Below are 57,671 nucleotides of genomic sequence, written 5' to 3'. Positions count from 1 at the left end.
TCATATTCGGCGCTGACAACCGACAGCATTTCGCCGCCGATGACATCGCCTTCGCCATTCTGAGGCCCCAATTTCTTATATTCGTAGCCGCGGATCGATTGGGCGCCGCCAGCATAAAAACGATAAGAAGCGGGCAAACGATCGAAATCGCTGGTCAGGGTGGCGCCAAGGTTGACTCGGGTGATCAACCGCCCGGGCCAGGGCAGGGGAGTGATCAGCTTGCCGGCGGCAGTGGCTTGTACGAAAGTGACATCGGAAATCAACGATTCAGGCGCCGATGCCAGGGAAAAATTAATATGATAACCGCGGGTGGGACGCAGGGCGTCGTTAGATATCGTGTATTCCCAGCGTCCACCCGGCACCAATAGCGTGGTGTTTTGACTGACGTCGCTGATCGTGAAGGTTTCGTGACTGAGGTCGAGGAACATGATCTGTTTCCAACCGTTCGCATACAGATGCTGGTATTGCACCGACAACTTGGCTTCTTCCGATTCAAAGGTGTCGGGTTTTTCGTATTTATAGCCCAGTCCGATCGCGACATGGTCGCTGCGCGGTTCGCTGAATGGAATCATATAAAGGCCTTCGGCGCTGGAAAGCACCGGTGAGACAGATAGGTCTAAGTTCAGATGATGACCGGCGCGATTGAGGCGGCGATTTTGATAACCGAAGCTGCCTAGCGGCCCGATGTCGGTATCATAGCCGACGCCCACGCTGTAGGTGTGTGTTTTTTCCGGTGTCAACTTGATATCGATAGGAACTTTGTTATCTTCAATTTCATCCATTCGCGGCTTGATTTCCACGTCGCTGAAATAAACGCTGGCGGCCAGCGCATTATAGGTTTGCGCCAGCTTCTTGCTGGAGTAATAGTCATCGCTGCTCAGTCTGACATAGCGGCGCATGAAGTCCGGAGTCAGTATGTCTTGGTCGATGCGGATTTCTCCGAAACGATGGCGCGGACCGGAATCCAAGGTCAGTTCAATTTCGGCCTGATTTTTGTCCGGATAAACCCGTAACGATTTCTTGCTGAAACGGTGATTTAAATAACCGTATTCCAGCGCCAATGAACGCAAGTCTTGTTTGATTTTTTCATACAGGGCGTGATTGAGAATATCGCCCTGTTGGATGGGCAGGGACGCCAACAATTTTTCGAATACCGGCTCCTGTTGCGCTTCGCCTTCTACCTGTATATTCAGGCGACTGACTCGAACCGGTTCGCCGGCGGTAATGTCGAATTTGGCTTGCCAGCAATCATCGCTGAAGCTGAGTCGCTTGCTGATGTCGGGGTGGTAATAGCCCAATGCCCTTAAGGCTTTGCTTATTTCGCTGTCTGACTTGGCAAACAGCTTTTTGATGCGCCAGGCAGGAGATTGGCAGGTCTCCTGAGACAGCGATAAAAAAACACGCACATTGTCTTGTTGCGCATCGGTCAACCCTTCGATGTCGATGACGGGCTCATCGGCTCTGAGCGCCGGCGCCGCAACGAGCAAAAGATAAAGTGCTGCTTTAACGATAAAGTGCATAGCGTCGTTTTAACATATCATTAGCGGAGTCAAAAGCTTATCCTTTCCGGCTTCGGTTCATTCCGGCTTGAGCGAGTGAAAATTGCCATTGGGCAAAATCTCATTGTTCCAGTAGGATAAGGGCATAGGCAAGAAAAATCATCAGACTTAGATAAAGCATTTCGCCGTTATGCCTCATCGCTTGCCTGATTGCATGGCAAGCACTGACTAAGACCGCGGAGAGGCAAAAAAATTACAGTCATCGGTGACGTATTGATGCTGAAGTCGGCTGAGGGGAGCGGTTTATCGGCGCAGCCCATTATTCAATTCGGATAAAGCAAAGACTATGAAGCTATTTAACTTAACGCGAATTCCGCAATGTTTTTTTTATCTGCTGTCTTGTTGTGGGTGCCGAGTACGTTAATGGCGCAACCCGACAAGACCTTGCAGGTAGGGGTCAGGGTCGCGCCGCCATTTGTCGTGCGTAATGACGATGGATCATTGTCTGGTCTCAGCATCGATTTATGGAAACAGATTGCCGCCGACCTGGAATTGAATTATCAATTCCAGGAAATGACGCTGCCACAATTGCTGCAAGCGGTGGAAAACCAAAAAATCGACGTTGCAGTCGCGGCGATCACGGTGACCGCCGATCGGGAAACCGTGATGGATTTTTCCCATCCCTTTCACAGCTCGGGCTTGGGGATCGCCGTCGATAGCGAGCAGGGCGGCACCTTGGGCAGTGTGTTGAAGGCGGTTTTTTCGTTGCAGTTTATTCATGCGTTGATGGCTTTGGGAATAGTTCTGGCGACGATCGCGGTGCTCGTCTGGCTGCTGGAACGGAAGGCCAATCCCGAACATTTTGGCGGCTCGGCGGTAAAAGGCTTGGGCGCCGGCTTTTGGTGGTCGGCGGTGACGATGACGACGGTCGGTTATGGCGATAAGGCGCCGGTGACATTTTGGGGACGACTGTTGGCGATCATCTGGATGTTCGCTAGCGTGATCAGCATATCCGGTTTTACTGCGACGATCGCATCGGTCTTCACCTTGCAGCAAATTCAGGGGCATATCAAAGGACCGCAAGACTTACCCGGCAATCTGATCGGCGCCGTCACCGGATCGACCGGGGCGTTGTATGCCCAAAAAAAACACTTGCAACAGAACAATTTCGACACCTCGACTGCAGCGATCAAGGCGCTAGTCGACGGTCAGGTCGATGCGGTCGTTTATGATTTGCCGATTTTGCGTTATCTGTCCAGAAACGAATATGCCGGCCGGGAGCATGTGTTGCCGGGCGCCTTTGAACGGCAGGATTATTCATTCGGTCTGCCGGCCGGCAGCGACTTACGAGAGCCGCTTAATAAAGCCATGTTGAGACATATACGCAGCGAACAATGGCGGGATACGCTGGCGGAGTATCTGGGCGAATAGTCCACGAAAAATTATGAGCGGAAAAAGATACCTGATTTATTCACCCGGCATGGAAGATCAACTGGAGCGGGTGATTAAGCATCCGCTGGTTGCGGAAAAAGGCATACAACTGCGTAAGGTAAAGTTGGCCGATTTAGCGAGTCTTCATGTTCAGCCGGACTTGAATCATGCCTTGTCGTGGGTCGAACAGCAGGATTATCCGCGTTTACTGTGGTTTGCCAAACAGAAAAAAATCTCGTTGGGCTTCTTGCCGATAGCGGGCGATCCGCCCAGCCAGTTTTTTAACAATCTGGACCTGCCCAGCGATTTTGACGCCTGTCTGGAGATCGCCCTGCATGAACAGCCGCTGTTCATCGATATGATTTTGTGCAACGGCGAGGTGGTGACCAATGGCGTCAATCTGGAAAACCAGACCACTATGGCCGAGTTCATCGGCGACAGCGGGGCTTGCAAAGGCATCGACAAAATCGGATTTAAGTTCAAACGCTTTATACACGCCTTCTCGCTGAGGCCTCATCCGGTCACGTTGATTACGGAAAAAGGCAAAACGGTGACGACGGCGATCACTGGCATGGTGCTGTTGGATTTCCACAAGAGCGGTTTTCTGAGCAACTTTTACCGGGAGTCGGTCTCGTTAAGAGACCGGCGCATTTCGGTCGCTTTGTTTGCGCCGCAATCGATACTGTCTTATTTGCAGTTATCGTCGGCGGCGTTGACGGCCATGCAGAAAAAGAAACTGATGCAACAAGTGGGCTATATCCGCACCGAATCGTTGACGATCACCTCGCCGGTCGATACTCATTATCTGGTCAACAATAAGGCCTTGACTACCCGTGAATTGTGCATAGAAACCGTCAGCGAAGGCATTAGGGTTAATGCTGGCGATGAGTTCCGCGCAAGACAGGCCTATAGCGACGACAAGGAAAACGTCAGTTGTGATCAATTGCCACAACAGGAAGACCGGGTTAGATATCTGGGCAAGACACTGCCTTTTTTCTCTCATGCACTGGAATCGGACTTCAAGGACCTGTTCTTGGCATTGAAGGAGAATTCCAGCATCAGTAATTCTTATGTCTTGTTGATGATTTTAAGTTCGATGCTGGCAACGTTGGGCCTGTTTCTGAACAGTCCGTCCGTAGTGATCGGGGCGATGGTGCTGGCGCCGCTGATGGCCCCCATTGTTTCCCTGTCGATGGGAATGTTGCGTTCGGATAACGACTTAACCCGACGATCCGCCGTCACGTTGTCGGCGGGAATGATAATCGCCCTGTCGTTGTCCGCGCTGATGGCCTGGTTGCTGCCTTTTCAGGAAGTGACCAATGAAATCGAAGGGCGTTTGCATCCGTCGACGCTGGATTTGTTGGTCGCGGTGCTTTCCGGCGTCGCCGGCGCCTTTGCCCATGCTCGTGAAAATATCGCCAAGAGCCTGCCCGGCGTCGCGATCGCGGTCGCGCTGGTGCCGCCGTTATGCGTATCCGGTATCGGTCTGGGCTGGCATAACCTGGACGTATTTTATGGTGCGATGTTGCTGTTTCTGACCAACTTGACCGGCATCATCATGGCGGCGGGGCTAGCCTTTATGGTGATCGGTTTCGCGCCGTTCTCGCGAGCGAAAAAAGGCATCGTGATATCGATGTTGCTGGTGGCGGTGATTTCGGTTCCTCTGACGCTGTCTTTTATCAAGATGCAGAGAATCGCCGCCGTCAAAAAACAATTGTTGGGCCACCAATACACGCTAGGCGGCCGTCGACAGCAGTTGCGCAATATCAAAGTCAGGCTGGGAGAGCCGATGAAAGTCAGCGCCGAACTGATTACCGAGCAAATGCCCGAAGCACAGATCCCGACATTATTCGAACAAAAACTGAGCGAACAGCTGGGCCACCCGGTGGTTGTCGAATTCACGGTAAGATTGGTAACCGCGAATCATTTTCGTTGAAGTCGTTTCATGCCTTCAAGCGATTTAAAAAACTGGCCAATGTGTCCAGTTGATCGTAAAAGCTCACCATATTTAGACAACGAGACATTGGCGAGATCGTTTGTCTGCCTGTAGGAGCGCCGCCCTCGGCGCGAAAAGGCCTTATTTAATCTGATACCTTTTTTCTAAGACGTTTTTTCCAAAGCACTTGGAGAAACCTAGGTAAGGCGATGCAGAGTATGAATGTGTACTGATTTCATCGCGTGCTTCATGAGCTTAATGGTTTATCGCGCATTCGACATTTTCTTACAGTCTCAACAACTTTGAACAAAAATGAATTGGTTTTAGTCCAAGTTTTTTGATGTTAAAAACCTTGGGCGATAAAGGCAACAATTCTCAGTTTGAGCATTTTGCTGTGGTTAGGGCGTGGGGTATGTCTGTCGAGGAGCGCCGTTCACCCAGCACCTAAATTATCCAGGAATGTAAATTATAGTCCATTAGCCATGGAATTTAGGTGCTGGGTAAACCCATCCCTGGGGGCTTGACGGCAGCATCCTTGCTGCCGACATCCTCGCCAAACACACCCCATGCCCTTTTTGAACGCCTAACTGGGAATTGCTGCGATAAAGGGGGTAACATGTTTGTGTTATTGCAAAACATACCTCAAGGAATGAAAAAATTTGAGTTAGCCGGTTCTATCGAAAGAATTGCCAATGCCGGCGGGTCGGGCGCGACAAAATTTCATATTCCTGTGTGTGATATAGACATTCTGGATATGGTTGATGGTGAACATGCGATTCAGCAACAGGTCGGTTTAGTCAAAATTTTTCCTAACCCGATGGGGAAAAAATTCATACGCAAAGTGGATGGTCAGAAAATTAAGGGTCAATCCATCTTGGTTAGGCAGTTCTTTTCGCGCTCAGCGCTGAATGATCCAAGGAAAAAGGCCGCGCAATCCCCACAGGGGCTGGTCGAGCGTAGACAGGGCGATAGGCGAAGAATAACTTTGGTCGATTCCCGTCATTGGCATTAGCCGGCTGTGCTGTCTTTTTCATGAACCGCCAAATCTCACTTTATCGCCATCCTGAGTTCGGGGCGATTTAATTATTCGACAAAATCATACACCTTATACTTATCCACCAATGGTTTTAGAACATCCTGGACGACCTGATGGTGTTTCGGATGCTTCAAATAATTTTCCAATGCTTGCAGGCTTTCGAAGCTGCTGGAAATGGCAATATCGTAAGAATCGTCGAGTGCGTGGCTGGGATGTTCCCGTTTAGCGGAAGTGGCGGTGCCGATATTGTAGCTGAGCACGCCGGGTAGATTAGCCAGGCGTTTGCTGCCTTCGATGTATTTGCGGCGAGCGTTTTCGTCGCCATGCTGTTTGAGCCAAATGATCACGACGTGGTGCGCCTTACGTTGCGAGGACTGCTCGGATGATTGCGCCTGTGCTGTCGTTGCCGCAGCAAAAGTCGTCAATAGCAGCAGGAATGATAGTGTTGTACTTGGTTTCATCGATGGATTCCTCCAGAGTCATTGAATGAGGAATACGTTACTGTATTTGCGCTGTATCGGCAACAGGCCAGCGCATTGCATTAACGCACCGGCAAAGTCAGGGTAGGACCGTTGTATTTAGTTTGTCCCGCCTGCAGATCAAACAGTTGGGTCAACAGCATGAAAGTCGATTTTGATTCCAAATCGTCGTCCGCGATGTAAAACCAGTGGCCGCGGTAAGGAACGGCCAGAAAGGCTTGTTGCGGGTAATCTTCGCTGTAGTCAACCTGAAAAAACTCACCGACCGGTGTTTCGGCCCAGTTGAATGGCGCATCATGCTTATTCTTGGTAAAGGTGACCAGACCTTCGTCAATATGTTGCAAGGGAACGTCGACTTGCTGGGATAGATAAAATAGCACGCTAGCGATCGATCTGGGACGAATTTTTAATTTATTAGGGCGGTCATGAAGAAAATTATTGCCTAGTTTGACCCGCAGAAATTGTTTATGTTACGGTTTGTCGAAGCCCAGCAAGGCTGATAACTCCTCTACAGTCTGCCGGTTGTTTGCATTGATCTTGAACAGTATGGTCAGGCGTTTGTCTTCGTCCAAGCCGAATTCCATTTCATGCGCCAATTGTGTAATTGCCGCAGCAGTTTCATCACCCGCTTGAATGGCCTGAATTCCGGTTCGTAGTCAGGGCTGGGGCCGGAAGCGCTGGGGGCGTTATAGATAATTGATGCGTTCGACGCACAGGCCGAATACCCGCTCGATGCTCCAGCCGGATTGGGTCATCACCAACAGGGCGTCGAATGAAATCGAGGACAGCACGCTTTTCAGGAAGTCTTCGCCCTGCAACGGTTGAAAGGAAATAGTCGGTTTGTCGGCGTAACCGACTCCCAAGTTGGGTTGAATAATATTGCCACCGGGCGCCAGATCAAGTTCCGAGCCGATGCCGATATTGCCGTCGAAGTTCAACGAGGCCGTCACGCTGCCGACCTTCAGAAAATGCGTTCTGTCACGATATTTCAATCTAACCAGATTAAGCAGCATTTGCTGGTCCAGGGACTGAATGATGGCCTGGTTATAGGCCGGATGGGTGTTTTGAGGGCGCTTGGGCCAAAGGTCGATTGGCAAGCGCTGAGGAACAACGTAGCCAGTAAGGTTACGAGCAGAGATTTATGCATATGCGATCGAAACGATTTATGGGTGAAATTAGCGCTGGACGCGCAAACCCGGCAAGCGTGGTTTATTAGCTAGATTTTAGCATAGTCGCCGGCAAATCACGGATAGGGACGAAAGATAACAGCAATTCCCACTTTGGCGTTCAAAAAGGGCATGGGGTGTGTTTGGCGAGGATGTCGGCAGCAAGGATGCTGCCGTCAAGCCCCCATGGATGGGTTTACGGCGCTCCTCGACAGACACACCCCATACCCTAAACCCCGCAAAAATACTCAAATTGGGAATTGCTGGAAAGATAAAATGGCCATGCCATCTGAAATCAATCTGAGCATGCTTTGGCAATTTTGTTATTTGTACTAGGAGCCTGTCCGAGAACTAACGTTTAACTCATTTCACGTCAATATATAGAGTCTTTAAGTATTATTAAGCACTAAATATTGTGCCTGGAAAACTGAGGTTGCTATTCTCGAACAGCCTCCTAGGATGCTTCAAACATTCGTTAGATCTTAATCTGGCTTGATGGTCTCTGTTCGGCCATTGTAGCTGACATTCGTATTTTACTTCGATTTGTTATGAGCGTATCCCAGCTCACCACTCAGCTAGACTTGGCCAGGCCTTTATCTCCCTTTACACTTACAGCTTTATGTTGAAGTAGCCGAGACATTTAATCATCAGAATATAACAGGCCGCCGTTGCGAGCATCGACAAGCCCATGCTCAGATAAAAATTCATCCCTTTTTTAAGTAACAAGGGCAAGCTGATAAAAAACAGCAAAGACGGAATGACCAGCCAAAACACACTGCCGGCTAACGCAGCGATTTTTTCGACGTCTCGCGTATCGATGTATAGCCACATCATCGCCAGAATCGAAACCAACGGCAAAGAGGCTAACAATGCGCCGAAAAAAGCGCTGCGTTTCGACAGTTCCGATATGGCGACGATGATCAGGCTGGTGATGACCACCTTGCTTAAGGCGTACATGAATGGCAATTCCAATTATCGATGTGAATTTCGGGTGATCATCAATGTTTACTATGAAAGTCGCGAAGTGGCGCCTTAATCTCCCTCGCCCTTTGGGAGAGGGCCGGGGAGAGGGAACGATCAGGCGCCTGATACTTTCACTGGTTAGGGTGGCGCTCAAGCGCCTGATCGTTAGGCTGTCAAAAGCCACATATTAGCGTGACATTTCTTTTTCATGTTGACGACTTTCGCGCCGCATTTCTTCAAAATATTTTCTGTCTTCCCGTTCCATCTCCTCGTAGTGCTTTCTGTCTTCCCGCTCCATTTCTTCGAAATGTTTGCGTTGCTCGCGCTCATATTCTCGACGGTCTTTAGCTGCTTCGCGTTGATGCTCTCGTTCACGCTTCCATGCCTCCTTGGATCGCTCTTTGGAATATTGCCGGCCTTTTCCGGACTCATTTTTGTCGGAATCGGCAAACGCAGTGGAATACATTGACGCTGATAACAACAATGTACAAAGTAAGATCAATGAACGCATAGGTCTCTCCAAAAACTTAAATAGTAATATAGTTGAGGTCGTTAAAGTAGCCAGTGTTGGGCTTAATAACCGGATAAAAATATAGCTGCACTAAACCGCTCAGAACCTGAATGGATTTGTAACAAAATCCTCCTCCCTTATTGCTCCACTCCATAGTCGTCGCGACAAAGGGGCGAGACACAAATCAAGGTTCATCTTGTTGATTCGTGAGTTTCCGCATGGAACCGAAGCGATAATACAAAGCCGGTATGACCAGCATGTTCAGCGCGGTGGAGGTCAGCAAGCCAAACAGAATCACGATTGCCATCGGCGCTTGAATTTCACTGCCGGGTTCGCCCCCGCTAAGAGCCAGCGGGATCAACGCCAGACCGGTGCCCAAGGCGGTCATCAGAATCGGCGACAAGCGTTCCAATGCGCCGAGTTTCACCGCTTGGTATAGGTCGTTTATCCCTGTGTCTTGCACTAGATGGTGGATATGGCTGATCATCATGACGCCGTTACGGGTAGCGATGCCGAATAAGGTAATGAAGCCGATAATCGAGGCGACCGACAGGATGCCGTCGGCACAATACACGCCGATCACGCCGCCAATCAGCGCTAATGGCAGATTCAACATCACCAACAAGGCATCGCCCGCCGAATGGAACGCGACAAACAACAACAAGAATATACCGACGATGACGATGGATCCGACGATGAACAAGGTCTTGGACGCTTGTTCGGCGCTCTCGAATTGACCGCCATATTCGACATAGTAGCCCTTGGGAAAACGGATTTGTTCCTCGATACCGCTCTGAATATCTTGCACCACGCCGGCCAGATCGCGTTCGGCGACGTTCGCCATGACGACAATCTTGCGCTGCGCGTTCTCCCGACTGATGGTGTTGGGTCCGCGCGTTTTACCAATATCGGCCAAGGCGTGCAGAGGGAGTTGCGCGCCGGATGGGGTCATGATCAATGTCGAGCGTATCGTTTGCAAATCTTCCAAGGCTTCCGTGCCATAGCGGACGACTAAATCAAAACTGCCGACGTCTTCGATGACGCGTGAAACGGCCCGCCCGGCAAAGGCCGTTTCTATGGCTTCGGCCACCGTGCCGATGCTGAGGCCATAGCGGGCCAGCGCCTGCCGATTGAATTTGACGTTCAAAAAAGGCACGTCGGCGGGATTGTCAATCGCCACATCCACGGCCCCCGGAACTTGTTCGGTCAGTTTTTTGACCTGTTCGGCCAAGCGCCGCAGCTCGTTCAAATCCTGTCCGAACAGCTTGATGGCGATATTCGCCCGCGTGCCGGACAGCATATGGTCTATGCGATGGGAAATGGGTTGTCCGATCACGATGGCCGTACCCGGCACGGCGGTCAACGCTTTTCTCAATTCGGACAGGAATTCGGCTTTGCTGCGGTCTTGCATTTTCAAGCTGACATCGATTTCCGAGGCGAACACCTGTTGCGCATGCGGGTCGAGTTCGGCGCGTCCCGTTCGTCTGGCGGTGGTGACGACCTCGGGCTGCTCCAAAATGATCTCCTCGACCCGCTGCGCCAATTGATCGGATTGCTGCAACGACGTGCCTGGCAACGTAACGGCGCTGATCGTCAAACTGCCTTCATTGAATTCCGGCAAGAACGCCCGCCCCGACAACAACAAGCCGACCAGGGCGATCAGCAGCATCGCGGCGGACATCAGGCTGATGCTGCGCCAACGTGTTAACGAACCTTCCAGCAGCGGGGTGTAATGCTGCTTCAACCAAATGACCAGGCGGCCTTCCTTGTCCTCGCGCACGGCGCCGGAGGTCGGCAACAGGAAATAGCTCAAGACCGGCGTAATGGTCACGGCGACCAGCAACGACGTGGCGATGGCGACGATATACGCCATGCCCAAGGGCTGTAACAACAGACCTTCCACGCCGCTCAGGAAAAACAGCGGCACGAACACCAGCATGATGATCAAAGTGGCAAAGACGATCGACCCCAGTATTTCATGGCTGGCGTTGAAAACCAGCCGGCTCGTCGCCATGCGTTCGGTTTCCGGCAAACGGATGTTTTCGCGCATGCGGCGCACGGTATTTTCGACCACGATGATCGCATCGTCGACCAACGCCCCCAGCGCGATCGCCAGACCGCCCAGGGTCATGGTATTGACGGTGGCCCCCATCGCTTTCATCGCTAACAGAGCCGTGATCATCGAGATGGGAATGGCGATCAAGGTGATCAGCGTCGCCCGCCCACTCATCAAAAACACATAGAGGATGATGACGACCAGAATCGCACCGTCACGTAGCGCGTCCAACAGATTGTGCACCGACACGGCAATGAAATCGGCCTGTCTGAAGATATTGGCATCCAAGACCATGCCTGCCGGTAAGGTTTTTTGAATGTCGGCCAGCACAGCATCCAGTCGCTCGGTTAAGGCCAGCGTGTTGACGCCGGGTTGTTTTTGCACGCCCAGAATCACGGCGGGATGGCCGTTATGGGAACCGGTGCCGCGCTTTAGCGCCGGCCCGATTTTGATCTCGGCGACATCGCGCACCAGCACGGGCAGACCCTGACGCTGTGCGACCACCGCTTCGCCGATATCGTCCAAGCGCTGAACCCTGCCGATGCCTTGAATCAGATATTCCTGTCCGGATGCGGTATAAAACCCCGCCGAGGCATTGCTGTTGGTTTCACGCACGGCGGCAATCACCTCGTTCAAGGTCAGGCCGTAGGCGGCCAAACGTTCCGGCTTTACTTCCACTTGATATTGTTTGGTGTCGCCGCCGATCGGAATGACCTCGGCGACGCCGGAGACCGCCAACAACCGGCGTCTCACCACCCAATCCGCCGTGGTCTTGAGACTCAAGCTGTCGTGTTGTTTAGATTCAAGCGCGATGAACAAGATCTCGCCCATCACCGACGTGATCGGCGCCATCACCGGCGCGGCGATATCGGCCGGCAGATGACTGCGCGCGAGTTGCAGTTTCTCGGCCACGACCTGCCGCGCCTGATAGATATCGGTGCCCCAATCGAACTCGACGATGACCACGGCGAGGCCGATGCCGGTGTTGGAACGCACCCTGCGGACACCGGCGGCGCCGTTCAACGCGGTTTCGATCGGAAAGGTAATCAGGCGCTCGACTTCGGTGGGCGCCATGCCATGGGCTTCACTGATCACCGTGACGGTAGGCGCGGTCAAATCCGGCAAGACGTCGATCGGCATGCGCTGCGTTTCGTAAGCGCCCCAAAACAACAATAAGGTCGCGCCCACCAACACGAACAGACGATTTTTCAATGACCAGTCAATTAACTGTGCAATCATGTCGTTCCTCTGCTAATGCGCGTGACCGTGAGCGGCCGGCTGAGTCGAAGAGGACGCCAAGTGCACCAGGTACGCCCCTGTCGTCACCACACGCTCGCCGTCATTCAAACCGCTCAGCACTTCGGCATAACCCTGATCGCGGATGCCGAGGCGCAGCACCCGCCGTTGAAAAGATTCGCCACTGGCATGCACGAACACCACATCTTGTCCGTTATCATCGATCAACGCTGTTTCCGGAACGGCCAGCGCCAATCGGCTATCGCCATGATAGAGGCGGGCCTCGGCGAGCAAGCCCGCCGCCAGCTTCAGGTCGGCGTTGTCGAATTCGAATACCAGCGGCAAGGTGCGCGTAACCGAGTCCACAAGTTGTCCGTAAGCGACGAGTTGGCCGTTTTCCCCCAGCTTGATGGTAAACGACTTTTCCATGCCGGCCACCTTGAAACCGACCCGCTCGGGCGGCCCTAAACGTCCTGAATCCGCTTCGGCCACCCGCGTTTCCAGCCATAATGTCTGCGGATCGATCAATTGGAACAAGGCATCGCCTTCTTCGACATAGCTGCCGGCGGCGATATTGACCGCCGTCAAGACGCCGTTGATTGGGGCGTAAAGTTTAACGCCCGATGTTCCTCCCGCCGCTTGTTGATGGGTTTGCCGCAAGCGTTTTTGCGCCGCCTGTAGTTCTGCCCGCGTGACTTTGGCGTTGCTTTCCGCCTCCAGCAATCGGCGCTTGGCAACCGCTTGTTCGTTGAACAATTTCTGCAACCGTTGCCGCTCGCTGTCGGCCAATTGGTAACGAGCACGCGCGGTTTGTACGCTCATTTCCAGTTCCGCCAAATCACTGGAACCGCTTAGACGGGCGCCCAGCGTCGCCAGAACCTGGCCTTTTTTAACGCGGCCACCGACCTTCGGCACGCCTGAAGCCTCGGTTAACACATGACCGTTAAGCGGCGCGGATACCCATGCCTCATGGCCTGTCGCGGCCTTGATCGATGCCAAGGCCCGCACCGACGGTTGCAGCGGTTGCCGAGTGACGACTTCGGTGGCGAAATCGACCTTCCATTGCTGTTCTTTCAGAAAGGTAATGTCGTTGCCGTCTTCACTCTCTTCGCCGGCGTTGGCGAGCGCCGTCTTGAGATCCGGATAAACCGTGATAGCGCCTAATGCGTGGCGGGCGTTCAAGCTGTCGGATTGTAATTCGAGGGTCAGTTGCCTGACGCCGGCATAGCGAGGTTGAGCTTTGGGAATAAAAATACCGGCCACCGCCGCTTGATCGACCGAGAAGCGTTCTTCCGGCTGTCCGCCGCCGCTCAGAATGACGGTCACGACGCCTCGCTCTACCGGACGAAAGGTGCGCATATTGGAAAAATGCGCGGCAAAGGACGAGGTTTGTCCCACGATCAATGCGGAAAATTCGACGAACAATTCCGTCGCATCGGTGTAATCGGTAAACACATAAGACTGCGGTTGTTGCGCTTGCTCGCCTTGTTCAGACGAAGGTTCCTTGCAGGCCGTCAGTCCGGCAAGAAGCATGAGCAGTGCGGTGGTTATAAAACGTTTCATGGGGTCATTCCAGCGGTTAATCGGTCGAGTTCAATGCGGGCCAGGCGCGCCTTATAAGCCAAGTCGAGCCGTTCCAATTTAAAGGCCTGGCGTTCACGGTAAGCATCCAATAACGCCAAAATGCCGATTTCGCCGCCTCGATACGACGACTCGGCGATTGTCATCAGCTCATTCGATAGCGCTCGGCCTCGTCGTTCCAGATTGGCGGCGGCTTGCAACAGTCTATTTAACGCCTGCCAAAGCCCTTTGATCTCGCCTTGGGTTTTTTGATACGCCCACTGGTATTCGCTGGCGGCCTGCTGTGTTTGCGCCTGTAGCCGCAAACGTTCGGCATTATTCTGGCTCCATAACGGCAGCGGCACCTCTATGTTCACCAACACGCCGGTGTCGCTGTAGGTCGGCGCATCGAAGGTTTTAGCGCCGACGCCTAGCTTGAATTGGGGAATTTGCCATCGCTCCTCCGCCTGCGCATTCAGATGCAAGGCCGATTGTTGTTTTGCGAGACGGCGCAATGCGGCGGTTTGCTGGAGTTGGGTCAGAAAGTGTTCCAAGGGTAAAGGCGTTTCGGGCAGCAATTCGCCGGAGACGGTCCGCGTCGCAGACAAAGTCTTCGCACCCTCCGGCCATAATGCGAACAGTTTTTCCCAACTTTGTTGCAACGCAGCCATTTCGGTCTGTTGCCGAGTCATTGCTGTGGCGCATTCCCGTTGCACTCGTTTAAGCTCATAACCGGAGACATCGCCGGCCTGCTCCCGTTTTTGCAGGATGGCTTGCAACGCATTCAGGCGCCGCGACCAGATATTGACGACATCCACCCGACGTTGAAGATGCAGGACCTCGAAAAAGCGTTGACGCGTCTGCGCTTTGAATTCAGCCAAACGCGATTGGATGCCGGCTTCCACTGCGTGTAAGTTTTGTTGCGCGGCGGATTGGCGCAGGCCACGCCGCCCGCTGAGATCGATTTTCTGCGACAGCATATAGGCATTTTCAAAGGCATTTTGGTCTCGCTTCCCCGGTAAATCCATCGCATAGGAAAAGGTGGGGTTTTCCCAATGCGAGGACGCGATGATGTCGCTTTGGGCTTCATCGAGGCGTCCGTTAACCCAGTCTTGCACGCTGGCTTGTTGCATCACTTGTTCGAGCAAGTCGGTTTCGGTCAACGGCGACTTGGCATGTGAAGGCCATGCGATAAGCAGCGCGGCGCTTAGTAGCCCTAGCGTTGGACAAAGCCGATTGATCATCGGTTTTAAGGACAAAAACAGTCTCGTTAAAATCATTTTGCTCAGGAAATCCGAGTTAAAACAGATGATGCAGCGGCATCGTCAAGCTGACGACGACGGATAACAGCAAGACGAACAGTGAAGCACTCAACCAGGCCATCGAGGGGGGCAACGGTTCGGGTTGTTCCAACAATTGCCGAATACGGAGCTCGATATGACTGCCATTAAAGGCGCTAATCGCAGGATGGGCTTCCGGCAGGCTGACACTATGTTGCCTGACGATCTTAATCAGCGTTTCGGCGACTAACAGACGATCGCCCACGCGCTGGGCGGCCTCGGTATCACAGATTTGTTCCTGCGCCAATTCCAGATCCTCAAGCATCAGTCGACGCGTGGGGGAAAAATGCAAAAGACCTGTGATACGTAAACACTGACGCCATAACACATCGCGCCGTCGGCAATGAGATTGTTCATGCGCAAGCACCACGGCCAAATGCGGACTGGATAGTTGCTCGATCAATTGCGAAGAAATAAAAGCGCGAGGCGCAAACAATCCGGCTGAGAACACGAAAGACCGTTCACTGTCGATCCGGTAAACCCGATGCTCCGCATCGTATTTACTGATCAAATTGAGCGTGGCCTGAAATCGCCTATTCCGTAAGCAAAAAAGAAGCGCGGCGATCATGCCGTAACCTACGACACAGGCCATTAAACCGGCGCCGATTGTCCAAAAATGATCGGACAGGTGTACGAGCGGATCAAACCAGCATAAATGGGCCATGCCGTTTGCATGCGTGGCGCAATGTTCCGTCGCCTCGTCGTGATCCACCATCCAGGAGGGCAACAAGCCGAATAATGTCACTAAAATACCCAATATTAGAGGGGCGCACAGACCCATAACTAATAACTTGGAGCGGAAATGACACGGCAGCGCCAATAAATGTCGGCGGAAACCGGGATAGCCAATGGCCGACAGCAACGACAGCAGGCCGCCGAAAAAGAACGTCGCCAGAATCCCCGATTGTAGAAAATGCATGCTCATGACGGCGTCTTATCACAACGTTTGGAACGATATTCGCTGATCAGTTGTTCCAATCGCTCCAGATGCGCTTCATCGCTGCGCGCGGCAATGTCCACGAATGCCGCCAGCATGCTGTCGGCATCGTCGTCCACCAGAGTGTGGACGACATCGGTAATCATTCGCCCCATCAACTCATCCCGGCTAACCGAGGCCTCATAGACGTAGGCGCGGCTCACTTTTTGTCTCGTCAACAGCTTTTTCTTGTACAGTCGTTCCAGCGTCGACTGAATGGTATTGTGAGATATCCCGCGCGTCTTGCCTAACGCGGCATGCACCCCATTCGCGTCAAATGCGCCTTTGGCCCAAAGATATTCGAGTACCGCCATTTCCAGTTCACCCAAATATGGGCGTTGAATAATTTTCATGATCAGCAGAAATTGTCCATAACACACAGCAAGCTATTATTCTTATTATTTAACCGATCGTCAATCGGTTTTAGGGGGGCAGGGCTCCCTCATTAAAAAATACCTGAACCAACACATTGGTTAATATCGCATCATGCCTCTGGGCGGGGCGGGTTATTTAACCCGCCCCAAACGTTTAACTTACTCTAGTCACGGTTGAATCGTTCAGGACCTTGTTGACCTGCAGTTCGCATAGCGACATGCGGACTACTTGTTTTTCGCGTCGAGGGCGGCGCTCCTACGCATTGTTTTTAAAGAGCTGGTGCGCAAGTTTATAACGAATATTATAGGTGTCTAATATTTTCATTTATTAGCTTATTCCTAATAAAGCCCCCTCAAAAATTGGGAACCTTCAGAAATCATAGCCAATAACCTAAAATCAATAACCGACTCCCTCTGAAAAAACTACGCTGAATAATTACGAGTCGGCAAATGGCGCAGAAAAGTCATTAGGGACTTCTGCAGTTCCGTTTTTGCAGGAAGGCAACGACGGCCGTCAACACGACGGCGCCGACGATCACGCTGACAGAAACCAGCATGTTGCTGAGCCATTCCGGCTTCAGCAGCAATATCGTTCCCAGGCCAAGCATCATACAGCCGGATAATAATTTCAGTAAACGCCCCTCGCTTTCCGACAGTTTTTTTCTGCCCAGAGTCAGCGTGAACAAGACGACAATCAATAGCAACGGGATGATGTAGATGACATTGTAGAGGAGCAAATACAAATAATATTGCGATACGCTCAATTCATTCAGCGTTAACACGCGAGTGAATACCATCGGCAAGCCGGCGGTGCAGAGCAGCTCATAACTGTTGGCGGCGATGGCCAGGATCAGCGTGGCGACAATCATCGTGGCCCAGTCGCCTGTCTGGGTCAGGCCTCTAATGCGGGCGGTCAGCTTGCTGATCGCCGAGTCGGACAGCGACAGCGAGACGCCTTGTTTGAAGTAAAAATAATCCTTGATATTGATCAGACCGAAGCCGATCGCGATCAGGCCGGCGATTGCGGTGATGAAAACCAGTTGTTCGGTCAGCAGAAACAGGTTCAACCAAGCCGCCATGAACAGGAAATACATGATGCCGGAACACAGGACAAAGGTGGTTCCGATCACCAGCATCCTGGCCCGACTGCGGTGATGGACCATTAAACTGAGCAGAAAAAACAGTACGAAAAACGCGCAGGGATTGAAGGCATCGAGGGCCGAGATGATCAGCGTGAAAACCGGCAGCGAAAAATCTTGGTAATGAACCTGTCCCAAGCCCGGCAGATTGAATTGCACTGGCATTTCGGTATGCGGATTGATGGCAGGCTGATGACAGCTCAGCAGCTTTTTCTCCAGTTCCCGGCCGGTGGTTTCGTCCCTGTCATAGCCGACCATCATCTGACCGCAAAAGATAAAGGCGGGGACTGAGTTGGCCGGTCGGCCCAGTCGTTTAGCCATCTCCAGGTAACGTTTCTGATTGTCGCGATTGCCGACTAAATCGTAACTGTGCAGGGTCAACCAAGAGTATTTTTTCGCTAGGCTCTCAATGAACGGTTTGGCTTCTTTGCAATGCGGGCAATAACGGGACCAGAAATAATATAAATCGATGCTGTCGCTTTGTTGCAGAGCTGTCGCGGCCTTAGGCACTGTCGGAGTCAGCGCGGCGACTAAAACCATCAAGCAGAAAACTAACCGAAGCATGTTGCCTATCGCTATGGGCTTAATGTTTGTATTCATCCAGAATATTCCACAATTTTGTTAAATGCGCGTTTTGCGCGGTGTCTATTTCGATGGCATGGCGTTGCTCATCGACGTCTAAGGGTTGCCGGGTTTGCAGTTGATGTTGCAACACCCGCGGGTCGGCGTCGGAAACATTATCTTGAAGTTTGGCCCTTTCCTCAATCTGTCGCAACAGCGTTTGTCGGTCGGCGATCGTGTGTACGATTCGGAACGGCACAGCCGCTTGCTGCGCTAGCTGGAAAAACGGCTTTCTTTGTTGTTTTTGCAAAAATGTCGCATCGACAATGACGTTATAACCGGCGCTCAAAGTTTCAGCAGCCAATTCCAATAGGCGATGATATGTCAGGGCGCTGGCTTGGGCGCTATAGATGCCGCCATCGATAGTCGCCTGACTGGTTTGTTGGGCCGTCAGCCCGAATAAGCGTTTTCGTTCCACATCGGAACGAATGCGTATAACCGGAAAGTGGTCGATGATTCGATTCGATAACCAGCTTTTGCCTGAGCCTGATACGCCGTGCATGATCAGCATCAGCGGTTTTTTAGTCTCCGTATAGTGTCGCGCCAATTGCAGATAATCGCGATAGTCGGAAACGGCTTTTTGCCGCGGTTCGGTTGTGCTGACCTGGCTGGCGCGTATGGCGCTGACCTTGGCCCGCACCATCGCGCGATAGGTCAGATAAAAAGGCAGCAATTTCAGGCCGGCATAGTCGCCGCCGTGTTGTAGGTACTCATTGAGAAAACGATATGCGAGGTCGGGGCGTTGTTTATCGGTTAGATCCATGACCAGAAAGGCGACTTCGCTGATGACGTCTATCCAGTACAAGGAGGGATTAAACTCGATGCCGTCAAACGGCACGATGCGCCCATCGATAAACGCGATATTGCCCAAGTGCAGATCGCCGTGACATTCGCGGATAAAGCCGTTGTGTTTACGTTGGTCGAATAATTCGAGGTTGCGGGCGTATTCTCGTTCACTCCAGTCGGCCAGTTGTTCTAATTCAGCGGTCATTGTGATAGCGCTCTGTTGCCGGATCTGAGCGAAATTTTCCCGCACCGGCCGCATGACCGCGGTGGGGCTGCCAAATTCGCTTTTTTTGGGCGCCTTGGTGATATGCTCATGAAAACTGGCAATGATTTGCGCGGTTTTGATGATAACGTCGGTCGTCAGTTGCTGACGCTGCAATAGCCGATCGAAGGTCTGGTCCGGTTCAAACTGCCGCATCTTGACGGCATATTCGATGGCTGGCCCCTCGCTGTTTAGTTGTGGTCGCTCCTCACCGCCCCCGATTGCGACGACCTCAAGATAAATATCCGGCGCCAACCGGCCATTAAGGCGCAGTTCTTCCTGGCAAAAATGGCGGCGTTTTTCCAGCGTGGAAAAGTCCAGAAAGCCCAGGTTCAGCGGTTTTTTGATCTTGTAGGCGTAACTGCCGGTCAATAGCACCCAGGAAATGTGGGTTTCGATCAGGCTGAATCGAACGATCGGATGCGGATAAAGCTCCGGATTTTGCAGTGAGCGGATCAAGGTCGGAAGTGTGCTATGGTTCATGTGCGCTCCATTAGCCAGTTTGGCGGATCTGACTACCAATATACCCGTTAAAGTCCTCTCTAAACCAGCAGCGATTCCCATCAGTTTGATCGTGTTAGCGCTGTTTAGGGCCGGGGTGTTTGGCGGGGCACGCCTCCGACAAAGTTGTACGATGCTTAAAGTCGGCTGAATTAATGCCGTTAAGGAAAGCGGGCATCCGCAAGCTTGCTCCACGGGACGCTGTAAACACATCCCTGTGCGCTTGGGGTCGGCTCCTGCCTCCCACATCCGCGGCTCAAGCCAGCGAATACCCTATCACAGCCTCTGTTGGAGCGAGAAAACGCGCCTGATATTCAAGCGGCATTCGGAGTATGCTTGGCGGTGATATCGGCGGCTGGGAGCTGCCGTCAAGCCCCTCACGGCGTTCCTTGGCAGACACACCCCAGGCCTTCTTTGTTGTCCAAATTGGAACTGCTGGTTAAACCCGGGCTGTTGTGCGAAATTGGAAAAAACGGAGTAGTATGAAAATACTGGATTCAGATATCTGAATGGGGGTGTTTCATGTATAGGCGAATTAACCTAGAAGATGGCCTGGTAATCGTGGTTTTGCTGATTGCTTTGAGCTTCATTGTGCAGGCTGAGGAGGACTATGCCATGGCAAGACAACAAATGGTCGGGGAGATAAAAGACAACGTCAGGGCTACGCGCTTTTATTTGGATAAGACGGCGCTTGACGAAAAGGTCATGCGGATGATGGCGACGGTGCCGCGACATGAGTTCGTCCCCGAAGACGCCAAAAGATTTGCTTACGATAATCGTCCCTTGTCGATCGGTTACGGACAGACGATTTCTCAACCCTATATTGTCGCCATCATGACTGATTTGCTCGATTTACAACCGAACAGCCGAGTGTTGGAATTAGGCACCGGTTCCGGCTATCAAGCCGCGATTCTGTCCGGCCTGGTCAAGGAGGTTTACACGATCGAGATTGTCGAGCCTCTGGGGCTGGCGGCCAAAAAAAGGTTGGCGCGCTTGGGTTACGACAATGTTTCGGTCAAGGTCGGTGATGGCTATTATGGCTGGGAAGAGCAGGCGCCGTTCGACGCCATTATCGTCACGGCGGCGGCCAGCCACATTCCGCCGCCGTTAAAACAGCAACTGAAAGTTGGCGGACGCATGATCATTCCGGTCGGTACGATGTTCTTGACCCAACAGCTGTTGCTGGTCACTAAAGAGGACAAGGGCAAACTGGTCAGCAAACAGATATTGCCGGTGCGTTTTGTTCCGGTCACAGGCGGTCATTAAGGGTAGGTTAACAAATAACTTTCCTAGAATTATCGATATCAGGTAATCATAACAGGACGTTTTTTCCGACCCCATCTTAATCTTAAGCACGGAGAAAGCCATATGTTACGCCTTCCAGTCATCTCAATCGCGCTGTTGTCGGCGGCAGCGCTGGCCTATGAACTGTTGCTGATGCGCCTGTTCTCGATCATACACTGGCATCATTTCGCCTATATGGTGATCGGCCTGGCCTTGCTGGGGCACGGTTTCAGCGGCAGCGTGGTGATGGTGTTGCAGCGCCGGCTGCTGAAACATTTCCGCTACGTTTATTTCGCCAGCATTCTGCTTTTTACGCTGTTTTGCGTGATCAGTTTTCAAGGGGCGCAAAATCTTCCCTTCAACGCCGAGGAAATACTGTGGGATTGGCGGCAGAGCCTTTATTTATTGCTGATGTTTTTGTTGCTGAGTGTTCCGTTCTTTTTTGTCGGGGCGGCCATATGTCTGGCGTTTTTATCCTACAAGCATCGCATGGCCAAGCTCTATGCCGCCGATTTGTTCGGCGCCGGCGCCGGCTGTCTGGGTTTCGTGTTGTTGATGTACGCGGTGTTTCCACAGACGGCGCTGTTTTATATCGCTCTGGGAGGATTGTTGTCGGCAACCGTGGCCGGATTGGAATTGCGCATCAACAAAGCGGATTTGAGCATTGTTTTTTTGCTCATGCTGGCTATGCTGGGGTGGGGCGGAGGGCAACTGCAATTAAAAATATCGCCTTATAAGAGTCTGCCGCGGATGCAGTTGATCAACGGTATCCGGGTGATCGCGGAAAAATCCAGTCCGCTCGGCTTGATCACCGTGCTGGCCAGCGACCAAGTGCCTATCCGCTACGCCCCCGGCATGAGCTTTTCTTCCGGCAGTGAGCCGTTGCCGCAATTGGGCGTCTTCACAGATGCCGACAATATGGGGGTGATCACCGCGAATCCGGATCATCGTCGACAACTGGATTATCTCGATCAGATGAGTTCGGCCTTGCCTTATCATCTGCAGCAAGCCGAACGAGTGTTGATCATCGGTTCGGGCAGCGGCAGTGATTTGCTGCAGGCGCAATTTCACCGCGTCGGGCAAATCGACGCCGTGGAATTGAATCCGCATTATTTAGAACTGACCGGCCTGCATGATCGCGATTTTGTCAGCGATGTTTATCAACAGACTAATGTGTCGGCGTATATCGCCGATGGTCGGGATTTTCTCAATACCCATAAGCAACAGTATGATTTGATCCAGTTAACGTTGTTGGATTCGTTCAACGCGGCGGCGGCCGGACTCTATGCCTTGAATGAAAGTTATCTATACACCGTCGAGGCTTTGCAGCTCTATCTGTCCAAGCTGCAGCCTGGCGGTTATTTATCGATCACGCGTTGGGCGAAAATACCGCCCCGCGATACCCTGAAGCTGTTCAACACGGCGTTGACGGTGTTGCAAAAAAACGGCAATGCCAAACAGCAGTTGCTGTTGATACGCAGCTGGCAAACGGCGACGCTGATCATCAAGAACGGCGCCTTCAGCCATGAGGAAATCGCCGCCGCGGAACTTTTTTGCAGCGAGCGAAATTTCGATTTAGTCTACACGCCTGAAATCCGGGCCGAGCAGGCGAATCGCTACAATGTGTTAAGTCCACCATTGTTTTATCAGGGAACACAGGCCTTATTGAGCCGCGACAGGAAGAAGTTTGTCGAGGACTATAAATTCAATCTGAAGCCGGCAACCGACGATCAGCCGTATTTTCAGCATTTTTTTCGCTGGTCGGCGCTGCCGGAAATGCTCAGTCTGCTGGGTAAGGGCGGGGCGAGTCTGATCGAAACCGGTTACCTGATCATATTTGCGACGCTATGCATTGCCGTTTTGACCAGCATACTGTTGATTATGGGGCCATTGTGGTGGCTGCGCCATACCATGAAGCGAGGCGCTCGCTACAGCGTCAGACGCCGTGATGTGTTCGGTTATTTTTGTGCCATCGGCCTCGGTTTCATGATGATTGAAATCGCCGTCATGCAAAAATTTATTTTGTTTTTGCATCATCCGGTCTATGCCGCCGCGGCGACGTTAACCGCTTTTTTGGTTTTTGCCGGCCTAGGCAGCGCGCATTCCAGCCGCCTGAGCCAGCGTTATGGAAGGTATGCAGGCGTCAGCATCGCGGTGATCGGCATCGTTGCGTTCAGCGCATCCTACCTGTTGATTTTGCCCGGGCTCTTTGCTTGGGGCAGTGACATGATGATGGTGACGAGGTTTTTGCTGGCGATCATGCTGATTGCGCCGTTGGCTTTTTGCATGGGGATGCCGATGCCGTTGGCTTTGGACAGTTTGGCCGATCATGCCGATCAACTGATTCCCTGGGCGTGGGCGATTAACGGCTGCGCCTCGGTGATCAGTTCGGTTTTGACTGCCTTGCTGGCGATGCAGTTCGGTTTTTCGTCGGTGATTATAGCGGCCTTGCTATTGTATGCTGCGGTGTTGTTGATGTTTCCCGGTCCGGGACGTAGCGCCGCTGCGGTGAATTGATAGCTTTACTGATAACCTCAGTTCGGGATAAAAGAATCATCTATCTTGCCTTCGGATGTGCTGAACAGCGTGAAGCGCATCAAAAACCGGTGTAACTATTCAGTATCTTTCAGGGATTAGGGAGTAGGCCATTGATTTCTCGGGACGCGTGAATACATCCATGTAAGCTCTGACTGCAACGTCCTGTTGCAGACAGCCCGATAAATCAATAGCCTACTCCCTCTGATAAAAATACGCTGAATAATTACAAACCGGTGTGCTTCCTCTCGTCAGCACACCCCTAGCGCATCGTAGGGCGGCTTCGCGAAGCAAGCCGCCAAAAACCTGCACGCGGGGCGGGTTATTTAACACTCCCTAAACGTTTAACTAGTGCCTGACCGAAAATTGATTATCCCTAAAATAATCAATGGGATATAATGAATTCCGGGAAATGAGTTTGCAGCCCAAAATCACGATTGTTGCGTTGCTCAATCCGTAAGGTACTGATTTTGGGTGAGCGCCGCCATAAAAATTTACGAAAACCAGAAATCTTCGTCCGTTGAAATCCTATGCGCACCGTCAAGAATCCGCAAATGAGCCTCGGTCAGGTCGATATTGCCGACATCGAGATTAACCTCAAATCCAGAGACGACATCCCGCAACTGCTGCTAGGGTTGCAGTACATCTATACCACGCCCGAACTGCGCGACCGTGTGTTCGCCATCCTCGAGCAGGTTATTCCCTACCGAAGCGGTCAGGGCCTTAGCGAAGCAGAGCGTCAGCAACCCGCTGACCCAAGGCGCGGTCGGCCCGGCCTGGAACAATGGAAAATTCTAGTGCTGGGCGTTTTGCGTCTGGGCCTGAATACCGACTACGACCGCATCCATGAACTGGCCAACCACCACAATACCATTCGACAGATGCTGGGCCATAGCGACTGGTGTGACGACACGAAGTATTCTCTCCAGCGCATCAAAGACAATCTAAGGCTGTTCACCCCGGAACTGTTCGATCAAATCAACCAGGAAGTGGTCAGAGCCGGCCATGCCCTGGTAAAAAAAAAGCCAAACGCTGGGCCAACCGTCCGCAGTGACTCGACTGCCGCCGCGACGGTCGACCACAGCGATAAACTGAGAGGGCGGTGCGATTCCTTTGTGGTCGAAACCGACGTCCATTTTCCGACCGACATCAACCTGCTGTATGATGCGATCCGCAAAGCTATTGAAGAGAGTCATACGCTGGCGAAACACCATGACCTGCCGGACTGGCGCCAATACCGGCACAACATCCGGCGACTCAAACAACAGTACCGAAGAGCTCAACAGCTCAAACGCTCCACCAGCCAGGATGAAAACAAACAAGCCGTACGGGAACAAGCCATCCAACAGGCTCATCAGACCTACCTGGACCTGGCGAGCGCCTACCTGGGCAAATCCGAGCGCACCTTAAAACAAGCCCTGGACCGTGGCGCCCTGGCCGATGAAACGCAGCCGTTGCAATCCTACCAGGCCTATGCCCGCCTGCTGCTGGACCAAATTGAGCGCCGCGTCATACGCAGCGAAACCATCCCTCATGCCGAAAAGATCTTCTCCGTGTTTGAACCGCACACCGAATGGATCAGCAAAGGCAAAGCTTCCGCTCCTGCTCACGCTCCTTACCTACATCCCTGTAGGCAAAGCAGGCGTCCCGGTTGAGTTGGGTTTAAGGGTCTGCGTGATGGAGGACCACCATCGCTTCGTTCTTCACCACCTAGTGATGGAAAAGCAAACCGATGACAAAGTCGCCGTCGACATGGTCACCGAAACGCGCCGGCGCTTCCCCGAACTGACCGTGACCAGCTTCGACAAAGGCTTTCACAGCCCGGCTAACCAAAAGGAACTGAAAAATCATCTGGAACAGGTGATTTTGCCCAAAAAAGGCCGACTCAGCGCCGCGGATCAAGCGCGGGAAGGCAGCAATGCTTTTAAACAACTACGCCACCAACACTCCGCCGTGGAATCGGCCATCAATGCCCTGGAGCATAACGGCTTGGATATCTGCCCCGACCACGGCCTCGATGGCTTCAAACGCTATGTCGCACTGGCGGTCGTCTCGCGCAATATCAAACGGTTGGGCGCCATCCTGCGTCAGCAGGCGCAGGCGAAAGAAAAACGCAAGCGCGGCCCCTACCAACAAGCGGCCTGAACAATACCATCGGAGTGAGAAAAGGCTCACTACAGGATAGTTGCGCCCGCAGACCGGTGAATGGCCCGCTAATGAAGAAATCAGACGAGACAGCGATGGATTTTTTCCGGAAAATGGCCTGGGCTGATCAAAATGAGTGTGGCAAAAGTTGGGTATCGGTTGAAAAAAAAGCTTTTTCTGTCAGACACTAACTAACTTTAGGCGTATTTGTTGTTAATTTTCTGTTTTGCCACTCATTCATTTAATGAGGTAGCCCTGGACTGGAATTGCTGCAGGCTGGTTTCTTAACCCGAATTCAGGTATTGATAGGGTATCCTAAAGTTCAGGGTGATCTGTTCAAGTTTGTCGATGACGAGATTACGGGGCGGGATTTGTTGCTATAATTCGAAGAGAGGAGGCCATGCCTTGATGGCCGGGATAGCAAGCGGAAATCGCTTAAGTCGAACAAAATAATGAAAATAAGCAGTAATTAATAAGCATGGATACCTTAAAAATTCGCAGGGTGGCGATAGACACCTATCATGAAAACGTCGCCTATATGAACCGGGAATGCGGTATCTACCGGGCCGAAGGCTTTCAGGCCTTGTCCAAAATATTGATTAGCGCAAATGGCAATAAGGCAGTGGCCGTGCTCAATGTGGTCGATGACAAGGAAATCGTCGAGCCGGGGCAGCTGGGGCTCTCCGAGCAGGCCTTCAGTCAATTGAATCTTGAAGAAGGGGGGTTGGTGACGGTGAACCATGCCGGGCCGCCCAAATCGATGGATGCGGTGCGGCGAAAAATTAATGGCGAACGCTTGGATCAGAACGATTTTGATGACATTACCCGTGATATCGCCGATTCCCGTTATTCGAAAATGGAAATGGCCGCTTTCCTGGTCGCCACCGGACAAAACAACCTCGATCGTGACGAATTGCTCTTTTTGACTCGAGCAATGCTGAACTCCGGCGAACGGATGAACTGGCATGAACCGTTGGTGGCCGACAAGCATTGCATCGGCGGCATTCCCGGCAATCGGACGTCGATGCTGGTGGTGCCGATTGTCGCCGCGCACGGCATGCTGATTCCGAAGACTTCCAGTCGCGCCATTACCTCGCCGGCCGGCACCGCCGATACCATGGAGGTGTTGGCCAATGTCAACCTCACCCCTGATCAGATGCTGGATATAGTCCGCGAAGAACGCGGCTGCCTGGGATGGGGGGGCACGGCCCGGTTGGCGCCGGTCGACGATATGTTGATTTCGGTGGAGCGTCCTTTAGGTATCGATTCGCAAGGCCAGATGGTCGCCTCGATTTTATCGAAAAAACTGGCGGCCGGATCGACTCATTTGATTATCGACATCCCAGTCGGGCCGACGTCGAAAGTTCGACACATGAGGCAGGCCTTGGCGTTACGGAAACTGTTTGAATTTGTCGGCGACCGGCTGAATCTTCATCTGGAGGTGATGATTACCGACGGCCGTCAACCGGTCGGACGAGGGATCGGGCCGGTGCTGGAAGCGCGCGATGTCATGATGGTGTTGAATAATGATCCGAATGCGCCGGCCGATTTACGCCAGAAATCCTTGCAATTGGCCGGGCGGATTATCGAATTCGACCCCGATGTTCGTGGCGGGCAAGGCTACGCGATTGCCCGCGATATCCTTGAGTCGGGCAGGGCCTTGGTCAAGATGAACGATATCATCAAGGCCCAGGGCGAAAAGGAAATCGACTTAACCGCCGGTGAACTTTGCTATGAGGTGTTGGCCGACCGCGACGGCTATGTGGTCGCCATCGATAATTTCCAAACGGCCAAGATCGCCCGTATCGCCGGCGCACCGATGGATAAAAAGGCGGGTGTCGACTTGCTGAAAAAACTGGGAGACAAGGTGGAGAAAGGTCAGCCGCTGTACCGTATCCATGCCGAATTCTCGGCCGATTTCAAGTTCGCCAAGGATCTGGCTCGCCAGGACAGCGGTTACCTGATCGGCGATGATGCCGATCAGCTGCTAATTCCACAGATTGCTTTTTAGGAGAGGTCATGCTGCTACTCGCCTTCCCGGAATATTTAGCCCAGGGACAACGTCTGGCCGAGCGATTGGACATTCCTTATGAACAGGTTTTTGTGCATCATTTTCCGGACAGTGAAAGTTTGGTGCGGCTGCCCAGTGCATTGCCGGATCATGTCGTCATGTGCCGCAGTCTCAATCAACCCAATGACAAGCTGGTCGAACTCTTGTTATGCGCGAAGACCGCCCGTCAGTTGGGCGCCAAGCGAATCACGCTGGTTGCGCCGTATTTGAGTTATATGCGTCAGGACATCGCCAATCAGCCCGGCGAGGCGGTGAGTCAACGCATCATCGGACAAATGTTGGCCGAGCTGTTCGATGCCGTCATTACCGTCGACCCGCATTTGCATCGTATTTCGACATTGGATCAGGCGATACCGATAGAACAGGCGGTCAGCCTGACTGCGGCCGATCAGATCGGCCGCTTTATGATGCAGCAATTTGACCATGCCGTGTTGTTGGGGCCGGATGGTGAATCGGAGCAATGGGTGAGCGCGATTGCCGAAAAAATCGGCTTTCCCTATGCGGTCGCCGACAAAAAACGCGAGGGCGATAAGCAGGTCGCCATCCACTTGCCCGATTTTGATTTTAAGCAACAGAAAGTTGTGATTATCGATGACATGGCCAGTACCGGCAGAACCTTGGCCAAGGCGGCAGGACTGTTGCTTCAAGCCGGCGCCGAACAGGTGTATGCGGTGATCACGCATCCGCTGTTTTGCGGTGATGCCGAAGCGCATATCCTGCAAGCCGGGGTTCAACAAATCTGGAGCACCGACAGCATCAGTCACCCGCGCGCCGCAATCCATCTCGATCAGCTGTTGGCGCAGGCGGTGAATGATATTGGGTAACGCGTGAACACTATTGCGGAGCGATCGACTGTTGTTTAAAAAGGACGTGCTGTTTATATAGGCGCTCTTTGTTATCCCAATTGGGAATTGCTGCCAAAATCGGCGACATCAAATCATTGTCGATAGAGGCGGCGCCGGTTCTTGAGCATGCGGTAGACACAAAAAGTCGCTGCTCCGGCCGAAAGGTGCTTGAGGGTGTGGCCGCTGATCAATTGATCGGTTAAGCTGAATATGCGCTGATCGTTCAGCTCGAATAGCTTGGCGAGCCCATACCACAGCAAGCCATAAAGCAGATAATGGCGATGCGAGTATCGGCTTTTATATCGTAGCAATATGACTGGAATCGAAGCCAATACACCGAATTGGATGAAGGCGTAAAAGCGCAGATCACCACTGTAACGCCAATACAATACGCTGGCTAAGCCTAGCAACAACGCGATAGGCAGCCATGCTTTTTCATGGTGAACGGATGCGTTTTCGGTCAGCATTGCGACAAACAGGCTCGTGAAGCAGAGCGTCATCGGTAGACGGTCCCAGACCAGGCGCTGATTGTTCGGGAACCAGTGGTAATAGCTGGAACCGATCGCGGTCAGAAACAGGCCGACAAAAAATACCGGCCAGGATAAGGCGGTGCTGCTGGTTTTGTTCGCTAAACACAGGCATAAGCCGGCGATGCCGACCAATGCAAAAGGCAGGTTGCTGACAATATCGAGAAAATTTGGCACCATCAGCCAGGCGCGTTGGTCGGCGAGTTGATGATAGGCGCTATTTTGAGGCAGGGGCTCGGTAACCAGCATCATGGCGACAAAAATGATGACAAGCGCGCCGAGCATCGCGACAATAAACCGATTGTTCATTCGCATATCAATCACCGAAATAAGAAACATAACAGACTATGACAAAAATATTAGCATTCGCTGGTAGCAGCAGAAAGCAATCTTTTAACAAGAAACTGGTGGCCATTGCCGCGCAGGGAGCCGCAAAAGCCGGTGCGAAGGTTACGCTGATAGATTTGGCCGATTATCCGGCGCCGATTTTTAATCAGGACCTGGAAAACGAGCAGGGCATACCGGACAAGGCTCGGGAATTCAAGCGCTTGCTGATCGAACATGACGGTTTTTTGATTGCCTCGCCGGAATACAACAGCGCTTTTAGCCCATTGCTGAAGAACATGATCGATTGGGCGAGCCGAAAGGAAAGCGATGACGAGCCGCCGTTGTTGGCTTTTAAAGGCAAAATGGCGGCGATCATGGCGACCTCGCCGGGCGGGTTGGGCGGTTTGCGCGGCTTGATGTTTCTGCGCCTGTTACTGAGCAATATCGGGGTCACCGTATTAGCCGAGCAGATGGCGATTCCTTCGGCCGTGACCGCATTCGCCGCAGACGGCTCGCTAGCGGATCAACAGCAGCAACAGTCGGTTCATAGTTTGGGACATCAATTGGTCGAGGCGATCGTCAGATTGTAAGCATGAAACAGAGCAGACGCCCCGTCAAGAAGAATCATTACAATGTAGGCGCGCCTTTGGCGCCTTGGCGCGAAGCCTTGAATGTCATTATTTTTGGCGCGGAAACGCGAGCGGCAAAAATCTTCGATGTGGTGCTGAGCATCATGATCATCTGCAGTGTCCTGGCGGTGATGTTGGGCAGCGTCAACAGTCTGCAGGAGCGCTATACGCAATGGTTTTTTTATAGCGAATGGTTTTTCACGCTGCTGTTTAGCGTGGAATACGTCTTGCGTCTGTTGTCGGTGCGCAAACCTTGGCTGTATTGCCGAAGCTTCTTCGGCATTGTCGATTTTCTCTCTATTATTCCCACCTACCTAAGCTTTCTGATGCCGGACATCAAATATATGTTGATTGCCAGGGTATTGCGGCTGCTAAGAGTATTCCGTATTCTGAAATTGGCGGAATATATGGGCGAGGCGCAGGTGCTGATGTATGCCTTGAGCAGGAGTCGACAGAAGATTCTGGTGTTTCTCTACACGGTCTGTACGCTGGTGATCGTGTTCGGTTCGCTGATGTATGTCGTCGAAGGCAGCGAATCCGGCTTTACCAGCATTCCTAAATCGGTGTACTGGGCCATCGTAACCCTAACCACGGTCGGATACGGCGATATCGCGCCGCAAACCCCGTTGGGACAGATGATCGCTTCGAGCATCATGATCATGGGCTATGGCATCATTGCGGTGCCGACCGGGATTTACAGCGCCGAACTGATGAAGGTGGATAAAGCGGCCGACATCAATAACGAAGCCTGTCCCGATTGCGGAGAAACGGGGCACGACTATGATGCCAGCTATTGCAAATATTGCGGACATTCCTTGGATGCCTAGATTTTTTGTTGCTATTCCTCTCGGGTTTCCACGGTCCTCCGCTCGCCGTTATACATAAGTGGCTGTATGAGGTCGGTTCTCGGGCCGAATGATGCTTGTCGCGCCGGGGTCGCTAAGCTTAAGCGACGTCATTTCTGCATCAGGTCATGCAGGATTTTGCTTTTTTCGCCGTGCAGTAGGTTGATCAACTCGCGGCGGGCGACCCGTTTGTCCAGACCTTGTTCGGTCAACCTGTTCAGCAGCTCGGAAAATTTTTTTCGCCGCAATCGGCCATGTTCGGTCGTGTCTCGGCGGTTGCTGAATTCATCCATCAGCGTCGAACCGCATGCGCAGTTTCTGAATACCTCGACGACTGCGGTGCCGTCATCTTCTATGGCCTCTTTTAAACATGACTTGCCTGTCGGCAACTCCTTAGTCTCTTGAAAGAATTGTTGTGCATTATGATATTCCCGGCCGCAAACAGAACATTTTTTCGGAAAGGAGGCGTCAAACAGGGCGATGAGCCCTTGCAATTCAGCGGCGATTTTCTTCATAGACTCATGTGCATCGATTGTTAGTGATCAAAATCCTGTGGTCCCAGAACGCGTAAGACCTCTTCGCAGCTGGTGAGGCCGACGGCGACTTTTTCCAGGGCGTCTTCCAGCAATGATAGATAGCCGTTTTTGAGGGCGGCGGCTTTAATCTCTCTTTGACTTGCTTGCGTCGAAATTAAATCGCGTAATTCTTCATTCGGCATCAATATTTCATAAAGGCTGATGCGCCCTTGATAGCCGCTATGGTTGCATTGTTCGCAGCCCTTACCATGATGAAAAGGCTTCTTATTCCCGGTAAATAAAGGCCCCAGTTGCCGGAGTGTCTCGCTATCGACTTGAACCGGCTGACAGCAATGCGGGCAAATACGGCGCAGCAAGCGCTGGGAAATTACCGCTTCAAGAGTACTGGCGATAATATAGGGTTTCAAGCCTAAATCAAAAAGCCGGGCGATTGTGGAAATGGACGAATTGCTGTGCAGGGTCGAGAAGACCAGGTGGCCTGTTAATGCGGCCTGGAAAGCTACTTCGGCGGTTTCTTCGTCGCGGATTTCACCTAATAAGATAACATCCGGGTCTTGTCGTAAGATGGCTCTCAGCGCGACCGGGAAGGTGAAGTCGATATGACTTTTGACATTAATCTGACTGGCCGCATCAAGATAATACTCGACCGGCTCTTCGATCGTGACATAATTTTTTTCCGCCGTGATGCCCTGCTGCAGTAAGGCGTAAAGCGTTGTGGTTTTGCCGCTTCCGGTCGGGCCGGTCGCCAGAATCATGCCTTGCGGCTTGCCAATCAGGCGCGTGACTTTTTCCAGGTCGCCGGCGCTGAAGCCTAGTTGGTTTAGGCGCTTGACCGAGGCATTGCGGTCCAGGATGCGCATCACCACCTTTTCGCCGTTGATGACCGGTAGGCTGGAGATACGCAAATCGATGATGCGCATCGGCGTCTTGACGGTGATGCGCCCATCCTGAGGCCGCCGCCGCTCGGAAATGTCCATTTCCGCCATCACCTTGATACGCGAAACCAATGAATTGAGATAATGGCTGGGGATGAAAATTTTGTCCTGCAAAATGCCGTCGATACGGTAACGCACGACACAGCTCTTCGCCCGCGGTTGGATATGAATATCGCTGGCGCATAAACGGACCGCTTCGATGATGATGGCGTTGACTAGACGTATGGCCGGCGGTTTTTCGGTTTCCAGCAATAATTCATCCAGCGAAATATTGTCGCCTTCTTCGATGACCACCTCGATGGTTTCAAACGGGTCGATCGTGGAAACGATCGTCTCCAGGTCGCCAAAACTGGGAGACTCCCTGTAAACTTCATGCAGTTTCTTTTCGATCGCCGCAATATCGGCCATGACGATGTTCAGCGGCAGGCCGGTGAAGAAGCGTAAATCGGCTTGCAAGCCCATGTTCATGGGATCGGCCATCGCTAATAATAGCGTGCCGTGATTGATTTTCAGCGGCAATACCCAGTTTTGTTCGCAGATAGAACGCGATAACAAATTCAATGCCTCGGTCGAGACTTGAAACTCGCTCAAGGCGACTTCTTCGATCAGCAAATCCCGGCGCAGGATCTCGCGGATGTTTTTTTCGTTTACCCAACCCCGGTCCAGGATCAGCTTGATCGTCGGCGTCTTACTATTCTGCTTAAGCTTGAAAAGTTCCTGGAGTTGCGGCGCGCTGAGCAAGTTTTTTTTGTTCAGCAAGATAGCCAGTTGACCGTTGTCGGTGTTCGATAACGTGCTGAGTTTCTTGATTTCTCGGCTTTTATGCTGGTTTTCGTGTAGTAATTGCCGATTTTTTTCAATCAGATCGTATTGCTCCAACGCCAGGCCGACCGTCACCCGTAAATCGTCGTCATTCCAGGGTTTGATAATGAATTTATAAACCGCGCCTTCATTGATTGCGCCCATGACGGCGTCGGTATCGGCGTGACCGGTGAGCATAATGCGGATAATGGGGGGATAGTGCTCCTTGACCTGGCGCAATAATTCGGCGCCGTTCATTTTCGGCATCTTGAAATCGGAAATGATCACTTGATAGTCCGATTCGGCGAGCAGTTGTAAGGCTTCTTGGCCGTTCATTGCGCTGGCCAGATGATAATTTTCTCGCCGGAACACGCGTCTGAGCGCACTTAACACATGTGGTTCGTCGTCGACCAGTAAGATGCTGTATTTTTTTACCGGTTCTTCCGCCGTCGGTTTGCTTTCCGCGCCGCCGGTGAACAATGCAGAATATCGAGACATGCGCGCTAATTTCCAGTCACGTTAGTTAATGGCAGTAAAATTAACACGAGGGTGCCCAGGCCGGGTTTACTCTTGATGCTGATTTCACCCCGGTGGATGCTGATGATGTGGTGGCAGACCGTCAGGCCGAGTCCCATACCCTTGCCGACGTCCTTGGTCGTGTAAAAGGCGTCGAAAACATGCGGCAACACCGATTCGGCGATGCCGACGCCGGTATCCTTGATTTCAATCGCCAGTTTGCCTTCCCGGATAGAACTCTTGAACAGAATCTTACCTTGCTCGCCGACGGCATCGGCCGCATTGAGTAATAGATGATGAAAAACTTGGCCCAGGCTGGCGGCATCGCAGTATATCGAAGGAATATTGGGCGCCAGCTTCTGTAACAGCGAGACCCCTTCGGCCAGTTGCGGCGCGGTAATATTGCAAGTCTGGCGAATAATCTCGTTGATGTTTGCCCGGCTAGAGGCCGCTTCGTCGATGCGAGAGAAACCTTTCAAGTCTTTGATGATCGCGGCAATGCGTTCGACGCCGTCGATGCTTTCCTTGAATATGTCCTGCAGGTCCTCGACCATCGTATCCAGACTTTCTTCCAGCCAACCTTTTTGCAGCATACTGACCGTCACTCGCGGTGATTTCATCAATCGGTCGATGGCCGTTAAGGAGTCGAGATAAGATTGCGCGGTAGATAAGTTACTGAGAATGAAGCCCAAGGGATTATTGATTTCATGCGCCATGCCCGCCGCCAGGCGGCCGACCGAGGCCAATTTTTCGCTTTCGTAAAGCTTAAGTTGGGTAGCCTGAATAGTTTTGACTTGTTGTTGCACACGCTGTTCCAAGCTTTCGGCCAAACACTTGTAGCGCATTTCAGATTTTTCCAGCGCGGCATGCTTGTGCTGCAGCTCTTCGTAATCGGCGCGTTGCGTTTGCAAATGGATGTCGGACGCCATCAAATAACGGGAATTGGCGAATAACAACAATTGGATAACTCTCGCGGCGACTTTCAATTGATCGGCCGGCGCATCGGCGCAGAGCTGGCCGATAACTTCAAGTTCACCGTATATGGGCGTTTTGTCGGCATATTTATCATCCGCCTCGCCTAATAAGCAGTTGCCTTGATTGTCGAGCAGATAAGCCGGCGCTTGCAATACGCCTTCCAGGGTTTCCAGCAAGCGTCGCTGATTGATGCCGGATAATAATTCCCTTAAGCCAAGATCGCGGTCAAAATCGAGCAATAGCGGTTGTTCAGGGGGCGTCGGTGACATAAGCGTTCAATTCTCCTGCTCCGGAAGTCCCAGCGCATCATTGACAAAGGCCTGCCGAGTCAGGCCCTGGTCTTGCTGAAAGTTAAATTCGGGGGCTAGCGAGTCATAAACTTGCTGCAGCAGGGTTTGCAAGGTTGCGACGACGCCTTGACCGGTTAATGCGCTACTGAAGACCACGGGCCAAGGGGCTTGCCGCCAACGCTGTAAAACCTCTTCCTTAGTTATGATATCAGTTAAATCACGTTTATTGTATTGCACCACCAGTGGCAAGTGATCGAAGTTCAGACCGACGCGCCAGGCATTAGCTTCCAGGTTTTCAAATGATTCGCCATTATTGACGCTCTGTGTTAATTGGGAATCGGCGACGAATACGACGCCGTCGCTGCGCGATAATACCGCTTTACGGGTACTGTCGTGTATGACCTGGCCCGGTACGGTAAAAAGTTTGAATTTAATCAGCAAACCTTTCGGCGTGGTAAAGCCTAAAGGCAGTAAATCGAAAAACAAGGTGCGGTCATCAGTTGTTTCCATGATCATGATTTCACCTTTCAGATCGGTGCGCAGCATATCGTGCAAACGCATCAAATTTGTGGTTTTGCCGCTGAGGGCGGGGCCGTAGTAAACTAATTTGATCGTCAAGCGATTATGTTCGTGTTCGTAACTGGCCATGAATAATCCTTATTGTCGTTCAACAAAACCAAACAGAGGTTAATGAGGCCCATAGCCCTTTGTTATGGAACGTGCCTGATTGTCTTGTTCCGCTCAATGCCACTGACGGATTCATAACGTAGTGGGTTAGGATGCGCGATAGCGTTCCCTGGCATTGCAATCCCGTGACCTCGAAGTGTCGCGTAACATAATTGCTAGCGCGACAACGTGACTTTCCACTAACTGTTAAACTGATGAGAAGGTAATATTATACAATCCTTAGCCTAATTATAGGTTTTTTTGCTATATTATGAAAAAAGCGGCACGGCATGTAGTCCCTCGATTAGGGATAGGGCAAGATTTAAAGTTCTCTTTGAGAGAGACGGCTTATTTTAAGTGTTGGATTTGGCCTAACGAGTCAGCTTGGTATCGAAAAACATTTCCTTGACTATCAGCTTGCTTCAGAGAACATCCCTGGCAACTCCGCGCCTGCTTGATGTTGCACTGACACATCTAAGTGCGGCGGTATCGTTGCCGATTTCCTATATCATGGAGCACTTGCGCTGCCTTTTGCTTTTTTTGGGACGACTCATTTGTTGAAAATCACGAAATTCACAGCAATCAAGGCAATTGCATTGGGAAAATTGAAGCTTTTCCTGGGTCGGCATGGGGAAATTCTAGTTAAAATGTACCTATTCAGCGTTTCCCTTTGTTTACCGTCATGCCAGATATTCAACGGGAGAGGCAATGGCAATTTTTGACTGGAATGATAACTTTAATGTCGGTATAGAGCGGATCGACCGGCAGCACAAAAAATTGATCGATATCATCAATCAGTTAGATGATTGTTTGAAACTGGACGGTCATTTTAATAAAGTCATTGCATTACTCGATGAATTGATCGAGTACACTCATTATCATTTCGAGGCCGAAGAGCAATATATGATCAGTCATCAATATGATGCTCAGGCCTTTAATAACCACAAAGCGAATCATCTGGCATTTTTAAAAAAAATCAAGCAGGAACAGACGGTTTGTCATGGTCAACCGGAAAAAGTGACCAATGAATTACTCGATTTCCTGGTCAATTGGATGGTAAACCATATACTGGGAGAGGATAAGCTGATGGCGCAGGTTACCTCGGCCCCTATCGATGACACCGACGCTCAGCAAAACACCGTCGATATGCTGCAAGATAATCTTTATGGCGCCTTGCGGGAAAGCGAGGCGCGTTTTAAGGAATTGGCGGATACGTTGCCGGCTTATATCTGGGTCAGCAATGAACAGGGCGAGCGTATTTATTGCAACAGGCAATGGCAAGTTTTGACCGGACGGGCCTGTGAGCAACTCAATCGACATTGGTCTGAGGTCATTCATACTAAAGACAGGGAACGGATGCGACAGTTTTATGCCTCGATGCTCGAGCAGAACAAGGCGATGGAAACGGAATATCAGGTGATCGGTCAGGACATGTCGGTTCGATGGTTGCTGGAAACCGTCGTGCCGAGGACTCATAAAAATGGTCGCCTGGTTGGTTATATGGGCTGCGCGATTGATTTTTCCCGGCAAAAGGACATTGAACAGAACCTGGAGCAGGCGGTCGAAGCACGCACCGTCGAATTACAGGCATCGGCCGAGAAGCTGGAACAGGAAAAACAGGAGCAAATGGCGCTTAACCGACAGTTGCAAGATGCGCAACTGCAGCTGGTGCAGGCGGAAAAAATGGCTTCCATCGGCCAGTTAGCGGCCGGGGTCGCTCATGAAATCAATAATCCCTTAGGCTATATCAACTCCAATCTGCATACCTTGCAGGAATACTTGGGCGATCTGGAAAAAGTTAGCGACATGGCTAGGCAATTGGCGGCCCAGTTGCCGTCGGATCATGTTCAGGTTCAAGCCTATCGGCAATTGAAGCAAGATCTGGATTTGGATTTTATTCAGGAGGACTTGCGCAATCTGGTCATTGAATCGATGGAGGGCGCGACTCGTGCGAAACAAATTGTCCAGGACTTACGTAACTTTTCCCATGTCGAAACAAAGAAGCGGGAAATGTTCGATATTGAACAGGGTCTTGATGCGACATTGAACATTGTCTATAACGAATTGAAATACAGGGCTAAGCTTCATAAGCATTATGCTGGTTTACAGCCTTATGAATGTGTCGGTTCCCAGCTTAATCAGGTGTTCATGAATTTGCTGGTGAACGCCGCTCACGCCATCGAGGCGTTCGGGGATATTACCATCCGCACCGGTTATCGAGAGCCTGATTGGTTATGGGTGGAAGTCGAGGATAGTGGTAAGGGGATACCGGACGAAATCAAGCATAAGATCTTTGATCCTTTTTTTACCACTAAACCGGTGGGCGAAGGCACTGGCCTGGGTTTGTCGTTGACCTATAAAATCGTTCAGGATCATAATGGAAAAATAGAGATCGATTCGACCGTTGGCAAGGGCACCCGATTCAGAATTTATTTTCCCCTTAACGGATAGTGCGAGTCCGCCATGTCTGAAGTCATGTTGCAACATAAGCCGTTCAAGCTTTTATTCGTCGACGATGAGGCTAATGTGTTGAAAGCCTTGAGGAGATTGTTCAGAGATGGCGAATATCACATTCAGATGGCCGGGAGCGGCGTGGAGGCGTTAGAAGTATTGGAGCGAGAGGAGATCGATCTGATCATTTCCGATATGCGCATGCCGCAAATGGATGGCGCGGAATTTTTAAGCCGCGCGGCGGAACGTTGGCCTGAGGTAGTGCGTATTCTTTTGACCGGATTTGCCGACCTGGAGTCTACGATTATCGCGGTTAATCGTGGAAAAATTTACAGCTATTGCCATAAACCGTGGGACGATGCCGAGCTCAAGGACTTGGTGAAAAGGGCCTTGGAACAAAAACGTCTGAGCGAAGAAAGGGGGCAATTGTTTGAGATTATCGATGAGCAAAACCGACAGTTGAAGGGGCTGAATGCTCAACTGGAGGAGAAGGTCGAACAGCGTGCCGCGCAATTGAAGGCTTCATTTAAACAACTCGATAAAGCCCATCAGACCCTGAAAAAGCAATACACCGACACGATCAAGACCTTTGCCCGCATTATCGAAATGCGTCCAGGCATCAAAAGTGGACATGCAAAATATATCGCCGAGGTAGCGCATAAAGTGGCCGGTAAACTGGCGTTGCCTGACGAGGATAAAAAAACGATCCTTTATGCCGGGCTGCTATTCCAGATCGGCAAGATAGGCTTGGACGATCGCTTGCTGAGTCAGCCCTTTTATACCATGACTCGCGATATACGCGAACGTTACTTAAGTCATGCCCCTGAGGGAGAGGCTTTGTTGAAAAGCATGGCGCCGCTGAGAGACGCGGCCGTGTTGATTCGTCATCAGTTCGAACATTTCGATGGCAGCGGCTATCCGGAAGGGCTGGCAGGCGAACAGATCCCGCTCGGCGCTCGAATATTGGCGGTAGTCAGGGATTATTTATCTTTCCTGGAGGGGGCGATGACGGGGCAAACGATGACGGTGGCGGATGTATTGAGTCGACTGCGCAGCAAGAAGGCTTCTTTTTACGATCCTCAAGTCGTCGACGCCTTTGTCGAGGTGTTGACGCAAATGGAAGTCGAGACCGTGCGTCCGCTCGTCGATATTTCCTGGACTCAATTGGAGCCCGGCATGGAAATCGATGAGATTCGCTATAATGGCCGTCTATTTCTTAAAAACTGCGTCTTGGATAAGGCAAAGATCTATGAAATTGTCGCATTACGCGAGCGGGTGGGCGATAAGCTGGAGATTAAAGCGCGTTTGGGCGATGCGTCAAACAAAAAGAGCTTGGAGCAAGACCAGGATTAGATCACTCGAAATCTTTCAAATCGTCTTCGTCCAATACGATCGCGCCATTTTCGTCCCAGTTGACCTGAGTGATGCCGGGTTCTTCGGCTTCCAACGCCTGCAATAGAGCGTCCTTTTTCGCCAGCAATTTTTGTTGATCCCTGACCAGATCGGCCAGGCGCTTGTTTTCCTCCAATATCCTTTTATGTTCCAGACCCTGCTGAACGGCATTAACGATGTCGGTATGGCTCCAAGGCTTATTGATGAAGCGGAAAACTTCGGCTTCGTTAATCGCCGATTGGGCGCTGTCGAGATCGGCGTAACCGGTCAGGATGATGCGGATCGTCTCGGGCTGAAATTGCATGAAACGAGACAAAAACTGCACGCCATCCATGCCGGGCATGCGGAAATCGGAAATGACCAGGTCGAACGGTTGTTCCCTGGCTATTAACAAAGCTTCTTCGCCGCTGGTAAAAGTTTCCAGTTCATAGCGTTTTAAAATACGCGTTAATGCGCGCAGCACATTGGTTTCATCGTCGACCAACAGGATTCTGGCTGATTTTTCTGGGGGCATGATTGCAAACGTAAAGGTTGAGCTGCAATAAATAATAACTCATACCGATAATATAGTCGAAAAAAGACGGCTTTTCATTTGTTAGAGCCTGCGCTATATTCTAAAACACCGAGTGCATCAGTCTTCACCTATTCATGGATTGTGGTCGAATAGGGTGGTGTGCGAATCCCTAAAAGAGAACCCGCCAGGCCGTATTGATGGATATAAACACCGACGACACGCCTCTGAATTACTGTTATCAGTTTAAATTGCCGGACCAAACGCTTAGCCAAATTGATATTAAGATCGATAGGCGAACTATTGCGTTGATCCCCCGGGAAGAGGCCGGGTTGCCTGATTGGGTCAAACTGGATTTTGAACAATGTCCCAACTGTCCATTAAAGGCAAAGGAGACTCCCTATTGTCCGGTGGCGAGAAACCTGATGCCGTTGATTGATTTATGCTCTTCCTTGGCCTCGTATACGGAAATGGACGTGTGCATTATCGCTCCCGATCGAGTAATCAACGCCCGCACGACAGCCCAACGCGCCGTCAGTTCGGTGTTGGGGTTGATTATGGCCACCAGTGCTTGTCCCCATACTGCTTATTTGAAACCGATGGCGCGTTTTCATGTGCCATTATCCGGCGAAGAGGAAGCTATTTATCGGACGACATCAATGTATTTGCTGGCCCAATATTTCAAAAGCAAGAAAGGCTTGTCCCATGATTACGATATCGCTGGTTTGACCGAGATCTATGACAACCTGAAAACGGTTAATCGGGCGATGGCGCGGCGTTTGAAGGCTGCCATCAGTCAGGATGCAGCGGTCAATGCCGTGATCCTGTTGGATTTATTGTCTCAGGCGGTGACCTGGTCGATCGAAGACGGGCTCGAGGAAATCGCTTATTTGTTTAAAAGCTACACCGCCGAATCAACCTGATCTATCGGCGAAAAAACGGGGCGACTTGTAAAAATTCACGACAAACTGTACAGTCTAGCGGTTTTACCTGAGCAAGGGCGGCATCGATATTGTCGCCGACTAGCGTATCAAATCCAGGATAGGTATCAATGAATATTTCTACAGCAGTAGTCGAAAAAGTGATTCGCGAGGCCGGATCGATTGCAATGAGTCAATTTAAGGATCTGGCGAATCTGGAGGTGAACAAGAAAAGCTCCAGAGACTTGGTGACCGAAGCCGATGTCGCCGTCGAGGCCTATTTGAAGGAAACGCTGGGACGGGAATATCCCCAATTTGGTTTCTGGGGGGAGGAAAGCGGGCAATCGGCCGACCAGACCAGTCGATGGATCGTCGATCCGATCGATGGCACTCATTCATTTTCCAAGGGCCAGTATTTCTGGTCTATCAGCGTGGCGCTGGAAATCGAGCAGGAGCTGGTTTTCGGAGCCGTCTATGCGCCTGCATTGGATGATTATTACTATGCCGAGAAAGGCAAAGGCGCCTATAAAAACGGTCGACCCATTCATGTTTCCAAGGAAGATCAATTAGCCGATTCGATGGTTGCAACCGGCTTCGCCTGTCTGCGTTCCTACTTGAAAGACAACAACCTGATGCGCTTCAATCGGATCGCCGAGGTGACGACCGGTCAGCGGCGCTTCGGGTCCGCGGCGATGGATTTGTGCCTGGTCGCCGACGGCCAAGTCGATGCGTTCTGGGAACAGGAGCTGAATCTCTATGATGTCGCCGCCGGCGCCTTGATCGCCAAAGAGGCCGGTGGCACCGTAACTGACTTTAAAGGCCAAGAAGGCATCTTTCCGAAACAAATTCTGGTGACCAACGGCCTACTGCTGGATCAATTACTGCCGTTGATGTGATATTCACCCTATGAGAGATCGGTGGGCAATCCGCCTGGATACGCACAACGGCCAATTTTGCCCTGGTGGCGGTTTTTTTGGCGGCTTGCTTCGCGAAGCCGATCGATGCGGTAGGGTGTGCTGACGATAGAAAGCGCACCTTGTTTCGATGCGCTTCACGCAGTTCTGCACATCCGAAGGCAAGACGGTGCTTTGCGTAGGAGCGCCGCCTTCGGCTCGAAAAGAGCCATTCGGCCCGAGGGCGGGCCTCCTACGGGCAGACTTTGGCGGAGCCGCGGTGCTTGCTCCGCCCTACGATGCGGTAGGGTGCGCTGACGATAGGAAGCGCACCTTGTTTCGATGCGCCTCACGCAGTTCTGCACATCCGAAGGCATGGCTACATTGGCATCGCAACCGGGTGGATTCGCCGTCAGGCAATCCACGTTCGACTGGTAACTGATTTGCCTTATTCTTGTTGCATGAGTATTCGTCTCGCGCCATTATTTTCAGGCTCGCTGACGATACCGGCCATTTCCATGTCTTCGATAATACGCGCCGCCCGGTTATAGCCGACTTTAAAACGGCGTTGGACGCTGGAAATAGAGGCGCGGCCGCTGTCTAATACAAATTCCACCACATCGTCAAACAGGGGGTCGGTTTCATTCTCTTCATAGGCTGATGGGCGCATTGAGTCGCTATCGCGAGTGATTTCGTCCAGATAGCGGGCGACGCCGTGCTGTTTTAAAAATTCGGCCACTCGTATCACTTCGGCGTCACTGACGAATGCGCCATGCGCCCGGGTCGGTAGGCCCCGGCCGGCAGGCAGAAATAACATGTCGCCATTGCCCAACAGCGCTTCGGCCCCGCCTTGATCGAGAATGGTGCGGGAATCGACTTTCGACGACACTTGAAACGAAATCCTCGTCGGCACATTGGCCTTGATCAGTCCGGTCAAGACATCCACAGATGGCCGCTGCGTCGCCAAAATAAGATGAATGCCGGCGGCTCTGGCTTTCTGCGCCAATCGGGCGATCAATTCTTCGACCTTCTTGCCGACGATCATCATCATATCGGCCAGCTCATCGATGATGATGACGATATTCGGCAAGGTATCGAGCACCCGATAGTTTCCCTGGTCATCGGCTTCTGTGCATAAAGGGTCGCGTATGACTTCATGACGTTCCGCGGCCTGTTTGATCTGCCTGTTATAGCCTTTCAAATTGCGCACCCCGAGTTTCGACATCAATTTATAGCGACGTTCCATTTCCGCCACCGCCCAGCGCAATGAATTATGGGCTTCCTTCATATCGGTCACTACCGGCGCCAACAAATGCGGTATGCCTTCATAAACCGATAATTCCAGCATTTTCGGGTCGATCATGATCATCCGAACCTGTTCCGGCTCGGCCTTGTACAGCATGCTCAGAATCATGGTGTTGATCGCCACCGATTTGCCGGAGCCGGTCGTGCCCGCCACCAGCAAATGCGGCATTTTCGCCAAATCGGAAATCACCGGCTGACCGACGATGTTTTTACCCAAGGCTAATGCGGTAGGCGACTCGCTATCTTGAAAATCAGGGGAAGCAATCAATTCCCGGAAAGAGACGGTTTCTCGCTCCTGATTGGGAATTTCCAGACCGATCACCGACTTGCCTTCGATGATTTCCACGACTCGAACACTCGTTACCAGCAATGCGCGCGCTAAATCTTTCGTCAAACCGCTCACGCGACTGACTTTGATGCCGGGCGCCAGAGCCAGTTCGAAGCAGGTGACGATAGGACCGGCCAGCACATCGACGACCTCGGCCTGCACTTTATAATCCAATAACACTTTTTCGACATGTCTGGACATGTCTTCCAAGTCATCGTCACTATAACCGTTTACGGCGCTAGAATGCGGATCCAATAAACTGAGCGGCGGCAATGAGTGTTGATAGAAAGTATTCGATTCGGAGTCAGGTACATCAGTTGCTGAAGCAATGTCGACTATTTTCATCGCAGGCGGCTGATATGCTCCAGCGCTCTGTTTCGCTTGAGGCGCATGGGAATGCTCGGAGATGACTGTGTTTTCCTGTTGGTCCGGTTCCTCGGTTAGGTGATTAATGGTATTCGGCTGGGCAACTGTCTCGGTAGATGCAGTCGGTTGCAGCGAACTTGTTTGTGGCTGACTTTCGTCCGGTTCCGAAAGACTGAGGGCGTTGTTCTGAACAGATTCGATTGAAGCGCTACTGTCCTCGTCCGTCGGTTGTTGTTCCTCTTGCGCCTCTTTTTGCAATGGCGATTGGGCTTCGGTCGCGGCTTCAACTGCTTGTATCGGGGCCGTTTTTGGCTCGACCGTCTCTAACCGAGCATCGAGTGGCGTTTCCAAGCCTGATGGCGCCGAGAACTGCGGTTCGCGTGCATTCGCCGTCACATTTTGTGGCTCCATTTGTGGCCTGTATGCAGGTTTAGGATCAATTGCGGCAATCTTGTCTTCGGATGCCGGCTTCTGTTCCTCTTGTTGCGCCTCTGTCGTTAAAGGCTGGTCGGCTTCGGTTGAACGCTCAGCTTCAGGCGCTCTCTGCAAAGAGGTCTTTTCGGCGAACGGAAGCGTTGCCGAGTCTGATGGGGACGAAAACTGCGGTTCGTGTGCGTTAGCGGTCGAATTTGTCGGCTCCATTTGTGGCGAGTCAGTCGCTTTTACAGGACGATATTTACGGCGTACTTTTTTCGCCATTGGCGGACGATGTTTAGGGCGGCCTTTGCTCAACCATTGCAAGTAGTCGATCACCCAATCCAAAGCAAAGAGCGTTTGTCGCCCAACCCAATCAACCGCACTTATCCAAGGAATACCGGTCAGGCGTGAGAAAATCTCCAGTATGCCCACGGTAATCAATAAAAAACAGCCGGTTATGAAAAAAAGGATAAAAAATTCAGACATGCGATCATTGAAAGAAGAGTTATAGAATCAAGGGTGCAAACTGGATTCTTCTACATAGTTAAGAGCATATTGTTTGAAAGGAGAGCGTTCAGGGGTATCAATGGCGTTTAATTAAATCTAAACCAAAAACCAAATTTAGTTCAATAAAAGCGATCGTGTGCCATTTATTCAACATTTATCATGAATTCTATCACAGGCGCACATCAGTGTGCCTGTGATGGACTTTCGCTTCGCTATGGTGGTCTTGAATGCGTCTTAGCGCGTTTTCGCTGTTGATTCATCAATTCGTAAGCCCTTGAGTTCTCGATGAGAGCGCATTGCTGTTGTTAGTACGGCACCATTATTCTAATGGCGGGTAAATGTACTAAAAAATATCATGTAATTCATGCGCTTGCTAAAGGTGATAACTCATCAAAATTTTAGAGGCGACAACTAGTCTGACACAGGGGGCAATTGCAGCGGTAGCTCCGAATTTATTCGCATTGCGCGGCTAAATCCGCAGCTACATTCACAATTGCCGACAGAATAAGATTGACTATGTACTAGTCCGGGAACAGGCGGGTGTCGGTCAACCGGATCCTGTCGTTAACTTTTTAGAATAGAATTAAGGCATTTAATATCAATGAGTTATTTTATTTAAAGGGGGGGATAACCTGGTTTTTGAAATAATGGCTTGAAATTTAATGTGAAATTCGGTGAAAATCGATAGTAACATTTTCATAGGCTTAGATCACGGGGCGTAAAAGCTGTCTTGGAAATAGTCATCTATCTTAAATTCATGTCATTCAGGCTTTTCAATTAGCGGTATTATTCTGACCTTAAATTATATTCGATTAGCCAGAGACTGAAAGGCGATATTAGACGGCTCATTATAGGCGCTAAGCCAGCAGAAAAGCGCACTCGATAAAAGGTTATCGAAGAGAGGGTGAAATGAGTAACAAGCCATTAATTTCAGTTGCGATTCTTGCTTCATTTGTTACCGGTTGTGAAGGAACTATGGGAGACATAAGCAAGGAAAACCTTGGCGCTACGCTTGGAGGTGTGGGGGGCGCTTTGCTTGGAGCCAGTATAGCCGGCGGAAATAAAAAATGGTTAGGTGCAGCCATCGGCGGGGCGGTTGGCTTGTTTGCCGGAAAAATGATTGGTCAGCATCTTGATGAGCGAGACCGCCAGGCTCTCGCCTTGAGAACTGTCGATGTGCTGGATCAGCGATCGGCTGGCAATTCTACCTGGAAGAGTAATGAAAGCGGCGCTTCGGCAAACATAAAAACGGGTGAAATTTCCTACAAGACAGCTCCCAAACAGATCAAGCGATTAAGTTCGGTCGACTCGGTGTCATCGATCAAGCTGGAAAAAAAGGAATATCAAACCACATCTAGTTTGCGGGTGCGCTCGGGGCCGGGTACCGAGTACGCAACCATTACCTCATTGCGATCCGGGGATGTGATCACTTCGGCGGGTCGAACTGACAATGGTTGGCTTATGTTGGCTAAGCAGGGGGTTACCGTTGGTTATGTTCACGCTGGTTATGTCAAACCCTATAACCCCATCAAGCAAGCGGAAGCACAGGGAATAGATCTTGATAGCGTTAATGTTGAGAGTTTGCCTAAGCAGGAAGGCTTTGTAGGTATAGATTTGGACAATGTCGATATCACTAGCTCTACAGTAAGCGCTCAAATGGGGTGCCGTGATGTGGAGGTCAGTGTGACGACTAATCAAGGTACTGAAAGAGAAAAGGCGAATGCATGTCAAAATGCGGATGGCGTATGGGAACTTGGCTGAAAGTGGGGGAGCTGAAATGAACAGAAAATTGTTTTTAATTGTCGTTAGCCTTTTGCTTGGCGCAGTTAATCCTGTTTATGCAGACAAGACGTTGGCTCATAGCAAGTCTCTGGGGATGAGATTTATCGCCGAAGGAGATCCCTGGTGCGCCGCAACAGTAAAGATACGCGTGCAAGCTGAAGATGCTGGGCAATTCGCCATGCCGGATTACGGATTGACCATTCAGAAGTTGGGACAGGTGCTTATGAAGCAATGTTCTGCTATGAACGGTCTATCGATTACAGGATTAGAGGGTAGCAGGGTTATCTGGACAGGAAAGGCTTCAAAGGCAAAGGGATGGATTGCTCAAAAGACGCCATTGCTGGAGCCGCTTGGGGTTACAAATGAAGCGGTTTCTTCAAACGAACAAGCCGGTCAACTCCAGAATCAAGAGAATCAAATGTCGTCTGCTACTGAGGACGAGCGTTCGGCAGAAAATTTTGAATCGGTTGCTGCTGATGTGATGGAGATAGCGGGTTGGAGGCCAGGTGGGTTTGTCGATATTTCAAGTAATGCCGATAAGATGACGGAGCTTACTTCAAGCGAGACCGGCTGCAATATTTTTACATTTTATGAGGTCAATCCCCAATTTCATCCTACCGCTTCATTGAAAGGAGACTTTACCTGCAAAAATGGATATGTCCAAAGCACAGATCTGATACGGCAAGTTCACGCAAGTCTGTTTTATCAAGGTCAGAAACGCCCATTTATTAAGTTGGTCGGTTACTGGTATGACGGGTATAACATTGATAGAGGGAACCCAAAGCAGATCGTGCGTCGTTACAGCGTTAACTCGAAAAATTTGTGGAACAAAAGCAATGCCGTCAACAAGCTATTGGTGTGGATAGGAGAGGACAGAGAGCTGCGCGCGCATTACTTTGTAACTTACAATTATCATGATCGTTCGCACCAATGGAATATGGTCAGAGGAGATCGTCAGCCAATCATTGTTTTGACTGATAATGAGCAACTCAAACAGAATCCGCGAGAAACCCGATTAGCGGAATCGCTGGCTCGAACCTATACAGAATTTGTAGGCTCGGGGTCATTCAACGTCTTAAAGTTTGTCGTGGCTGATAAACTTCAGAAAGCTCCGCTTAATGCTTATCATTTGGCGTTAAAGGATGCCAATCCGGACCCAAGTTTGTATGCGGCGGGACAGGCTGTGAAGCGGCGCGGCATTCCCTGGACTATCCAAGTGACAACCGATTTTATAGCCAAGCGTGAAGCGTATGTAGAAGCTGAAAAGAAACGGGCTGAGATGCAGCGTCAGCGTGAACTGGCGAGGGTGGAAGCCGATAAACAGCGAGCGGAATTAGAACGTCAAAGACAGGCTGCGCTACATCAAAAACATATGGAGAGTCTGCAGAATCAGTATAAGCTACTTGCAAAGGCTTCTGGCTATGATCGAATGCGATTTTATGCAACGCTAAGGCTTAATCCCAAACAACTGGAATCAGCTAAAATCGACTTTAAATCATATCGTAATTATACGGTTAATCCATTTTCAAGGTCTGTTCAGTTTACTCATCCCGCCATGTATTTGAACCGTTTGAACGATGGAGAAGTCAATGTCGGAATTCCAATATACATGCTGGTTAAGGCAGATGATGGAGATATTGTAAAGCCCTATCCGATGGCTATTGATTACAACGACGCTTCAGCAGAGATTGATGGCTGGATGTTGATTCAGGCCGCACCCGAATTTACATTCAAATTCGATGATGAGGGGAGGCCAATTTTTAGTATTACTATTCAGGAAGCTGTGGAATGTAAATCGGACAAATGTCTGGAGGATATGGACTCGGCAGAAATTATGAAGACTTGGTATAACGATGATGATTTGAAATTTGCCATGGCTGACGAACACTAAGGAGAAAACAGGATGCTTCTAAAAGATAATAAAATGACTGCCATTGGTCTTGCTGTTGCTGCAGGTATTTTTATTTTGGGGGGATATTTTTATGTATCCCAAGAAGGTGTGCAACGGTTTGAAGACTTTCTTTATGATCATGAATTGGATGAAGCTATCAGGTACAGGGATATCTCCTATTCACCCTTGTTCGACGCAATCTCTTTGGAGAATGTGGATTTAGATGTCGAAGTAATGAAGGGTGTAGGGGTTAATTTGACTGGTAATATGGATACCCTTGTGTTTTCAGGAGGGAGGGATGATGATGGGCTTGAGATCAGCTTTTCAAACTATAAGCTGATAACGGATCCGACACAGAAAGAACAACAGCAGAATATCATCTATGCCCTCAGCGCAGAACCTTTGAAGATGGTGCGACAGATGGGCATAAAAGAAACAGCGCTTGATGGCAGACTTTCCTATCAATATGACAACGATGATGACAGGCTTAATCTAGGTTTGATGCTTGATGCTGAAAATATCGCCGGTCTTTCGACGAATTTGGAATTTGAGCGTGCCCGCAAGCTCATCAATCTCAAATTGTCGGATTTGACGGCTAACAATATTATGAATCTCCAAAATTTGATGGAGGAGTTTGGAAGGGTGGAATTCTCCTTAATGGAAGCTGAGATAGTCGATCATGGGTTCCTGGAGAAAATGGCTTACATGAACGCGCTGTCAGCATTCAGGTATGATAGAGCCATCAATCATAATATGGAAATTGATGCCGTTAAATATGTTCAATCTGATAAGGGTGACAAGGGTAAGGCTCTCTGGGAAGGAGTCGATGAAGACAGTGGTGATGTATTAAAATCCTTCATAACGATGGGGGGTGATCTGGATATTTCAGTCAATACAAAACGTCCGATCAGATTAACTTACTTGATCAAGAATGGTAAAATCCACCGCGATATTGAAATCAACATCGATAACTGATCTTAAGATATTGCTCAGTCTTGGAGTGGGCGGGCCTTACATTTGAGGTTTTTACTTTCCTTATTTCATCCGCTTTGCTGCCCGGCCGACGGTAGCATAACTTAGCTCAAAATACTTGCCCACTTTATAAGCATAGGCCAATGTTGCTTTGAATCGAGTCTGACCCTTTTGACTTTTTGACTTTTTTTGCTCTCTTTGAATCGAGTCTGACCCTTTTGCTGCATCAATTCGTAAGCCTTTGAGTTCTCGATGAGAGCGTATTACTGTTGTTAGTACGGCGCCATTATTCTAATGGCGGGTAAATGTACTAAAAAATATCCCAGAGGACTGGGGTCAGGCCTTACATTTGACGTTTTTACTTTCCTTATTTCAACTGCTTTGTTGCCTGGCCGACGGTAGCATAACTTAGCTCAAACTACTTGCCCTCTTTAATAAGCATGAGCCAATGTTGCTTTGAATCGAGTCTGACCCTTTTGATGTACTTTTGATGTATTTTGAATCGAGCCTGACCCTTTTGATGTAACAGCCATTTGATGTAACAGCCACATTGGTATTTTTACACCCGTAGTTGTAGCTAATTTAAGCTGAAAATAGGATGATTGCGAGCAGCTACACCTATACCTCATAATAATAATCGCCGATAACATTACGGATAATAAACAATGAATGATTTATTCAATCAATGGGGGAATTTCCTCTTTCATACCAGAAATGTGTTGTTTCCTGTTCTTATCGCCGCACTGCTATTCTTTTTTCCGCCCACTGCAATCGGCACGGTGCCTGGAGACTACTTTCTAGCCATGGGTTTAATAATGATATCGGTTGGCCAAGCGTTACGGATATTGACTATCGGCTTGGCCTATATTGTTCGCGGCGGCAGGAACAGACGAATTTATGCTGAAAATCTCGTGACAGATGGTGTTTTTGCCCATTGCAGAAATCCGCTTTATTTAGGCAATATTTTGATTGTTATTGGTTTTATGTTCATCGCTGGCAATATGATCGCCATCATCCTCGGCTCATTGGGCTTTATAGCGATTTACCGGCTTATCGTTTTCAGTGAAGAGCGGTTTTTAACTGAAAAGTTTGGTCAAGCTTATATCAACTATTGCGCCGATGTATCACGCTGGTTGCCCCGGTTTGATGGGTTGCCGGAAACCATCAGTCACTATGAATTTGACTGGCCTGCGGTTGCTGTTAAAGAATACGGCACTCTGTTTACATCACTGATGATTTCATTGGGCTTGATCAGCTGGAAACTCAAGCTTGCAGACAGTCTGGCCCAAAACAAAATACCGGTCATAGCCGCGACAATACTGGTCGTTATGGCATATGCCATCGTGCGTTTTCTGAAGAAAACCGAGCGTCTTAAATCGATGAGATAGTCGGATCCCTTAACAACATCATGATAAAGAGCGAATAAATGACTCAGGAAGATCGAATTTTTCAGCATATCAATCGGGTGGATGATTTTACCTTTGATGAACGCGTTGCAACCGTGTTTGATAACATGGTCGCCAGGAGCGTGCCTTTTTATAGTGAAATTCAACGTCTACAGTCAGATCTGATCATGGCGTTTTTACCGGAACAGGATGGTGTAGTTTGTGACCTCGGCTGTTCAACGGGAACCACTATCGAGCACATCATAAATCACCCTCAGTGTCCCGAAACGGCCAAGTTTATCGGCTATGATAATTCCGAACCCATGCTGGACCAGACACGCGCCAAATTATCAACGGCCCTTGAAGAACAAAGAGTGTCTCTACTGATCGCTGATTTGAGTGCTTTGCCCGTGTTACCGGCCTGTAATGTGGTAATTCTTAACTGGACCTTGCAGTTTGTGCGTCCGATTGACCGGGAGCATCTGCTGAAAAATATCTATAGCGCACTTAAACCGGGCGGTGTTCTGTTTTTATCGGAAAAGATTTTAAGCAGTGATGCGGCCTTGAATCGCCTTTATATCGATCATTACCTGCAATTTAAAAAATCACAAAGCGGCTATACCGATACTGAAAACCAGCGCAAGCGCGAAGCGCTGGAAAATGTGCTGATTCCTTACCGGCTGGAGGAGAATTACCTGTTACTGGAGCGGGCCGGCTTTAAGCGTATCGATACCTACTTTCGCTGGCTCAACTTCGCCTGTCTGATTGCCGTCAAATAAATTGGGCTGGTTTACCGTTGCATGGCCCGGTTATGAATTATTGTTCACAAGGACTGGGGGCTTACATTTGACGTTTTTACTTTCCTTATTTCAACTGCTTTGTTGCCTGGCCGACGGTAGCATAACTTAGCTCAAACTACGTGCCCACTTTAATAAGTATGAGCCAATGCTGCTTTGAATCGAGTCTGACCCTTTTGCTTCTCTTTAAAATATCGGCAAACGGGAGGTGAGAAAATTGAAGAACGGAATTTTTGAATCGCCGAATTTGTTTGATGAGGATTTGTTTTGTAAGATCAGACAAGGTTAAGCTCTTTTTTCAGAATAATTTTTATTGGTAATTTAATTATATCTGACTAGAACAAGGAGCTTAACCTCCACAAAATAACTTATCTTATTGAATTCTATTGATAACTCACTCTTAAGTAAGCAGTATTAGAGTCTGACCCTTTTGCTTCTCTTTTGCTTCTTCTTTTGCTCTTTCTTTTGCTCTTTCTTTTGCTCTTTTTTGGACTTGCGCATATCGGCGATGACAAAGAAAGGGTAGAATTAAATGATCTATCCTGTCACCGAATGAGGTGGAAAAATGAGTTTTAAAGCCGCTTTAGTAAAGTTAGCGATCAAATTGACACCGAATATCATCGTCATTTGGGTGGCCAATATAATTCTTAGAGGCATTGCGGTATTATCGGAATTTTTCTTTGATCTCGATTCACGCACGGCCTATGTGGAGTTGACGCTTGTTGGAGAAGCCGAGCCAATTCAAGTGGAAGTGGACGGTTTTGCTGTCGTCAACGATGGCGATTCCTATCGGGTGATTATTCAAAACGCCCAAGCGAACCGGCCTTGGCTGAATAATTTGCTTGCCCGAGTCGTTGGAAAAGCATGGGAAATTCCTCAGATACCACAACATCAGGCACAAATTGAACTAATCGCCGAACTGCTCGAAGGAGAAAGCCAAGAGAAGCTAATGAATTAAAGTGGCCAGGCATGTGTTGGTGAACGTTAGATGCGATCGCATGCTGAAGATGTCTGGCTAGGGTTAGTTCAGAAGTGTGGAGAGAGGGGCATTGCGCCCCTCAAATTATCAGATGGTTAGCCTGCTTTAGCAATTTCGGCGCGCATGTCGTCGATGACTTGTTTGTAATCAGGTTTGCCGAAAATAGCGGATCCTGCGACGAAGGTGTCGGCGCCCGCAGCTTTGATGTCGCGGATATTGTCCACTTTTACGCCGCCATCGATTTCCAGACGGATGTCATAACCGCTTTCGTCGATTCTTTTTCTGACTTCACGCAATTTATCCAATGCGGAAGGGATGAAAGATTGGCCGCCGAAGCCAGGGTTAACGGACATCAGCAGAATCATGTCCAATTTGTCCATGACATAATCCAGATGGTGCAGCGGTGTTCCTGGGTTGAAGACCAGGCCGGCTTTACAGCCGTTGTCTTTAATCAGTTGCAGGGTTCTGTCGATATGCACGGAACCTTCTGGATGAAAAGTAATATAGCTGGCGCCGGCTTTGGCGAAATCAGGGATGATTCTGTCAACCGGTTCGATCATCAAATGCACGTCAATGGGGGCGGTGACGCCATGTTTTCTTAACGCATCACAAACCAGTGGACCGATGGTCAGGTTGGGGACGAAGTGATTGTCCATTACATCGAAATGGACGACATCGGCGCCGGCCGCCAATACATTATCCACTTCCTCGCCCAGGCGAGCGAAGTCGGCTGACAGGATAGAAGGGGCAATCCAGTTCTCGGTCATTTTTTGTTCCTCGGTTAGTTGAAAAATAGCTTATTATAGCGTGGCAGGCGCAGTTTGCGCTGCATAGAATCTGAAATTATTCTTTTTTTACAGAAAGTCGAGCTTGTTTTTCATAAGCTTTTTATAAGTCGAATTGTTTCATGGCGACGTTTTCCGGATGCTGAGCCAAGAGGTCGAGTCTGCTAGTCCAGCGTTCAGTATCGTATCTGTAAGCTGCCGAGCGCCATATGATTCATGAGATCGTCGCGGTTGGGAAGGGAAATATATTGATTCATGTAACCGACTTCGAATGTATAATGCCCGCTCCGATCAAATTGCCAGCCGAAGCCGGCGAATAATCGGTTTTGGTCGATGCCGCTTTCCGGACCCCAGTCCACGCTATAAACGTTTACAAACAGCTCTTCCCAAGCGATTAGGCTTAAGTGCGGGTGTAGTCGGTAACCGGCGCGAACTTTTTGGCGCAGGCGAGTCGCCATTTGGCTGTCATTGTCGACGAAGCGCCATTCTATCATGCTGCGTGTCGAAACAGTGCCCCAATCCGTTTTGGTCGCCCATTTCATGGCCTGATTGATATCGTGCTCATCCAGCGTTTTTCCATTGCGGAGCACGGTGGGCTGCCATGTGTAACCAAAAAATAACGCAATTTCTTCGCTGAACTGATAACCGGGAACGATACGCACGACGCCTTGGCTAAAACGACCGAAGTCATCGAAAAAACGGGCCTCGCCAGTGGTCCAGAGGCGGAAACGGTGGAGCTTGGGGTGGAAAGTCTCCAGTTTGAAATGGCCTTCGACTTGACTCCACAAGCCGGAGTCGTTGATCAACTCGTCCGCGCGTGACGGGGGATTGACGAGGCTTAAGCACAGGCAGGTCAGTAGCAGTTGTATCCGTTTCATGCTGTAGCATCTCATAAACGTTAGCTCGTTTGTGTGTTCGAAAACCGAAGTCTAGGAACTCGTTTTATAAATCGATGGTCTAGCCTAAGAACGTGCTGATAAAAATCGGCGTTTCCTGCAGCGCATGAATGTACTGCCAAAATGAGTGACTGCAAGTCATTGATTTTGTGAATAGGCTGCCAGCCGTTTTGTCATCGCCGGCCGCCGGGCAATCCAGCGATGATTTTTCAAAAACTCCATCATGTAAACATTTAGTCTTGACCTGGAGCGCTCAATTACTTAACGTGATCCGTCTGAATCGTGCATTCCGGCACGTCAAAGCCTGCTGATTAATTTAGCTGTTCGTTAATAAGGTTAATTTACGATCATTGCCTTATATAATGAAGCTTTTAGCAGTTTACTGCAACACGAAACGGAGGAGCGACCATGGCCGCCACTGAATCCAATATGATGCCGTTGGGCACGATTGCGCCCGATTTTGATTTGCCTGATACCATGACCGGCGCCAATAAGTCCTTGCAGAACCTAAAGGGGGACAAGGGGACATTGGTGATGTTCATCTGCAATCACTGTCCTTATGTGATGCATGTTAAACAGCAATTGATCGATATCGCCCGCCATTATGCGCCGAAGGGTATTAGTTTTATCGCGATCAGCGCCAATGATATCGTCAATTATCCTCAGGATGCGCCCGATAAAATGCAGGCGTTGATGAAGCAATGGGGTAATCCGTTTGACGCTTATCTGTATGATGAAACTCAGCAAGTCGCTAAGGCCTATCAGGCCGCCTGCACGCCGGACTTCTATTTGTTCGACGCCAACCTGGCCTGTGTTTATCGGGGACGTCTGGACGGCTCCACGCCTAAAAACGATGTGCCTTTGACCGGTGCAGAGTTGCGCGCGGCATTGGAGAATCTGCTGCTGGACCAACCCATCAACCCGACTCAGAAACCCAGCATCGGCTGTAATATCAAATGGAAGCAGTAGGATTAGCTTTCAGCCTTAGACCCCTGTAAGCGGGTGATCCATGGCTCTTGGGCCAATGGGTCTACCCGAAATGACAGGGACTCGGATTTATGCAGCAAACCTTCCTCCCCGGAAGCATTCGGGTTCAATTGTCTTTTTTCAATGAAGTCGACCATGCGGCGGGTGTTGTAAATGACCAGAACCCTGTGGCCGGCATGGCTGCTGTAGACTTGATAGCCGACGTTATTCTCATTCAGGGCCGGATTCCTGTCGAGCAGTTGGTCGATGTCATCGTTATCCTCGGCAAGGCTCTTTAACACCGAGTCATTATGATTTTTGATCAGCGAGGTCAGGTAGTCTGACAGACTGCCTTTTATTTGATGTTGCTTCAAGGCCTTGATTTCACGATCGGAGAAGGCGAAGCTTTCGGCCACCAGGTAATGCATGTTTCTGTCTGCGTCGTTGGCGAACAGGGAAATTTTATCCAGCGACGTGTCTTCTAATGCTTTTAGAAAAGATTGCGGCGCGCGGATATGTTTGTCGATGGTGATGACCCAGGGCAGGGCGCGGCCGGTTTTTTCGAAGCGGTTCTTGACGCTGTTGATGACGCCGGAACGGGATAGCTCGTCCTCGCGCCCGGTCGGTTTGACCAGAAAGGCGTCGACCGCGGTAATCTGGGTGTAAAAACCGGCGGCCTTGAATTGATTGATGATGGTCGAATAACGCGGTTGATAGGGGATGCCGGTGCCGTCGTAGAGTATATTGATGCCGGCTGCCTTGGCGTGTTGGGCGACCATGTCGCGCAAGCGGTTGGCGAACGGCTCGACGTACACATAATCGTCGCTGTGGTGATTGGCGGCGGTCAATATGCGATAGAGGTCGCTGACTTTGCGGAATTCGTCCAGGGAGGCGACGACAAAATTATCGCCGCAATGCGCTTGGGCGATTTCCTCGACCGCAGTTTTGCCTGAGCCGGCGCCGCCCATGCACATAAATAGCTTCGGATTGACGTCCGGCGTCTTGCCGGCAAAAATTTCCTGGGTAGCGTTGACCAGAATGCGATTGATCTTGCCGAGCCGATCATAGGCGATTTCGACCGTGCGCACCAGCCGGGTATCGCCATTGGCGGCGGCAATCAGTTTGTCTTTCAGCGGTTCGTTATTGGCCAACTTCAGTGGCGCCGCCTTTTCGCCGGTACAGGTTTTCAACAGTTCGACAAATTCGATATGGCTGGGTGAGCGCAGGCCCGTCAACATGTTGACATCGAGACAGAACAGCGGCGCCACGCCGTCTTCACGAATGGCGATGCCATCGATCAGGTTTTTTTCCGGATCGCGGAATTCCTCGGTGCCGGGCAAATACGCGATGACATTTTCCGAGACGGTGAGCGGATAATCGGCAAAGTGCTGGCCTTCGATGAAGTATTCTTCGCGTATGCTGTCTACCGGAACCAGGCCGCCGTTCACCGTCACCAGGCATTCGACGCCTTCCGCGGTCCGGTGCGATAAAAACGGCATGCCGGATAGAAAGCGCTTGTTTTCGGGCCATAGACCGTAGCGATTGGGCTGGTTTTTCAGGCTTTGGGTGCGGGTCGGGTCTAAGGCGTGTTCAAAGGCGAGGGTGACTTGGCGGTGATCACTGTCGGAACTGTGCAGAATCGTTGCATCGCCCTTGGCCAGACGCCTGAAATCGATGCCCTGTTCATAAACGGCTTTGAAGGCCGGCAAATGACCGAGGGCGGTCATGAAAAAATCCAAGGTGATGCGGTTGCCGTACGAGAAGGGTTTGACAGTGCGTATTTTCAGATAAAAGTCGGCCAGACGTTCCGCTATGTTGTCGGTCTTGATGACAAAACCATTGTTATCGAATAGTGCGGTATCGCTGTTGCTATCGGCATCTAACACCAGACGGGCAAAGGTTTTACGGAATTTTCGCCGTTTTTCGGCCTCGACGATCGTGCCGGGACGGTGAGTGACCGTCGCCTGCTCTTTCCAGTCGTGAAAAATTTCCCGGTGTATGCGGGTAAACAGCGTGGTCAAATAGGTAAAACGTTTGGTCTGGTCGTGAGAAACGGTGCTTTCCGCTTCCTGCAACAGCGTGGACAGTAATTTGGTGCCCTGTAAAATCGCCAGCGCCGTCCTCAGTTTTTTGAGCTGTGCATAGCCTGAAATGTCGATCTTGTTATTGTTATGCATGATTTCAACCTTGCTTGCCGGGGGCGGTATTGCGGGTAAAATTCGGTAAACGGTCCCCGTTTCGGCTCTGTAGCATACCGTTTCAACGTCATCCTGTCATGTCGACGAGGTCATAATTCCGTTTTTTTTATGGGGAAGACGGCCTCAGTCGG

The 57,671-nt window shown here is 50.6% G+C and carries 43 protein-coding genes and 1 pseudogene (1 of these 44 running past the window's edge); 21 read left to right on the top strand and 23 right to left on the bottom strand.

Annotated elements, in window-relative coordinates:
- A protein-coding gene (locus tag Q9L42_RS19045; RefSeq protein ID WP_349431620.1) for an autotransporter assembly complex protein TamA crosses the window boundary here: on the bottom strand, window positions 1-1,520 show its 5' portion. 208 nt of this gene lie to the left of the window's left edge; the window shows 1,520 of its 1,728 coding nt (coding positions 1-1,520); the start codon lies at window positions 1,518-1,520; the stop codon falls past the left edge of the window.
- A 357-nt stretch (window positions 1,521-1,877) separates the two neighbouring features.
- Here Q9L42_RS19045 and Q9L42_RS19040 point away from each other — a divergent pair, with 357 nt between their 5' ends.
- From Q9L42_RS19040 to Q9L42_RS19030, 3 genes are all read left to right on the top strand, one after another.
- Window positions 1,878-2,930 (top strand): transporter substrate-binding domain-containing protein, encoded by a 1,053-nt coding sequence (locus tag Q9L42_RS19040; protein ID WP_349431619.1) that lies wholly within the window; start codon window positions 1,878-1,880, stop codon window positions 2,928-2,930.
- A gap of 13 nt (window positions 2,931-2,943) precedes the next feature.
- A complete protein-coding gene (locus Q9L42_RS19035; protein ID WP_349431618.1) occupies window positions 2,944-4,866 on the top strand; it encodes a TIGR00341 family protein in 1,923 nt (640 codons plus the stop codon).
- Window positions 4,867-5,482: 616 nt separating this feature from the next.
- On the top strand, window positions 5,483-5,878 hold the full coding sequence (locus tag Q9L42_RS19030) for a hypothetical protein (RefSeq protein ID WP_349431617.1): 396 nt from the start codon (window positions 5,483-5,485) through the stop codon (window positions 5,876-5,878).
- 71 nt (window positions 5,879-5,949) lie between these two features.
- On the opposite strand, the gene Q9L42_RS19025 is transcribed toward Q9L42_RS19030, so the two are convergent.
- The 12 genes from Q9L42_RS19025 to Q9L42_RS18970 form a co-directional block, all read right to left on the bottom strand.
- Window positions 5,950-6,363 (bottom strand): Dabb family protein, encoded by a 414-nt coding sequence (locus Q9L42_RS19025; protein ID WP_305906807.1) that lies wholly within the window; start codon window positions 6,361-6,363, stop codon window positions 5,950-5,952.
- Window positions 6,364-6,443: 80 nt separating this feature from the next.
- Window positions 6,444-6,725, bottom strand: a complete 282-nt coding sequence (locus tag Q9L42_RS19020) for a hypothetical protein (RefSeq protein WP_305906808.1) — start codon at window positions 6,723-6,725, stop codon at window positions 6,444-6,446.
- Window positions 6,726-7,067: 342 nt separating this feature from the next.
- Complete coding sequence (locus tag Q9L42_RS19015; RefSeq protein WP_305906809.1) at window positions 7,068-7,478, bottom strand: hypothetical protein; 411 nt, start codon at window positions 7,476-7,478, stop codon at window positions 7,068-7,070.
- Between the two features lie 678 nt (window positions 7,479-8,156).
- Window positions 8,157-8,519 (bottom strand): DUF3147 family protein, encoded by a 363-nt coding sequence (locus Q9L42_RS19010; protein ID WP_305906810.1) that lies wholly within the window; start codon window positions 8,517-8,519, stop codon window positions 8,157-8,159.
- Window positions 8,520-8,697: 178 nt separating this feature from the next.
- Entirely contained in the window at window positions 8,698-9,021 is a 324-nt protein-coding gene (locus Q9L42_RS19005; RefSeq protein ID WP_305906811.1) for a hypothetical protein, read from the bottom strand.
- A gap of 184 nt (window positions 9,022-9,205) precedes the next feature.
- Window positions 9,206-12,316 (bottom strand): efflux RND transporter permease subunit, encoded by a 3,111-nt coding sequence (locus Q9L42_RS19000; protein ID WP_305906812.1) that lies wholly within the window; start codon window positions 12,314-12,316, stop codon window positions 9,206-9,208.
- 12 nt (window positions 12,317-12,328) lie between these two features.
- A complete protein-coding gene (locus Q9L42_RS18995) occupies window positions 12,329-13,876 on the bottom strand; it encodes an efflux RND transporter periplasmic adaptor subunit (protein WP_305906813.1) in 1,548 nt (515 codons plus the stop codon).
- The gene (locus tag Q9L42_RS18990) at window positions 13,873-15,132 is read right to left on the bottom strand and encodes a TolC family protein (RefSeq protein WP_349431615.1); all 1,260 of its coding nucleotides are present in this window, start codon (window positions 15,130-15,132) and stop codon (window positions 13,873-13,875) included. Before Q9L42_RS18990 ends, Q9L42_RS18995 begins: the two co-directional genes overlap by 4 nt.
- 40 nt (window positions 15,133-15,172) lie before the next feature.
- The gene (locus Q9L42_RS18985; RefSeq protein ID WP_349431614.1) at window positions 15,173-16,138 is read right to left on the bottom strand and encodes a M56 family metallopeptidase; all 966 of its coding nucleotides are present in this window, start codon (window positions 16,136-16,138) and stop codon (window positions 15,173-15,175) included.
- Complete coding sequence (locus Q9L42_RS18980; protein ID WP_305906816.1) at window positions 16,135-16,542, bottom strand: BlaI/MecI/CopY family transcriptional regulator; 408 nt, start codon at window positions 16,540-16,542, stop codon at window positions 16,135-16,137. Before Q9L42_RS18980 ends, Q9L42_RS18985 begins: the two co-directional genes overlap by 4 nt.
- Before the next feature lie 488 nt (window positions 16,543-17,030).
- Window positions 17,031-18,302 (bottom strand): thioredoxin family protein, encoded by a 1,272-nt coding sequence (locus Q9L42_RS18975; RefSeq protein ID WP_349431613.1) that lies wholly within the window; start codon window positions 18,300-18,302, stop codon window positions 17,031-17,033.
- Complete coding sequence (locus tag Q9L42_RS18970) at window positions 18,286-19,854, bottom strand: AAA family ATPase (RefSeq protein WP_349431612.1); 1,569 nt, start codon at window positions 19,852-19,854, stop codon at window positions 18,286-18,288. Before Q9L42_RS18970 ends, Q9L42_RS18975 begins: the two co-directional genes overlap by 17 nt.
- Before the next feature lie 633 nt (window positions 19,855-20,487).
- Between Q9L42_RS18970 and Q9L42_RS18965 the strand changes: the two genes are divergently transcribed.
- The 5 genes and pseudogenes from Q9L42_RS18965 (at window position 20,488) to Q9L42_RS18945 (ending at window position 28,731) form a co-directional block, all read left to right on the top strand.
- Complete coding sequence (locus Q9L42_RS18965; protein WP_349431611.1) at window positions 20,488-21,138, top strand: protein-L-isoaspartate(D-aspartate) O-methyltransferase; 651 nt, start codon at window positions 20,488-20,490, stop codon at window positions 21,136-21,138.
- Window positions 21,139-21,240: 102 nt separating this feature from the next.
- The gene (locus tag Q9L42_RS18960) at window positions 21,241-23,673 is read left to right on the top strand and encodes an SAM-dependent methyltransferase (RefSeq protein WP_305906821.1); all 2,433 of its coding nucleotides are present in this window, start codon (window positions 21,241-21,243) and stop codon (window positions 23,671-23,673) included.
- 548 nt (window positions 23,674-24,221) lie between these two features.
- Window positions 24,222-25,836 (top strand): annotated as a pseudogene (locus Q9L42_RS18955) (ISNCY family transposase).
- A gap of 478 nt (window positions 25,837-26,314) precedes the next feature.
- Entirely contained in the window at window positions 26,315-27,847 is a 1,533-nt protein-coding gene (locus Q9L42_RS18950) for a thymidine phosphorylase family protein (RefSeq protein WP_349431610.1), read from the top strand.
- An 8-nt stretch (window positions 27,848-27,855) separates the two neighbouring features.
- Window positions 27,856-28,731 carry a ribose-phosphate diphosphokinase gene (locus tag Q9L42_RS18945; protein ID WP_305906825.1) on the top strand — a complete coding sequence of 292 codons (876 nt, stop codon included), beginning with the start codon at window positions 27,856-27,858 and terminating at the stop codon, window positions 28,729-28,731.
- 113 nt (window positions 28,732-28,844) lie between these two features.
- Here the strand turns inward: Q9L42_RS18945 and Q9L42_RS18940 are convergent, their stop codons facing one another.
- Complete coding sequence (locus Q9L42_RS18940; protein ID WP_349431609.1) at window positions 28,845-29,594, bottom strand: ceramidase domain-containing protein; 750 nt, start codon at window positions 29,592-29,594, stop codon at window positions 28,845-28,847.
- Window positions 29,595-29,626: 32 nt separating this feature from the next.
- Between Q9L42_RS18940 and Q9L42_RS18935 the strand changes: the two genes are divergently transcribed.
- Together Q9L42_RS18935 and Q9L42_RS18930 are read left to right on the top strand one after the other, a co-directional pair.
- The gene (locus tag Q9L42_RS18935; protein WP_305906827.1) at window positions 29,627-30,196 is read left to right on the top strand and encodes an NADPH-dependent FMN reductase; all 570 of its coding nucleotides are present in this window, start codon (window positions 29,627-29,629) and stop codon (window positions 30,194-30,196) included.
- Window positions 30,197-30,198: 2 nt separating this feature from the next.
- The gene (locus Q9L42_RS18930) at window positions 30,199-31,062 is read left to right on the top strand and encodes an ion transporter (protein ID WP_305906828.1); all 864 of its coding nucleotides are present in this window, start codon (window positions 30,199-30,201) and stop codon (window positions 31,060-31,062) included.
- A 128-nt stretch (window positions 31,063-31,190) separates the two neighbouring features.
- Here the strand turns inward: Q9L42_RS18930 and Q9L42_RS18925 are convergent, their stop codons facing one another.
- Genes Q9L42_RS18925 through Q9L42_RS18910 form a run of 4 tightly spaced genes read right to left on the bottom strand, consistent with a single transcriptional unit; the run spans window position 31,191 to window position 35,781 of the window.
- Complete coding sequence (locus Q9L42_RS18925) at window positions 31,191-31,595, bottom strand: hypothetical protein (protein WP_349431607.1); 405 nt, start codon at window positions 31,593-31,595, stop codon at window positions 31,191-31,193.
- A gap of 20 nt (window positions 31,596-31,615) precedes the next feature.
- Window positions 31,616-33,850: an ATPase, T2SS/T4P/T4SS family gene (locus tag Q9L42_RS18920; RefSeq protein WP_349431606.1), complete on the bottom strand. Its 2,235-nt coding sequence runs from the start codon at window positions 33,848-33,850 to the stop codon at window positions 31,616-31,618.
- 5 nt (window positions 33,851-33,855) lie between these two features.
- Window positions 33,856-35,112: a sensor histidine kinase gene (locus Q9L42_RS18915; protein ID WP_305906832.1), complete on the bottom strand. Its 1,257-nt coding sequence runs from the start codon at window positions 35,110-35,112 to the stop codon at window positions 33,856-33,858.
- A 6-nt stretch (window positions 35,113-35,118) separates the two neighbouring features.
- The gene (locus Q9L42_RS18910; RefSeq protein WP_305906833.1) at window positions 35,119-35,781 is read right to left on the bottom strand and encodes a GTP-binding protein; all 663 of its coding nucleotides are present in this window, start codon (window positions 35,779-35,781) and stop codon (window positions 35,119-35,121) included.
- 726 nt (window positions 35,782-36,507) lie between these two features.
- Between Q9L42_RS18910 and Q9L42_RS18905 the strand changes: the two genes are divergently transcribed.
- Together Q9L42_RS18905 and Q9L42_RS18900 are read left to right on the top strand one after the other, a co-directional pair.
- The gene (locus Q9L42_RS18905; protein WP_349431605.1) at window positions 36,508-38,250 is read left to right on the top strand and encodes a bacteriohemerythrin; all 1,743 of its coding nucleotides are present in this window, start codon (window positions 36,508-36,510) and stop codon (window positions 38,248-38,250) included.
- A 12-nt stretch (window positions 38,251-38,262) separates the two neighbouring features.
- On the top strand, window positions 38,263-39,603 hold the full coding sequence (locus Q9L42_RS18900) for an HD domain-containing phosphohydrolase (protein ID WP_305906836.1): 1,341 nt from the start codon (window positions 38,263-38,265) through the stop codon (window positions 39,601-39,603).
- Window position 39,604: 1 nt separating this feature from the next.
- On the opposite strand, the gene Q9L42_RS18895 is transcribed toward Q9L42_RS18900, so the two are convergent.
- Window positions 39,605-40,156 (bottom strand): response regulator, encoded by a 552-nt coding sequence (locus tag Q9L42_RS18895; RefSeq protein WP_305906837.1) that lies wholly within the window; start codon window positions 40,154-40,156, stop codon window positions 39,605-39,607.
- Window positions 40,157-40,353: 197 nt separating this feature from the next.
- On the opposite strand from Q9L42_RS18895, the gene Q9L42_RS18890 reads away from it, so the two are divergent.
- The gene (locus Q9L42_RS18890; RefSeq protein WP_305906838.1) at window positions 40,354-41,076 is read left to right on the top strand and encodes a DUF6901 family protein; all 723 of its coding nucleotides are present in this window, start codon (window positions 40,354-40,356) and stop codon (window positions 41,074-41,076) included.
- A 128-nt stretch (window positions 41,077-41,204) separates the two neighbouring features.
- Window positions 41,205-41,969: an inositol monophosphatase family protein gene (locus Q9L42_RS18885; RefSeq protein ID WP_349431604.1), complete on the top strand. Its 765-nt coding sequence runs from the start codon at window positions 41,205-41,207 to the stop codon at window positions 41,967-41,969.
- A gap of 445 nt (window positions 41,970-42,414) precedes the next feature.
- Here Q9L42_RS18885 and Q9L42_RS18880 read toward each other — a convergent pair whose 3' ends face one another.
- Window positions 42,415-44,868 carry a DNA translocase FtsK gene (locus tag Q9L42_RS18880; RefSeq protein WP_349431603.1) on the bottom strand — a complete coding sequence of 818 codons (2,454 nt, stop codon included), beginning with the start codon at window positions 44,866-44,868 and terminating at the stop codon, window positions 42,415-42,417.
- Window positions 44,869-45,798: 930 nt separating this feature from the next.
- Here Q9L42_RS18880 and Q9L42_RS18875 point away from each other — a divergent pair.
- The 6 genes from Q9L42_RS18875 to Q9L42_RS18850 all read left to right on the top strand — a co-directional run bounded on the left by Q9L42_RS18875 (window position 45,799) and on the right by Q9L42_RS18850 (window position 52,674).
- The gene (locus tag Q9L42_RS18875) at window positions 45,799-46,650 is read left to right on the top strand and encodes an SH3 domain-containing protein (protein ID WP_349431602.1); all 852 of its coding nucleotides are present in this window, start codon (window positions 45,799-45,801) and stop codon (window positions 46,648-46,650) included.
- Between the two features lie 16 nt (window positions 46,651-46,666).
- On the top strand, window positions 46,667-48,562 hold the full coding sequence (locus Q9L42_RS18870; protein WP_305906843.1) for a hypothetical protein: 1,896 nt from the start codon (window positions 46,667-46,669) through the stop codon (window positions 48,560-48,562).
- 12 nt (window positions 48,563-48,574) lie between these two features.
- On the top strand, window positions 48,575-49,537 hold the full coding sequence (locus Q9L42_RS18865; protein ID WP_349431601.1) for a hypothetical protein: 963 nt from the start codon (window positions 48,575-48,577) through the stop codon (window positions 49,535-49,537).
- 662 nt (window positions 49,538-50,199) lie between these two features.
- A complete protein-coding gene (locus Q9L42_RS18860) occupies window positions 50,200-50,922 on the top strand; it encodes a methyltransferase family protein (RefSeq protein ID WP_305906845.1) in 723 nt (240 codons plus the stop codon).
- 38 nt (window positions 50,923-50,960) lie between these two features.
- Complete coding sequence (gene cmoA, locus Q9L42_RS18855) at window positions 50,961-51,698, top strand: carboxy-S-adenosyl-L-methionine synthase CmoA (protein WP_305906846.1); 738 nt, start codon at window positions 50,961-50,963, stop codon at window positions 51,696-51,698.
- Between the two features lie 583 nt (window positions 51,699-52,281).
- Window positions 52,282-52,674, top strand: a complete 393-nt coding sequence (locus Q9L42_RS18850) for a hypothetical protein (protein WP_305906847.1) — start codon at window positions 52,282-52,284, stop codon at window positions 52,672-52,674.
- Window positions 52,675-52,790: 116 nt separating this feature from the next.
- Here Q9L42_RS18850 and rpe read toward each other — a convergent pair whose 3' ends face one another.
- Window positions 52,791-53,462: a ribulose-phosphate 3-epimerase gene (gene rpe, locus Q9L42_RS18845; RefSeq protein WP_305906848.1), complete on the bottom strand. Its 672-nt coding sequence runs from the start codon at window positions 53,460-53,462 to the stop codon at window positions 52,791-52,793.
- 194 nt (window positions 53,463-53,656) lie between these two features.
- Complete coding sequence (locus Q9L42_RS18840) at window positions 53,657-54,358, bottom strand: DUF2490 domain-containing protein (protein ID WP_305906849.1); 702 nt, start codon at window positions 54,356-54,358, stop codon at window positions 53,657-53,659.
- A gap of 426 nt (window positions 54,359-54,784) precedes the next feature.
- On the opposite strand from Q9L42_RS18840, the gene Q9L42_RS18835 reads away from it, so the two are divergent.
- Complete coding sequence (locus Q9L42_RS18835) at window positions 54,785-55,345, top strand: thioredoxin family protein (protein WP_305906850.1); 561 nt, start codon at window positions 54,785-54,787, stop codon at window positions 55,343-55,345.
- Between the two features lie 2 nt (window positions 55,346-55,347).
- Here the strand turns inward: Q9L42_RS18835 and Q9L42_RS18830 are convergent, their stop codons facing one another.
- Window positions 55,348-57,519: a zeta toxin family protein gene (locus tag Q9L42_RS18830; RefSeq protein ID WP_349431600.1), complete on the bottom strand. Its 2,172-nt coding sequence runs from the start codon at window positions 57,517-57,519 to the stop codon at window positions 55,348-55,350.
- Window positions 57,520-57,671 lie beyond the last annotated feature (152 nt).

Source organism: Methylomarinum sp. Ch1-1, from assembly GCF_030717995.2.
GTDB lineage: Bacteria > Pseudomonadota > Gammaproteobacteria > Methylococcales > Methylomonadaceae > Methylomarinum > Methylomarinum roseum.
Note: the sequence above shows the minus strand (reverse complement) of the source record. Positions and strands in the feature narration are given on the sequence as shown.

Coding starts and splice junctions, on each gene's coding strand:
- Q9L42_RS18900 (WP_305906836.1), top strand. CDS start 38,263: ATGTCTGAAGTCATGTTGCAACATAAGCCGTTCAAGCTTTTATTCGTC.
- Q9L42_RS18970 (WP_349431612.1), bottom strand. CDS start 19,854: ATGAACCATAGCACACTTCCGACCTTGATCCGCTCACTGCAAAATCCG.
- cmoA (WP_305906846.1), top strand. CDS start 50,961: ATGACTCAGGAAGATCGAATTTTTCAGCATATCAATCGGGTGGATGAT.
- Q9L42_RS18870 (WP_305906843.1), top strand. CDS start 46,667: ATGAACAGAAAATTGTTTTTAATTGTCGTTAGCCTTTTGCTTGGCGCA.
- Q9L42_RS18860 (WP_305906845.1), top strand. CDS start 50,200: ATGAATGATTTATTCAATCAATGGGGGAATTTCCTCTTTCATACCAGA.
- Q9L42_RS18865 (WP_349431601.1), top strand. CDS start 48,575: ATGCTTCTAAAAGATAATAAAATGACTGCCATTGGTCTTGCTGTTGCT.
- Q9L42_RS18995 (WP_305906813.1), bottom strand. CDS start 13,876: ATGAAACGTTTTATAACCACCGCACTGCTCATGCTTCTTGCCGGACTG.
- Q9L42_RS18945 (WP_305906825.1), top strand. CDS start 27,856: ATGCTGCTACTCGCCTTCCCGGAATATTTAGCCCAGGGACAACGTCTG.
- Q9L42_RS18925 (WP_349431607.1), bottom strand. CDS start 31,595: ATGAAGAAAATCGCCGCTGAATTGCAAGGGCTCATCGCCCTGTTTGAC.
- Q9L42_RS18830 (WP_349431600.1), bottom strand. CDS start 57,519: ATGCATAACAATAACAAGATCGACATTTCAGGCTATGCACAGCTCAAA.
- Q9L42_RS18965 (WP_349431611.1), top strand. CDS start 20,488: ATGGCAAGACAACAAATGGTCGGGGAGATAAAAGACAACGTCAGGGCT.
- Q9L42_RS19030 (WP_349431617.1), top strand. CDS start 5,483: ATGTTTGTGTTATTGCAAAACATACCTCAAGGAATGAAAAAATTTGAG.
- Q9L42_RS18975 (WP_349431613.1), bottom strand. CDS start 18,302: ATGAATACAAACATTAAGCCCATAGCGATAGGCAACATGCTTCGGTTA.
- Q9L42_RS18840 (WP_305906849.1), bottom strand. CDS start 54,358: ATGAAACGGATACAACTGCTACTGACCTGCCTGTGCTTAAGCCTCGTC.
- Q9L42_RS18940 (WP_349431609.1), bottom strand. CDS start 29,594: ATGCGAATGAACAATCGGTTTATTGTCGCGATGCTCGGCGCGCTTGTC.
- Q9L42_RS18835 (WP_305906850.1), top strand. CDS start 54,785: ATGGCCGCCACTGAATCCAATATGATGCCGTTGGGCACGATTGCGCCC.
- Q9L42_RS19025 (WP_305906807.1), bottom strand. CDS start 6,363: ATGAAACCAAGTACAACACTATCATTCCTGCTGCTATTGACGACTTTT.
- Q9L42_RS18930 (WP_305906828.1), top strand. CDS start 30,199: ATGAAACAGAGCAGACGCCCCGTCAAGAAGAATCATTACAATGTAGGC.
- Q9L42_RS18960 (WP_305906821.1), top strand. CDS start 21,241: ATGTTACGCCTTCCAGTCATCTCAATCGCGCTGTTGTCGGCGGCAGCG.
- Q9L42_RS19000 (WP_305906812.1), bottom strand. CDS start 12,316: ATGATTGCACAGTTAATTGACTGGTCATTGAAAAATCGTCTGTTCGTG.
- Q9L42_RS18890 (WP_305906838.1), top strand. CDS start 40,354: ATGGATATAAACACCGACGACACGCCTCTGAATTACTGTTATCAGTTT.
- Q9L42_RS18905 (WP_349431605.1), top strand. CDS start 36,508: ATGGCAATTTTTGACTGGAATGATAACTTTAATGTCGGTATAGAGCGG.
- Q9L42_RS18985 (WP_349431614.1), bottom strand. CDS start 16,138: ATGAGCATGCATTTTCTACAATCGGGGATTCTGGCGACGTTCTTTTTC.
- Q9L42_RS18885 (WP_349431604.1), top strand. CDS start 41,205: ATGAATATTTCTACAGCAGTAGTCGAAAAAGTGATTCGCGAGGCCGGA.
- Q9L42_RS18980 (WP_305906816.1), bottom strand. CDS start 16,542: ATGAAAATTATTCAACGCCCATATTTGGGTGAACTGGAAATGGCGGTA.
- Q9L42_RS18910 (WP_305906833.1), bottom strand. CDS start 35,781: ATGGCCAGTTACGAACACGAACATAATCGCTTGACGATCAAATTAGTT.
- Q9L42_RS18920 (WP_349431606.1), bottom strand. CDS start 33,850: ATGTCTCGATATTCTGCATTGTTCACCGGCGGCGCGGAAAGCAAACCG.
- Q9L42_RS18880 (WP_349431603.1), bottom strand. CDS start 44,868: ATGTCTGAATTTTTTATCCTTTTTTTCATAACCGGCTGTTTTTTATTG.
- Q9L42_RS18915 (WP_305906832.1), bottom strand. CDS start 35,112: ATGTCACCGACGCCCCCTGAACAACCGCTATTGCTCGATTTTGACCGC.
- Q9L42_RS18935 (WP_305906827.1), top strand. CDS start 29,627: ATGACAAAAATATTAGCATTCGCTGGTAGCAGCAGAAAGCAATCTTTT.
- Q9L42_RS19005 (WP_305906811.1), bottom strand. CDS start 9,021: ATGCGTTCATTGATCTTACTTTGTACATTGTTGTTATCAGCGTCAATG.
- Q9L42_RS19035 (WP_349431618.1), top strand. CDS start 2,944: ATGAGCGGAAAAAGATACCTGATTTATTCACCCGGCATGGAAGATCAA.
- rpe (WP_305906848.1), bottom strand. CDS start 53,462: ATGACCGAGAACTGGATTGCCCCTTCTATCCTGTCAGCCGACTTCGCT.
- Q9L42_RS18895 (WP_305906837.1), bottom strand. CDS start 40,156: ATGCCCCCAGAAAAATCAGCCAGAATCCTGTTGGTCGACGATGAAACC.
- Q9L42_RS19040 (WP_349431619.1), top strand. CDS start 1,878: ATGTTTTTTTTATCTGCTGTCTTGTTGTGGGTGCCGAGTACGTTAATG.
- Q9L42_RS18875 (WP_349431602.1), top strand. CDS start 45,799: ATGAGTAACAAGCCATTAATTTCAGTTGCGATTCTTGCTTCATTTGTT.
- Q9L42_RS18950 (WP_349431610.1), top strand. CDS start 26,315: ATGGATACCTTAAAAATTCGCAGGGTGGCGATAGACACCTATCATGAA.
- Q9L42_RS18850 (WP_305906847.1), top strand. CDS start 52,282: ATGAGTTTTAAAGCCGCTTTAGTAAAGTTAGCGATCAAATTGACACCG.